This window comes from Streptomyces sp. NPDC019443 (assembly GCF_044389785.1).
Classification (GTDB): Bacteria; Actinomycetota; Actinomycetes; order Streptomycetales; family Streptomycetaceae; genus Streptomyces.
In genome coordinates, this window is the sequence record NZ_JBIRYJ010000010.1 from 1 (window position 1) to 49,312 (window position 49,312).

General features: G+C 71.2%; 18 protein-coding genes and 1 pseudogene. 11 read left to right on the forward strand and 8 right to left on the reverse strand.

What is annotated here, in order from left to right; all coding sequences use genetic code 11:
* The 6 genes from ACH492_RS27230 to rfbB all read left to right on the forward strand — a co-directional run.
* The coding region (locus tag ACH492_RS27230) for a type I polyketide synthase (RefSeq protein WP_398990309.1) at nt 1-11,549 on the forward strand (11,549 nt) is incomplete at its 5' end.
* A 46-nt stretch (nt 11,550-11,595) separates the two neighbouring features.
* Nucleotides 11,596-22,578, forward strand: a complete 10,983-nt coding sequence (locus ACH492_RS27235) for a type I polyketide synthase (RefSeq protein WP_398990310.1) — start codon at nt 11,596-11,598, stop codon at nt 22,576-22,578.
* Nucleotides 22,579-22,625: 47 nt separating this feature from the next.
* The gene (locus ACH492_RS27240) at nt 22,626-23,873 is read left to right on the forward strand and encodes an activator-dependent family glycosyltransferase (RefSeq protein ID WP_398990311.1); all 1,248 of its coding nucleotides are present in this window, start codon (nt 22,626-22,628) and stop codon (nt 23,871-23,873) included.
* Nucleotides 23,874-24,030: 157 nt separating this feature from the next.
* The gene (locus ACH492_RS27245) at nt 24,031-24,234 is read left to right on the forward strand and encodes a ferredoxin (protein WP_356233583.1); all 204 of its coding nucleotides are present in this window, start codon (nt 24,031-24,033) and stop codon (nt 24,232-24,234) included.
* A gap of 25 nt (nt 24,235-24,259) precedes the next feature.
* Nucleotides 24,260-25,327, forward strand: coding sequence for a glucose-1-phosphate thymidylyltransferase (locus ACH492_RS27250; protein ID WP_398990312.1), 1,068 nt, complete (start codon nt 24,260-24,262; stop codon nt 25,325-25,327).
* Nucleotides 25,324-26,343 (forward strand): dTDP-glucose 4,6-dehydratase, encoded by a 1,020-nt coding sequence (gene rfbB, locus ACH492_RS27255; RefSeq protein ID WP_398990313.1) that lies wholly within the window; start codon nt 25,324-25,326, stop codon nt 26,341-26,343. Before ACH492_RS27250 ends, rfbB begins: the two co-directional genes overlap by 4 nt.
* Before the next feature lie 46 nt (nt 26,344-26,389).
* On the opposite strand, the gene ACH492_RS27260 is transcribed toward rfbB, so the two are convergent.
* Entirely contained in the window at nt 26,390-26,716 is a 327-nt protein-coding gene (locus ACH492_RS27260) for a GYD domain-containing protein (protein WP_398990314.1), read from the reverse strand.
* A 188-nt stretch (nt 26,717-26,904) separates the two neighbouring features.
* Nucleotides 26,905-27,252, reverse strand: a pseudogene (locus tag ACH492_RS27265) (transposase family protein); the annotation flags it as partial.
* A gap of 114 nt (nt 27,253-27,366) precedes the next feature.
* On the opposite strand from ACH492_RS27265, the gene ACH492_RS27270 reads away from it, so the two are divergent.
* The 3 genes from ACH492_RS27270 to ACH492_RS27280 are packed head-to-tail and all read left to right on the forward strand — an operon-like array spanning nt 27,367 to nt 32,507.
* Entirely contained in the window at nt 27,367-28,173 is an 807-nt protein-coding gene (locus ACH492_RS27270; protein WP_398990315.1) for a hypothetical protein, read from the forward strand.
* Nucleotides 28,170-30,338 carry a bifunctional serine/threonine-protein kinase/ABC transporter substrate-binding protein gene (locus tag ACH492_RS27275; RefSeq protein ID WP_398990316.1) on the forward strand — a complete coding sequence of 723 codons (2,169 nt, stop codon included), beginning with the start codon at nt 28,170-28,172 and terminating at the stop codon, nt 30,336-30,338. Before ACH492_RS27270 ends, ACH492_RS27275 begins: the two co-directional genes overlap by 4 nt.
* 6 nt (nt 30,339-30,344) lie before the next feature.
* The gene (locus ACH492_RS27280) at nt 30,345-32,507 is read left to right on the forward strand and encodes a bifunctional serine/threonine-protein kinase/ABC transporter substrate-binding protein (protein ID WP_398990317.1); all 2,163 of its coding nucleotides are present in this window, start codon (nt 30,345-30,347) and stop codon (nt 32,505-32,507) included.
* Nucleotides 32,508-32,588: 81 nt separating this feature from the next.
* Here the strand turns inward: ACH492_RS27280 and ACH492_RS27285 are convergent, their stop codons facing one another.
* Nucleotides 32,589-33,197, reverse strand: a complete 609-nt coding sequence (locus tag ACH492_RS27285; RefSeq protein WP_398990318.1) for a GPP34 family phosphoprotein — start codon at nt 33,195-33,197, stop codon at nt 32,589-32,591.
* 486 nt (nt 33,198-33,683) lie between these two features.
* Nucleotides 33,684-34,142, reverse strand: coding sequence for a DUF5709 domain-containing protein (locus tag ACH492_RS27290; protein ID WP_398990319.1), 459 nt, complete (start codon nt 34,140-34,142; stop codon nt 33,684-33,686).
* Between the two features lie 568 nt (nt 34,143-34,710).
* Between ACH492_RS27290 and ACH492_RS27295 the strand changes: the two genes are divergently transcribed.
* Together ACH492_RS27295 and ACH492_RS27300 are read left to right on the forward strand one after the other, a co-directional pair.
* Nucleotides 34,711-37,665: a LuxR C-terminal-related transcriptional regulator gene (locus ACH492_RS27295; protein WP_398990320.1), complete on the forward strand. Its 2,955-nt coding sequence runs from the start codon at nt 34,711-34,713 to the stop codon at nt 37,663-37,665.
* Nucleotides 37,666-38,279: 614 nt separating this feature from the next.
* Nucleotides 38,280-39,863, forward strand: a complete 1,584-nt coding sequence (locus tag ACH492_RS27300; protein WP_398990321.1) for a GDSL-type esterase/lipase family protein — start codon at nt 38,280-38,282, stop codon at nt 39,861-39,863.
* 219 nt (nt 39,864-40,082) lie between these two features.
* Here ACH492_RS27300 and ACH492_RS27305 read toward each other — a convergent pair whose 3' ends face one another.
* The 4 genes from ACH492_RS27305 to ACH492_RS27320 all read right to left on the reverse strand — a co-directional run bounded on the left by ACH492_RS27305 (nt 40,083) and on the right by ACH492_RS27320 (nt 49,103).
* Nucleotides 40,083-41,666, reverse strand: coding sequence for a serine/threonine-protein kinase (locus ACH492_RS27305; RefSeq protein ID WP_398990322.1), 1,584 nt, complete (start codon nt 41,664-41,666; stop codon nt 40,083-40,085).
* Between the two features lie 332 nt (nt 41,667-41,998).
* Nucleotides 41,999-43,957, reverse strand: a complete 1,959-nt coding sequence (locus tag ACH492_RS27310) for a hypothetical protein (protein WP_398990323.1) — start codon at nt 43,955-43,957, stop codon at nt 41,999-42,001.
* Between the two features lie 11 nt (nt 43,958-43,968).
* Nucleotides 43,969-47,904, reverse strand: a complete 3,936-nt coding sequence (locus tag ACH492_RS27315; protein ID WP_398990324.1) for a DUF5682 family protein — start codon at nt 47,902-47,904, stop codon at nt 43,969-43,971.
* 26 nt (nt 47,905-47,930) lie between these two features.
* Nucleotides 47,931-49,103 (reverse strand): AAA family ATPase, encoded by a 1,173-nt coding sequence (locus ACH492_RS27320; protein ID WP_398990325.1) that lies wholly within the window; start codon nt 49,101-49,103, stop codon nt 47,931-47,933.
* Nucleotides 49,104-49,312: the final 209 nt, after the last annotated feature.

Below are 49,312 nucleotides of genomic sequence, written 5' to 3' on the forward strand. Positions count from 1 at the left end.
TGGTGCGGGAGCGTTTGGCGGGGTTGCCGGTTGCGGAGCGGGACCGGGCCCTGCTGGACCTGGTCCGTACCCACGCCGCAGCAGTCCTCGGCTACGGCAACCGGGAATCCATGGAAGCCCGTTCAGCATTCCGGGACCTGGGCTTCGATTCGCTGACCGCGGTGGAATTGCGCGGCCGGTTGAACGGGGAGACCGGACTGCGGCTGCCCACCACGGTCGTCTTCGACTACCCGACGCCGGTCGAGCTGGCGCGCTTCCTGGGCGATGAATTGTTCGGGACCGGGACCGACGCGTCTTCCGATCTGCCGATGGTCGTCTCCACATCCGACGATCCGGTGGTGATTGTCGGGATGAGCTGCCGTCTGCCGGGTGGTGTGGCGGGCCCCGAGGACCTGTGGCGGCTGGTGGTTGGCGGCGAGGACGCGATCTCCGAGCTTCCCACCGACCGGGGTTGGGACCTCGACGCCCTTTATGACCCGACGCCGGGACAGCCAGGAAAGAGCTATTCGCGCCACGGCGGATTTGTCAGCGGAGTCGACCGGTTCGACCCGGCGTTCTTCGGTATCAGCCCACGTGAAGCGGTGGCGATCGACCCGCAGCAACGGCTTCTGCTGGAATCGTCCTGGGAGGCCCTTGAGCGCGCCGGCGTCGACCCTCAGGCACTGCGCGGCAGCCGGTCCGGGGTGTTCGTCGGCTCCAACGGCCAGGATTACCCCGCCCTTCTGCTGAGCACCCCGGAAGGCCAGGACGGCTACCTCGGTACGGGGAATGCCGCCGCGGTCGTATCGGGCAGGGTGGCGTACGCGCTGGGGCTCGAGGGTCCTGCGGTGACGGTGGACACGGCGTGCTCGTCTTCGTTGGTGGCGCTGCATCTCGCGGCGCAGTCGCTGCGGTCGGGTGAGTGTGACCTCGCGTTGGCGGGTGGCGTCACGGTGATGTCGACGCCGGGGGCGTTCATCGAGTTCAGCCGTCAGCGGGGACTTGCTGCTGATGGCCGGTGCAAGGCGTTTTCGGATGCTGCTGATGGCACGGGGTGGGCCGAGGGTGTCGGTGTGCTGGTGGTGGAGCGGTTGTCGGATGCGCGGCGGAACGGTCATCGGGTGCTGGCGGTCGTACGCGGCTCTGCGGTGAACCAGGACGGCGCGTCGAATGGTCTGACCGCGCCGAATGGTCCGTCGCAGCAGCGGGTGATCCGGCAGGCGTTGGCGGGCGCGGGGCTTTCCCCGTCCGATGTGGATGTGGTGGAGGCGCACGGTACGGGTACGTCGTTGGGTGATCCGATCGAGGCGCAGGCGCTGCTGGCGACGTACGGGCAGGGGCGGGATGGGGTCCGGCCGTTGTGGCTGGGTTCGGTGAAGTCGAACATTGGTCATACGCAGGCGGCTGCGGGTGTGGCTGGTGTGATCAAGATGGTGTTGGCGCTTCAGCATGGTGTGCTGCCGCGGACGTTGCATGTGGATGAGCCGTCGTCGCATGTGGACTGGTCGGCGGGGAATGTCCGGCTGCTGTCCGAGGCTGTGGAGTGGCCGGAGAGCGGCCGGTTTCGTCGGGCGGGTGTGTCGGCGTTCGGGGTGAGTGGCACCAATGCGCATGTGGTGATTGAGCAGGCCCCGGTGGAGGAGGTTTCTTCCCCGCCGGTGGCTGTTGTGGATGGTTCGGGTGTGGTGCCGTGGGTGGTTTCGGCGCGGAGTCGGGCCGGTCTGCGAGGGCAGGCGGAGCGGTTGCGGGCGTATGTGGAGGCCCGGCCCGAACTCGGTCTGCCGGATGTGGGGTTCGCCCTGGCCACGACGCGGGCACAGTTTGAGCACCGAGCCGTCGTACTCGGCACCGAACGAGATGAACTCGTTGAAGGACTCAGGTCTCTGGCCAACGGTGACGATGTCGCTTCCGTCGTGACTGCTCTGGCAGAACCCGAAGCGCGGCTGGCTTTGCTCTTCACTGGGCAGGGTGCGCAGCGGGTCGGGATGGGGCGGGAGTTGTATGACGCTTTCCCGGTTTTCGCGGAGGCGTTTGATGCCGTGTGTGCGTATTTCGATGGTGAGTTGGAGTTGCCGCTGCGGGATGTCGTCTTCGGCGATGACGCGGATGCGTTGAACCGCACCGGCCTCACGCAGCCTGCGCTTTTCGCGGTCGAAGTGGCGTTGTTCCGGCTGGTGGAGTCGTTCGGTGTCAGGCCCGATTTCCTGCTGGGGCATTCGATCGGCGAGCTGGCGGCAGCTCATGTGGCCGGGGTACTGACCCTTGACGACGCGTGCCGGCTGGTGGCGGCTCGCGGTCGGTTGATGGAGGCGTTGCCGGCGGGTGGGGTGATGGTCTCGCTCCAGGCGTCGGAGGCCGAGGTGCTGCCGCTTCTGGACCTGGAGCGGGTGAGTATCGCCGCGGTGAACGGGCCGCAGTCGGTTGTCGTCTCCGGTGAGGAATCCGCCGTCGCGGAGGTCGCTGCGTATTTCGAGGCCGAGGGTCGGAAGGTGAAGCGGCTGCGGGTGAGTCATGCGTTCCACTCGCCGTTGATGGAGCCGATGCTGGCCGAGTTCCGTACGGTCGCGGAGAGCGTGAACTACGAGCAGCCGCGTATCCCGGTCATTTCCAATGTCACGGGCATGTTGGCCACCACAGAGGATCTGACGTCCCCGGACTACTGGGTGGGGCATGTCCGGGAAGCCGTCCGGTTCGCCGACGGTATCCGTCGGCTGGAGGAGCACGGCGTCACCCGGTTTCTGGAGATCGGCCCCGACGGCACGCTGACCGCCATGGCCCAGGGCTGCCTTGACGAAGACATGGACCATGTCCTGATACCGGTTCTGCGTGGTGACCGTTCCGAGGTGACCGCGGTGCTCTCCGCCGCCGGACGGGCATTCGTCCACGGCATCGACGTCGACTGGCAGACATTCCTCCCCAACGCCAACGCCAACGCCAACGCCAACGCCAACACCGGCACCGCTTCCGCCCCCGTCGACCTGCCCACCTACGCCTTCCAACACCAGCGCTACTGGCCCCGCTTCAACGGTGTGGCGCCCGGAAACCTGGGCTCTGCCGGGCTGGTGTCCGCTCATCACCCCCTTCTGGGTGCAGCCGTCCTCCTGGCCGACAGCGCGGACGGCGAGGCCGGCGGCGCCATGGTGTTCACGGGGCGTGTTTCCGCGGCGACTCACCCCTGGCTCGCCGAGCATGTCGTATCGGGCTCGATCCTGTTCCCCGGCACGGCGTTCCTGGAGCTGGCGGTCCGCGCCGGGGACCAGGTCGGCTGCGGGCAAGTGGAGGAGTTGACCCTTCAGACGCCGCTGGTGCTGCCGGAGCGAGGCGCCGTACAGCTTCAAGTTTCCCTCGGGGCGCCGGACGAGTCCGGCCGCCGCACGCTGAGTGTCTATTCCCGGTCCGAGGATGCGCCGCCCGAGCAGCCGTGGGCGTGCCACGCAGGCGGCGTACTCGGCACGGGCTCCCCGGCTCCCGGGGCCGACCTGTCCCAGTGGCCGCCCGCCGGGGCGCAGCCCGTCAACGTAGACGGTTTGTACGACGGGTTGGCTTCGGCCGGGTTCGACTACGGGCCGGCCTTCCGCGGCCTGCGTGATGTATGGAGCCGCGGTGACGAGCTGTTCGCCACGGTCGAACTTCCTGAGAGCGCCGTCCCTGATGCGGCAGGATTCGGGCTGCACCCGGCACTGCTGGACGCGGCGCTGCATGCCATCGGACTTGTCCCCGCGGACCAAGAGGCGGACGGCCGAGGCAGGTTGCCCTTCTCCTGGTCAGGGGCGACCCTGCACGCGGCTGGAGCTTCGGTGCTGCGCGCACGGCTGTTGATGAACGGTCATGACGCGGTCGCTCTGGAACTGGCCGACTCCTCGGGCGGGCCTGTCGCGACGATCGACTCCCTGGTCCTGCGCCCGGTGTCGACCGACCGGATCGCGAGTGCAAGGTCAGGACAGCAGGACACCGCGCTGCATGCGATCGAGTGGATACCGCTGCCGGAGCCCGCCCGATCCGCCGTGACCGTCGATGCCGTCATCGACATGGCGGATGGCGCCGACCGACTCGATCTGTCCGCGATCGACGCCGCGAGCTACCCGGACCTCGGTTCGCTCCCGCAGGACGACGTGCCTGCCCACGTCCTGCTGCGGATGGGCGACGCCGCCGACGAGGGCGATCAGTCCGTCGCCGCGCACACCGTGACCCACCGGGCGCTCGCGATCGTGCAGGCATGGCTGGCCGACGAGCGGTTCGCCGCATCCCGCCTGGTCGTGGTCACGCAGGACGCGGTCACCGTGGACGAACGGCGACCAGATCCTGCGTTGGCCGCCATCTGGGGGCTCGTCCGCTCGGCACGTTCTGAGAACCCGGACCGTTTCACGCTCGTCGATGTCGACGGAGCGAGCGAGTCGCTCGCCGCGCTTCCCGCCGCTCTGGCCTCCGGCGAGCCCGAACTGGCCGTACGCGCAGGCCAGGCGTACGCACCGAGGCTCAGCAGGTACGTACGGCGGGCTGCGCTGTCCGTGCCCGAGCAGGCCAAGGCGTGGTGCCTGGACATCGTGGAGAAGGGCACTCTCCAGAATCTGTGTCTCGTGGAGTGTCCCGCGGCGAACGCCGAACTTGCCGCCGGGCAAGTGCGGATCGCGGTACGCGCGTCCGGTCTGAACTTCCGCGATGTGCTGAATGCGCTCGGGATGTACCCGGGAGAAGCGGGGGCCCTGGGCATCGAGGGCGCCGGTGTGGTAACGGAGGTCGGCCCGGGGGTGACTGGATTCTCCCCGAGGGATCGGGTCATGGGTCTGTTCACCCGGTCGTTCGGGCCGGTGGCGGTGGCCGACGAACGCACCGTCATCCGTATTCCGGAGGGGTGGTCGTTCGCGCAGGCGGCGGCCGCGCCGGTGGTGTTCCTGACGGCGTATTACGCGCTGGTGGACTTGGGCGGGTTGCAGGCGGGCGAGTCGGTGCTGATTCATGCTGCCGCGGGTGGTGTGGGTATGGCTGCGGTGCAGTTGGCGCGGCATCTGGGTGCTGAGGTGTTCGGTACGGCGAGTCCGGGCAAGTGGGGAACACTGCGCGGGTCGGGTCTGGACGAGGCGCATATCGCGTCCTCGCGTGATCTGGACTTCGAGCGGTCGTTCCTGGAATCGACCGGTGGCCGGGGCACGGACGTGGTCCTGGATTCCCTGGCGCGGGAGTTTGTGGATGCCTCGTTGCGGCTGTTGCCGCGGGGTGGGCGGTTTGTGGAGATGGGCAAGACCGATGTGCGGGATCCGCAGGAGGTAGCGGCTGAGCACGCGGGTGTCGCGTATCGGGCCTTCGACCTGTTCGACGCCGGTCCTGAGCGGATCGCGGAGATGCTGAGCGTGCTCCTCGATCTGTTCGAGCGGGGTGTGCTGGAGCCGTTGCCGGTCACGGCGTGGGATGTACGGAAGGCTCCGGATGCGTTCCGATTCCTGAGTCAGGCCAGGCATGTGGGCAAGGTCGTCCTCACGATGCCGGTCGCTCTCGACCCGGAGGGCACGGTACTGATCACCGGCGGTACAGGTGGTCTGGGCGCGCTGGTGGCCCGGCATCTGGTGGCCGAGCACGGCATGCGGCACCTGCTCCTCGCCAGCCGCCGGGGCCCGCAGGCGCCCGGCGCCGAGGATTTGCTGGACGAACTGACTGCCCTCGGTGCCGACATCGCTCTCACCGCCTGCGACGCTGCCGACCGTGACAGCCTGGCCACTGTGCTGGCGGGCATTCCCGCAGAGCACCCCCTCACCGCGGTGGTGCATACGGCGGGTGTGCTGGACGACGGCGTGGTGTCCTCGCTGACGCCGCAGAGACTGGACACCGTGCTCGCGCCGAAGGCAGACGCGGTCGTCAATCTGCACGAGCTGACCCGGGGCGAGGATCTGGCCGCCTTCGTTGTCTTCTCCTCCATCGCCGGTATGTTCGGCGGCTCAGGGCAGGGTAACTACTCGGCCGCGAATGCCTTCCTGGACGCCTTCGCCCAGAGCAGGCACATCATCGGCCTTCCCGCCACGTCACTCGCGTGGGGCCCCTGGGCTCCCGGTGCGGGCATGACCGGCGAGCTGGCGCATACGGATCTGCAGCGCATGGCGCGCGGTGGCATGGTCCCGTTCACCGCGGAACAGGGCATGGCCACGTTCAACGCCGCGCTCCGCACGGCCGACCCGGTTCTCGTCCCCGTCCGGCTCGACCATGCGGCACTGCGCGCACACCAGTCCGCGCTGCCGGCTCTCCTGCGCGGTCTCGTCACGGGATCCGGGCGCCGCTCCGCCGCGTCGGCGACAGACGGCGACCCCGTGGAGAGCCTGCGGGCCGGGCTGGGCGCCCTGCCGCCGGCCGAGCGGGAGACCGCGGTCCTGGATCTCGTACGCGCGCAGGCGGCGATCGTGCTCGGGCACGCCGGGCCTGAAGCCGTCGAGCCCGCGCGGGACTTCCGCGGCCTGGGTATCGACTCGCTCACCGCCGTGGAGCTGCGCAACCGGCTTGCGGCCGCGACCGGTCTGCGGCTTCCGGCGACGCTCGTCTTCGACTATCCGTCGCCGCTGGCACTCTCTCGCCATGTGCGTTCTGAGCTGTTCGGTGACGGCGAGGCGGCTGTCGTAGCCGTGCCGGACGCCGCGGGTGGCCGGGCTGCAATCGGCCAGGCGGCTGCCGGCGAGGAGCAGCTCGCCGTCGTCGCCATGAGCTGCCGCTTCCCGGGAGGGGTGCGCAGCCCCGAGGAGTTCTGGCGGCTGCTGTCCGAGGGAGTGGACGCACTCTCGCCGATACCCGCCGACCGCGGCTGGCGGACGGGCGGCGACGGGGCTGTCGGCCATGTCGAGGGCGGGTTCCTCCACGAGTGCGGTGATTTCGATGCGGACTTCTTCGGGATCTCGCCGCGCGAGGCGGTCGCCATGGACCCGCAGCAGCGGCTTCTCCTCGAAATCTCGTGGGAGACGCTGGAGCGGGCCGGAATCGACCCCGCGGCCCTGCGCGGCAGTAGGACAGCCGTCTTCGCGGGGACGAACTACCAGGGCTACGGCTCGGCCGCGCACGTCCTGCCCGAAGGGTCGGAGGGGCAGTTGCTGACCGGCCACGCCACCAGCGTGACGTCCGGCCGTGTCTCGTACGCCCTCGGCCTCGAAGGGCCCGCGGTGACGGTCGACACGGCCTGCTCGTCGTCGCTCGTGGCCTTGCACCTGGCCGCGCAGGCACTCCGTCTCGGGGAGTGCGATCTCGCCCTCGCGGGCGGTGTGACCGTGATGGCCACACCGGGCGCGTTCGTGGAGTTCGGTCGTCAGGGGGGCCTTGCGGGAGACGGGCGGTGCAAGGCGTTCGCCGAGGGCGCGGACGGCACCGGCTGGGGCGAGGGCGCGGGCATCGTCCTGGTCGAGCGTCTTTCCGACGCGCGGCGCAATGGCCACCCGGTGCTCGCCGTGCTCCGTGGCTCCGCGGTGAACCAGGACGGTGCGTCGAACGGCCTGACGGCCCCCAACGGCCCCTCCCAGCAGCGTGTCATCCGGGCCGCGCTAGCCAACGCGGGCCTTGCGGCCCGTGATGTGGACGCGGTCGAGGCGCACGGCACCGGAACGTCGCTGGGCGACCCCATCGAGGCACAGGCGCTCATCGCCACCTATGGACAGAACCGCGAGAACGAGCGGCCCTTGTGGCTCGGCTCGGTGAAGTCCAACATCGGGCATACGCAGGCCGCGGCGGGCATCGCCGGTGTGATCAAGATGGTGCTGGCGCTCCAGAAGGGGGTGCTGCCACAAACGCTGCACGTCACCGAGCCCTCCTCGCACGTGGACTGGTCGGCCGGAGATGTGCGGCTGCTGACCGAGGCCGTGGAGTGGCCGCGGAGCGAATTGCCGCGCCGGGCCGCCGTGTCCTCGTTCGGGATAAGTGGCACCAACGCGCACGTGGTGCTCGAACAGGCCGAGGCGGCCGACAGCGGGCCCGCCGGGAGCAACTCCACCGACAGCACTCCCGTCAGTACTCTCGCCAGCGCTCCCGCAGACACCTCGCGAGACGAACACGACCGGTCCGACGAACACGACCGGTCCGACGAACACGACGGGCCCGTCGTGTGGCCGTTGTCCGCCCGCTCCGCGGCAGCACTCCGCGACCAGGCGAAGCGGCTGCGGACGCATGTCACCGACCATCCCAGTCTGTCCGTACACGATGTCGGGTACTCGCTCGCCACCACCCGCGCCGCCTTCGACCACCGGGCGGCGCTGGTCGCCGAGGACAGGGAGGCGTTCCTGACAGGCGTCGCCGCGCTGGCACGCGGGGAGGACTCGGCGGGGCTGGTGCGCGGGCAGGCGGGCACCGGCGGGAAACTCGCCTTCCTGTTCAGCGGTCAGGGCTCCCAGCGTGCCGGCATGGGCCGCGCGCTGTACAAACGTTTCCCCGTATACGCGCGGGCGTTCGACGAGGTCTGCGCGGATTTCGACCGGCACCTCGAACGGCCCCTGCGTGACCTGGTATTCGCGGACGAGGGTTCGACCGAAGCCGCACTGCTCGACCGCACCGCGTACACACAACCCGCGCTGTTCGCTGTGGGAACGGCACTCCACGCCCTGGTCGGATCGTGGGGTGTCAGGCCCGATTTCCTGATCGGCCACTCCATCGGAGAGCTGACCGCCGCGCATGTGGCCGGGGTGCTGACCCTCGAGGACGCCTGCGCCCTCGTGGCGGCCCGCGGCCGGTTGATGCAGGCTCTGCCGGAGGGCGGTGCCATGATCGCCGTTCAGGCTTCCGAGGAGGAGGTACTGCCCCTGCTGGAGGGTCTCGCGGACCGGGCGGGCATCGCCGCGGTGAACGGGGCTTCGGCAGTCGTCGTGTCCGGCGAGCAGGACGCGGTCACCCGCATCGCGGGGCAACTGGCCGAGCAGGGGCGGAAGACTAGGCGTTTGCGGGTCAGCCATGCGTTTCACTCACCACTGATGGAAGCGATGCTGGCGGAGTTCGGCGAGATGGCGCGGGGTGTGCGGTATGCACCGCCGCGTATCCCTGTCGTCTCCAACCTCACCGGGGAACCGGCCGCCGGAGCCGACCTCGCTTCGCCCGAGTACTGGGTGCGGCACGTGCGGGAGGCCGTCCGTTTCTGCGACGGCGTCCGCCGGCTGGAGGCCGACGGCGTACGGACGTACCTGGAGCTGGGCCCCGATGGTGCCCTTGCCGCCATGGCATGGGAAAGCCTGCGCGAGCCCGGTGAGGACACCGCCGCGCTCCCTGTACTGCGGCGCGAGCGGCCCGAGTCGTCCAGCGCCCTGCTGGCTGCGGCAAGCCTTCACGTACGAGGTCTGGGGTCGGGTCCTGCCGCCCTGTACCGCGAGGGGGCGCGCCGTGTCGAGCTGCCCACATACGCCTACCAGCGCCGCCGGTACTGGCTGGAACCGGCCGGGCCGCAGACCGGAGCCGACCCGACGCAGACGGTGGACGAGCAGTTCTGGGCCGCTGTGGAACGGGCCGACCTGGGCGAGCTGGCCGAGCGTCTCCATCTGGCGGGTGATGCCCCGCTGAGCGAGGTGCTGCCCGCTCTGTCCTCGTGGCGCCTCAAGCAGCGCGGGCGCACCGCCGTCGACGGCTGGGAGTACCGGGTCATCTGGCGGCCGGTCGGCGACGCCTCCGCTCCCGTCCTGTCCGGCACCTGGCTGCTTCCGCTGCCCGCGGGACGTACCGGCCGGGTCTGGGAGACGGCGATCGCGGCAGGGCTGGCCGCCCATGGGGCGGCCCGGGTCGTCCCCCTCGAGGTCGACTGCGGCGTGGTGGACCGAAAGTCGCTCGCCGAGCAGCTGACCACGGTCCTGGACGAGTTGGGCCCCGTGGACGGGGTGCTTTCACTGCTGGGCACCGATGAGGAGCCGAACCGGACGCAGCCCGCCACGCCCGGCGGACTCGCCGCGACCATGGCCCTCGTACAGGCCCTCGACGACCTGGGCTCTGGTGCGCCGCTGTGGTGCGCGACCACCGGGGCCGTCGCGGCGCGGGAGCGCGAGGCCGTGCCGTCCCCCGTACAGGCCGCGGTCTGGGGCTTCGGGCGCGTCGCCGCGCTGGAGCAGCCGCAGAGCTGGGGAGGCCTCGTCGACCTGCCCGCGGAGCTCGACGAGCGGGCTGTGGAGCGGCTGTGCGCGGTGCTGGAAGCCGGGCAGGGCGAGGACCAGGTCGCCGTACGCGGCTCGGGCACATTCGTACGGAGACTGGTGCGGGCACAGTCCCGGGACGACGGCACCGGAACCGAACAGCCGTGGGAGTGCACCGGAACCGTTCTGGTCACCGGAGGCACCGGAGCACTCGGCGCACACGTGGCTCGCAGGCTGGCCGACCGGGGGGCCGGGCACCTGGTCCTGGCGAGCAGGCGTGGCGCGCAAGCCGAAGGCGCTGCCGAGCTGGCGGCCGAACTGACCGCCCACGGCACCCGGGTGACGGTCGTCGCGTGCGACGCCGCCGACCGAGAGGCGCTGGCACGGCTGTTGGCCGAGCATCCCGTCGACGCGGTGTTCCACACCGCGGGTGTGCTCGATGACGGACTGATCGCCGGGCTCGACGGTGAGCGCCTGGACGCCGTGCTGCGGCCCAAGCTGGCCGCCGCGGTGAACCTGCACGAACTGACCGGCGACCTCACGGCGTTCGTGATGTTCTCGTCCTTCGCCGGTACGGCGGGCGCGACGGGGCAGGCCAACTACGCAGCCGCCAACGCCTGTCTGGACGCACTCGCCCAGCAGCGGCAGGCCCTCGGCCTGCCGGCCACCTCGATCGCGTGGGGGCCGTGGGCCGGTAGCGGCATGGCGGCCGGCGCCGCGGGTGACGAGCAGCTGGAACACCGGCTCAGGCGCGGCGGCATGGACCCGATCGACCCGCAGCTCGCGGTCGACGCGCTGGAGCGGGCGCTGACCCGTGGCGACACCACGTTGGCCGTGGCCGACGTGGACTGGGCTCGGTTCGTTCCCGGCTTCACCTCGGTGCGGCCAAGTGCGCTGCTCTCCGATTTGCCCGAGGCACGGCGGGCGGCCCCGGAGCGCGAGTCCGCCGGCAGCGGTCGGGACGGCGGTCTCGCCGCGCTGCGCGAGCAGCTGGCAGGGCGGAGCGAGGCCGACCAGGAACGCGTGCTCGCCACCCTCGTCCGCACCCATGTGGCCGGCGTTCTCGGGCACTCCTCCGTGGACGCGATCGACCCGAAGCGTGCCTTCAGCGAACTGGGCTTCGACTCGCTCATGGCCGTCGAGCTGCGCAACCGGCTGGGTCTCGTCACCGGTACGCAGCTTCCCGCCACGCTGCTGTTCGACCACCCGACCGCCGTGGCCCTGGCCCGCCATCTGCGCACACGGGTCGTCGCCGGGGACACCGCCGCGGGACTGCCCGCGCTCGCCGAACTCGACCGGCTGGAGGGCGTGCTGGGAGAGGTGTCGCCGGACGATCCGCAGCGCGCCAGGATCGCTTCCCGGCTGCAGGCGCTGCTGGCGAGGTGGAACGAGCGACAGGACGGAGGCGGAGAGGCGAAGGACGACGCCGGGGTGAGCGACCGGATCAGCTCCGCCACCGCCGACGAGATCTTCGACTTCATCGACAACGACCTCGGCATGTCATGAGCCGCCGACCGCAAAAGCCCCGGAACCGCCGCGTGGATGAGGGTGCATGAACGAAGAGAAGCTCCTCGAATACCTCAAGAAGGTCACCAGCGACCTTCACCAGACCCGGCAGCGCCTGCACGAAGTCGAGGCCGGGATCCAGGAGCCGGTGGCGATTGTGGCAATGAGCTGCCGCTTTCCAGGCGGGGTGGCATCGCCCGAGGAATTCTGGCAGCTGCTCGCGGGCGAGGTGGACGCCATCAGCGCGTGGCCCTCCGACCGGGGCTGGGACGCCGACGCCCTGTACGACCCGGAGCCCGGTGTGCCGGGGCGCAGTTACACCCGTGCCGGTGGATTCCTCGACCGGGCCGCCGACTTCGACGCCGCCTTCTTCGGGATATCGCCGCGGGAGGCGGTGGCGATGGATCCGCAGCAGCGGCTGCTGCTGGAGACGTCGTGGGAGGCATTCGAGCGGGCAGGGATCGACCCGGTGTCGCTTCGCGGCAGCCGTACCGGGGTCTTCGCGGGCACCAATGGGCAGGACTACACCGCTTTGCTGCTCGGAGCCGTGGAAGGGCTGGAAGGGCACGTCGGCACCGGCAACGCCGCCAGTGTCGTATCCGGCCGGGTCTCCTACGCGCTCGGCCTCGAAGGGCCGGCAGTCACCGTCGACACCGCGTGCTCGTCCTCGCTCGTCGCCCTTCATCTGGCGGCGCAGGCGCTCCGCTCGGGGGAGTGCGACCTCGCGCTGGCGGGCGGTGTGACCGTAATGTCCACACCCGGGTTGTTCCTGGAGTTCAGCCGGCAGCGCGGACTGGCCGACGACGGCAGGTGCAAGGCGTTCGCGGACGCGGCCGACGGCACCGCCTGGGGTGAGGGCGCGGGCATGCTCCTCGTCGAGCGGCTGGCCGACGCCCGCCGCAACGGACACCCCGTACTCGCCGTCGTGCGCGGCTCTGCGGTCAACCAGGACGGAGCGAGCAACGGCTTGACGGCCCCCAATGGCCCCTCCCAGCAGCGCGTCATATGGCAGGCCCTCGCCGGCGCGGGCCTGGCCACGGCGGACATCGACATGGTGGAGGCGCACGGCACCGGTACGACGCTCGGCGACCCCATCGAAGCCCAGGCGCTCCTCGCGACGTACGGGCAGGACCGGGACGCGGAACAACCGCTGTGGCTCGGCTCCGTGAAGTCCAACATCGGACACACGCAGGCCGCCGCCGGTGCGGCGGGTGTCATCAAGGCCGTGCTCGCCCTCCAGGAAGGGCTGATGCCGAGAACCCTGCATGTCGACCGGCCCTCGTCGCACGTCGACTGGTCCGCGGGGAGGGTGTCGCTGCTCGCGGGGGCCGAACCGTGGCCCGACCGCGGGCGGCCACGCCGGGCCGGTGTCTCCTCCTTCGGCGTCAGCGGCACCAACGCGCACGTCATCCTCGAACAGGCCGCGGCGCAGGAACCCGTCCCCGACGTGGACGACGCGGACGACGTCCCCGACGCGGACGACGCACCCAGGACCGACGCCACCGTTGGCGAGCTTGCCTTCCTCGTCTCCGCGCGCACCGCGGAATCGCTGCGCACACTCAGCTCCCGGTTGCGTGAGCGGCTGTCCGCCGAGCCGCCGGTGCCGTTGCGCGACGCCGCCTGGTCGCTGGCCACCACCCGGTCGGCGTTCGAGCACCGGGCCGGCGTCATCGCCGTCGACCGCGACGAACTGCTCCGTGGCCTGGGCGCGCTCGCCGCCGACGCTCCGGCCCCCGGGGTGGTACGCGGCACGAGCGGCGGCGACGGCCGTACCGCCTTCGTCTTCCCCGGCCAGGGCGCCCAGTGGGCCGGTATGGCAACCGAACTGCTCGATACGGACGAGGAGTTCCGCGCCCGGTTCACCGAGTGCGCGCAGGCCGTCGAACAGTTCTCCGGCTGGTCCCTCCACGAGGTGCTCCGCGGCCTGGAGGGGGCGCCGTCGCTCGATCGCGTGGACGTCGTCCAGCCCGCGCTGTTCACCGTGATGGTTTCCCTGGCGGGGCTCTGGCGGGCCCGAGGCGTGGAGCCCGACGCCGTCGTGGGGCACAGCCAGGGCGAGATCGCCGCCGCCTGCGTCGCCGGGGCGCTCACCCTGGAGGATGCCGCCCGCGTCGTCGTCCTGCGCAGCCGGGCACTGACCTCACTCGCGGGACGCGGCGGCATGATGTCCGTACTGCTGCCGCTGCCGGCCGTGGAGGAGCGTCTCGCGCCATGGGGCGACCGTGTGTCGGTCGCCGCCGTCAACGGCCCCCAGTCCGTGGTCGTCTCCGGCGAGGCGGAGGCACTCGACGAGCTGTTCGCCGCGCTCGAAGCCGACGGCGCGCAGGTCAGGCGGATACCGGTCGACTATGCCTCCCACTCCGCACATGTCGAGGAGATTCGCGAGCAGTTGCTCGCCGAACTGGCACCGATCAAGCCGCGCAGCAGCGCGATTCCGTTCTTCTCGACAGTGACCGGCGACTGGATCGACACCGAGCGGCTGGACGCCGGCTACTGGTACGAGAACCTGCGCCGGACCGTACGCTTCGAGCACGCTGTCCGCTCCCTCGCCGAACAGGACTACCGCGCGTACGTCGAGACCTCACCGCACCCCGTGGTGACGGCGGCCGTACGCGACACGCTCGACGCACTCGACATCGCGGGCGCCGCTGTCGTCGGCACCCTCCGTAAAGGAGAAGGAGGCCACCGGCGCTTCCTCACCTCGCTCGCCGAACTGTCCGTCGCCGGGGGGCCCGTGGACTGGCGCACGGTCCTCAACAGCACCCCGGGAGGCAGCGCCCCCCAGCGGATCGACCTGCCCACCTACCCCTTCCAGCGGCGCCGCTACTGGCCCAGGCCCGCCCCCGAACTGCGCCCCGGCGGCCCCGGCGACGCCAGCGACATCCGCTTCTGGGAGGCCGTCGAGAGCGGCGACGCGGACACGCTCAGCGCAGCCCTGGGCTTGGACTCCGCAGCCGTCACCGGGATGCTGCCCGCGCTCTGCGACTACCGCAGGCGCAACCGCGAAGGGGCCGTCGCCGACTCGTGGCGCTACCGCGTCACCTGGAAGCCCGTCCCCGCCGGAGCGGCGCCGCCCGCCCTCCGCGGCACCTGGCTGCTGGTCGCACCCGGCGAAGGTCCAATGGTCAGCGCCATGGCGGAGGCACTCTCCGCCGCGGGAGCGCGCCCGGTCACCGTGATGGCGGAACCCGAGCAGGACAGGGCCTCACTCGCCGGGACGATCGGGGATGCCCTGCGCTGCGCGGACGCCCTGCGCTGCGGGGACGCCCTGCGCGACACGGCATCCCCAGAGGAACGGCTGCCCCCGCTCGCGGGCGTCGTCTCCCTGCTCGCCCTGGACGAGGACGACCACTCCGCACTTCCCGGCCTGCCCAGAGGCTTCGCCGCCACCGTCGGTCTCGTCCAGGCACTGGACGACATGGGTGTCCAGGCCCCGCTGTGGTTCGCCACCAGCGGCGCCGTGGCCACCGACCCCCTGCGGGGCGTTGCCGCGCCGCGTCAGGCACTGGTGTGGGGCTTCGGCCGAGTCGTCGCCCTTGAGGAGCCGAAGCGCTGGGGCGGACTGCTCGACCTGCCCGAAACCCTGGACCGGGCCGCAGCCACGGCCGTGGTCGGCGCGCTCGCCGGCATCGGCGACGAGGACCAGCTCGCGGTACGGCCAAGCGGTGTCCTCGCCCGACGACTGGTCCGCGCCGCGACCGGCGCGCTCGACACCGCACGCCCGTGGGCACCCAAGGGCACCGTCCTGGTCACCGGCGGGACCGGCGCGCTGGGGCGGCACGTGGCCCGCTGGCTCGCCCGAAACGGCGCACCGCACCTGCTCCTCGTCAGCCGACGCGGCGCCGACACCCCCGGCATCACCGAGCTGGCCGCCGAGCTGGCCGAGTTCGGCACCCAAGCCGAATTCGCCGCCTGCGACATCGCCGACCGGGACGCGGTCGCAGCGCTGCTCGAGGCGATCCCCGCCGACCGGCCGCTCACCGCCGTCATGCACACCGCCGCCGTACTCGACGACGGGATGATCAACTCCCTGACGCCCGCTCAACTGGCCGGGGTGCTCCGGGTCAAGGTGGGCGGCGCCTGCAATCTCGACGAACTGACCAGGCAGCACGACCTGTCGGCGTTCGTGCTGTTCTCCTCCACCGCCGGCACCATCGGCGCGCCGGGACACGCCAACTACGCCCCCGGAAACGCCTACCTCGACGCCTTGGCCCAGCAGCGCAGGGCAGCCGGGCTCCAGGCCACCTCCATCGCCTGGGGGCCCTGGGCGGAAGGCGGTATGGCCGAGGGCGCCGTGGGCAGGCGACTGCAACGGCACGGCGTACGTGTCATGGACCCGCAGTCGGCCGTCTCCGCGCTGCAAGGGGCCCTCGACCACGACGACACCACGGTCGCCGTCACCGACATCGACTGGGACACCTTCGCGCACGTCTTCACCAGGGCACGCGCCCGGCCCCTGATCGCCGACCTGCCCGACGCACAGCGGGCGATCGGCGCCGCCGTACCGGCGACGGAGGAACCGGCAGATGGGCCCACGCTCGCCCGTCGGCTCGCCGCCCTCGACGCAGCGGAGCTCCGCCAGGCCCTGGCGCAGCTCGTCCGCGCCCACGTCGCCGCTGTCCTCAATCACACCGATCCCGACGAGGTCGACCCCAACCGGGCCTTCCGCGAGCTGGGCTTCGACTCACTCATGGCGGTCGAGCTCCGCAACGCGCTCAGCGAAGCCATCGGCAAACGGCTCCCGGCCACGCTCATCTTCGACCACCCAACCCCGAGCGCCTTGGCCGCCAGACTGCGCACGGAGCTGAGCCTCGAAGAGGCGGCAGCGGAGCCCGCGCCGGTGCCGCCCACACCGTCGATCCACGAGGACGACCCCATCGCCATCGTGTCGATGAGCTGCCGCTTCCCCGGCGGAGTGACCTCGCCGGAGGAGTTCTGGCGGCTGCTGGCCGACGGGGTGGACGCCATCAGCGCGTGGCCCTCCGACCGGGGCTGGGACGCCGACGCCCTGTACGACCCCGAGCCCGGTGTGCCGGGGCGCAGTTACACCCGTGCCGGTGGATTCCTCGATGATGTCGCCGACTTCGACGCCGCCTTCTTCGGGATCTCGCCGCGGGAGGCGGTGGCGATGGATCCGCAGCAGCGGCTGCTTCTGGAGACGTCGTGGGAGGCATTCGAGCGGGCCGGGATCGACCCGCTGTCGCTGCGAGGCAGCCGTACCGGCGTCTTCGCGGGCACCAACTACCAGGACTACTCCTCCCGTCCGCTGGCCGCGGCACCGGACGCGGAGGCGCACCTCGGCACCGGGAACTCGGCGAGCGTCATGTCCGGCCGCCTCTCGTACACGTTCGGGCTGGAGGGGCCCGCCGTCACCGTCGACACCGCCTGCTCGTCGTCGCTCGTCGCCCTCCACCTGGCGGCGCAGGCGCTCCGGACGGGGGAGTGCGATCTCGCACTTGCGGGCGGCGTCACCGTCATGTCAACCCCGGGGCTCTTTCTGGACTTCAGCCGTCAGCAGGGTCTGGCCGCAGACGGTCGGTGCAAGGCGTTCGCCGACCGGACCGACGGCACCGGCTTCTCCGAGGGCGTCGGTGTCGTGCTGGTCGAGCGGCTCTTGGACGCACAGCGGAAGGGGCACACGGTGCTGGCGCTGCTCCGCGGCTCCGCCGTGAATCAGGACGGTGCGTCGAACGGTCTCACGGCGCCCAACGGCCCCTCGCAGCAGCGGGTTATCCGCGCAGCCCTGGCAGGCGCCGGCCTGTCCGGCACGGACATCGACGCCGTCGAAGCACACGGTACGGGCACGACACTCGGCGACCCGATCGAGGCACAGGCGCTCCTGGCGACATACGGGCAGGGACGGGAGACAGACCGGCCTTTGTGGCTGGGCGCGGTCAAGTCCAACATCGGGCACACGCAGGCAGCCGCCGGTGTCGCGGGCCTGATCAAGATGGTCCTGGCGCTCCAACACGGCGTCCTGCCACCCACCTTGCACATCGACCGGCCCACGACGCACGTGGACTGGTCGGATGGGAACGTACGGCTGCTCACCGACGCCGTGGAGTGGCCGGAGACAGACCGGCCACGACGGGCAGGTGTGTCCTCGTTCGGCATCAGCGGTACCAATGTGCACGCCATCCTCGAACAGGCCCCCGCCTCCGAATCCCCGGAGGACAAGGCACCGACCGTACCCGTATCCGTACCCGTACGCCCACCCGTTCCGGTTCCCGTGCCCTGGGTGATCGGCGGCAGCACACGCGATGCGCTCCGGGCGCAGTCCGGACGGCTGCTCGCGTATGTACAGGATCGGCCCGAACTCGGCCTGCGGGACGTGGGACTGGCGCTGGCCACGACCCGGTCCGCGTTCGAGCACCGCGCCGCGGTCATCGGCGAGGACCGTGACGAACTGCTGCGCGGCCTGAGTGCTCTGGCGGCTGGGGAGACCGCGGCGAACGTAGTCACCGGGGAGGTTCGGGGCGAAGGCAGGACCGCGTTCCTGCTCACCGGGCAGGGCGCGCAGCGGGTCGGTATGGGGCGCGAGTTGTACGACGCCTTTCCGGCTTTCGCGGAGGCGTTTGATTCGGCGTGTGCGTACTTCGACGGTGAGTTGGAGTTGCCGCTGCGGGATGTCGTGTTCGGTGATGACGTTGATGCGTTGAACCGCACCGTCCTCACCCAGCCTGCGTTGTTCGCGGTCGAAGTCGCGCTTTACCGGCTGATGGAGTCGTTCGGTGTCAGGCCCGACTTCCTGCTCGGGCATTCGATCGGCGAGCTCGTGGCCGCACATGTGGCCGGCGTGATCGCTCTTGAGGATGCGTGTCGTCTGGTGGCGGCGCGTGGCCGGTTGATGCAGGCGCTGCCGACGGGCGGGGCAATGCTGTCGCTCCAGGCCTCGGAGGCCGAGGTGCTGCCGCTGCTGGATGTGGAGCGGGTGAGCATTGCCGCGGTGAACGGGCCGCAGTCGGTTGTCGTCTCCGGCGAGGAGTCCGCCGTCTCGAAGGTCGCCGCGCATTTCGAGGCCGAGGGCCGCAAGACGAAGCGCCTGCGGGTCAGCCACGCTTTCCACTCACCGTTGATGGAGCCGATGCTGGCCGAGTTCCGTACGGTCGCGGAGAGCGTGTCCTACGAGCAGCCGCGTATCCCGGTGATCTCGAATGTGACCGGTGAACTCGCCACGGATCTGACGTCGCCTGACTACTGGGTACGGCATGTGCGCGGGGCCGTCCGGTTCGCCGACGGTATCCGCCGGCTGGAGGAGCACGGCGTCACCCGGTTCCTGGAGGTCGGCCCCGACGGAACCCTGACCGCCATGGCGCAGGGATGCCTCTCCGCCGACAACCGCACTCTGGTCCCGGCGCTGCGCAAGGACAGGTCCGAGACACGCGGTGTCATGGACGCGATCGGCAGGCTCCACACATCGGGCACCGGTCCCGACTGGTCTGCGCTGTTCCCCGATGCTCGCCGCGTCGACCTGCCCACATACGCATTCCAGAGGCGGCGTTACTGGTGGGACGCCGCGGCCGGGGCGGGCGACCTCGACTCTGTAGGGCTGCGCGCGGCCGACCACCCGCTGCTCGGCGCGGCCGTCACCGTGGCCGGCTCGGAATCCGTCGTCTTCACCGGGCGGCTCTCCCTGGCCACCCACGCCTGGCTCGCCGACCACGCGGTGCTGGGCAGCGTGATCCTTCCGGCGACGGCCTATCTCGACCTGGCCATCAGCGCCGGTGACCGGACCGGCTGCGACCATCTCGCCGAACTCACCCTGGAGGCGCCGCTCGTCCTTCCGGAGCGTGGCGCCGTCCACCTCCAGGTCGCCGTGGCCGCTCCCGACGAGGCCGGGCGGCGGCCGTTGACCGTGCACGCCCGGCCCGTGGAGGCGGACGACACCGCCCCCTGGACACGGCACGCACAAGGCACCCTGGCCACCGCTCCCCGGATCGAGCCGGACGTTCTGAGCAGTTGGCCGCCCGAGGGCGCCGAGCCTGTGGGACCGGGCGACTGGTACGACACATTCGCCGAAGGCGGGTTCACCTACGGGCCTGCGTTCCAGGGGCTCGGCTCCGTATGGCGGCGCGGTGACGAGGTGTTCGCCGAAGCCGCGCTGCCCGAGCCGTACCGGGCCGACGCCGCACGGTTCACGCTGCACCCCGCGCTGCTCGACGCGGCCGTCCAGACGCTTCTCGTCAGCGGCCGGGACGCGAGCGGCTCAGGTGACCGCGAGGCCATGCTGCCGTTCGCCTGGAGCGGGGTGACGCTCCACGCCGAGGGGGCAACGGCGCTGCGCGTACGTCTGGCGCCCGCCGAGGACCGCGCCAACGCCTTCTCGGTGCTGGTCGCGGACACCTCCGGCCGGCCCGTCGCCAGTGCCGACGCGCTCGTCCTGCGCACGGTGACACCCGAGCAGATGCCCGCGCCGTCGGCCGGGCCGGATGCCCCGCTGCGCCTCGACTGGCGTGCCGCCGCCTCCCCGCCCCCGCGACCCGAGGCAGCGCGGTGGGTTGTTCTCGGCAGCCCGGTCGGTCACAGCACTGCCGGCGGCGGCCCGGCGGACGGCGGGATAGCGGAGGTGCTGGACGCCGCGGGCGTACATGTGGAGTCGTACGCCGACCTCGACGCGCTGGCAGCAGCCGCGGCAATGGGGATGACGATGCCCGACACGGTGCTGCTGGAGTGCGGTTCGGACCCCCGCAAGGACGAACTGGACGTCCGGGAACTGCTCGTCGGCACCCTCGCCGCCTGCCGCCGGTGGCTCGCCGAGGAACGGTTCGCCGACTCCCGCCTGGTGTTTGTCACCCGGGACGCCGTCGCCGCCGAGCCCGGCGAGGACGTAGACGATCTCGCGGGCGCGGCGCTGTGGGGGCTGATCCGCTCCGCCCAACTGGAACACCCCGAGCGGTTGCGGCTTCTCGACCTCGACGACAGCGAGGCTTCCAGCAGCGCTCTTCCGGGAGCCGTGGCCGCCGCCCACCCGCAGGCGGTTCTCCGGGCGGGCGAGCTGCGCCTGCCCCACCTCGGCCTCGTCGCGCCCGCGGAGGTCCCCGCCTTCGTATTCGACCCGGACGGCACGGTGCTGGTCACCGGCGCCACGGGCGCGTTGGGGCGGCTTACCGCACGCCATCTCGTCACCCGGCACGGCGTACGGCACCTCCTGCTGGCGAGCCGCGGCGGGCCCGCGGCCGACGGGGCACAGGCGCTGCTGGCGGAGCTTGCCGAGGAGGGGGCCGAAGCGTCCCTCGTGGCCTGCGACATCTCCGAACGGGAGGCCGTGGAGGGGCTGCTCGGCTCGATTCGGCAGGATCATCCCCTCACGGCCGTCGTGCATATCGCCGGCGTCGTCGACGACGGTGTCCTGACCGCGCTCAGCGACAACCAGATCGAGCGGGTGCTGCGTCCGAAGGCCGACTCCGCCCAGCTGTTGCACGAGCTGACGAAGGACCAGAAGCTGTCGGCGTTCGTGCTCTTCTCTTCGGCAGCCGGCACCTTCGGTTCGGCAGGACAGGCCAACTATGCGGCCGCCAACGCGTTCCTGGACGGTCTGGCCCGGCACAGGGCGGCCCATGGGCTGCCCGCCACCTCACTGGCGTGGGGGTTGTGGGCAGAAAGCAGCGGCATGACGGCGGGGCTCGCGGACACCGACCGGCGGCGCATGGCCCGCAGCGGTATGCGGCCGCTCTCCGCGGACGACGGCCTCGCGCTGTTCGACGCCGCGCTTGCGACCGGCGAGCCCGCCCTGGTCACCGTAGGCCTCGGCAGGAGCGGACTCCCAGCGCTGCTGGGCACCTCGGCTCCGGGCCGTACCCGGCGTACCGTCTCCGCCTCCGGAAAGGACAAGGACGCCCTGCTCGCGCGGCTTTCGGCAGCCGGGCCCGCCGAGCGGGACGCACTCCTGCTGGACCTGGTACGGCGCCAGGTGGCGGGGGTTCTCGGCCACGGGTCACCCGAGGAGATCGAACCGGACCGTGATTTCACCGAGTTGGGCTTCGACTCGCTGACTGCAGTGGAGCTGCGCAACCAGCTCGGCGTGGCCACCGGCCTGCTGCTCCCGCCCACGCTCGTGTTCGACTTCGCCACCCCCCGGGACCTCGCGTCCCGGCTGGGCGAGGAACTGTCGGCGCCCGCTCTCCCGAAGTCCGGCTCCCGGCGATCCGACGACCCGCCCTCCGGGGCGGGGCGGACGGAGGACACGATCGGCGCCCTGTTCCGGACGGCCTGCGCGTCGGGGCGGGTGGAGGAGGGCTTCGCGCTGCTGCAGGCGGCTGCGGAACTGAGGCCGACGTTCGATGCGCCGGGGGAGTTCGGGGCCGATTTCGCGCCCGTGCGGCTCGCCCGCCGCGGCGACGGCACCTCGGACACGGGTGCTGCGAGCCTGATCTGCTTCAGCTCGTACGTGGCGCTCGCGGGCGTGCACCAGTACGCCAGGTTCGCCTCCGCCTACCGGGGCCAGCGCGACGTATGGGCTTTGCCGACCCCCGGCTTCGGCCGGGGAGAGCTTCTGCCCGCCTCCTTCGAGGCGGTCGTGCGGCTGCAGGCCGAGGCGGTGGTGCGGTGCGCGGGCGACAGGCCGTTCGTGCTTGTCGGTTCGTCGTCCGGGGGCATACTGGCGCTCGCCGTCGCGCACTACCTGGACAAGTCGGGGACGCCGCCTGCCGGTGTCGCGCTGCTGGACACCTACCTGCCGCGCGAGGACTCGCCCTTCACCCGCTTTGCCGGGGAGATGATCGGCGGCATGTTCGACCGCGAGTCCATGTTCGCGCACATGGACGCGGACCGGCTCACCGCGATGAGCTGGTACATCAGTGTCGTCGGCGCATGGTCGCCGGACCGCCTCTCCTGCCCCGTGCTGCTCGTGCGCTCCAGCGAGCCGCCGGTGACCGTCGAGCAGGCGGGACCGCTCGAACCGGACCAGTGGCAGGCGTCCTGGGACGGCGCGGACACCGTGGCCGAGGTGCCGGGCAATCACTTCACGATGATGGAGGCCCATGCGGGCTCCACCGCGAAAACCGTCACCGGCTGGATGGACACCATCTGAACCGTCGTAGCCGCAGGCAATCAACCGTCCGCAGATCCGAGGGGCCCATGCGCATACTGTTCGTCAGTCTGTCCGAGAAATCGCACCTGTTCTGCATGGCGCCGCTCGCATGGGCGCTCGGCGCGGCGGGGCACGAGGTGCGGGTCGCCAGCACCCCGCTGCTCACCGAGACGGTCACCCGGGCCGGGCTCACCGCCGTCCCGGTGGGACACGACCACGGCATCTACCAGGACATGACCAGCTACCGCGACTCACAGGACTACGAGACCGCGAACTGGAGCCGCACCGGGCCCGACGAGATCACCTGGGACGAGTTGCGGCTGCGGTACGAGCTGAGCGTTCCCTACGGCTTCGCCACCTACAACGACTCCATGATCGACGACCTGGCGGCCTTCGCGCAGAGCTGGAAGCCCGACCTGGTCATCCGGGACCCGCTCGCCTACGCCGGTGCCATTGCCGCCCGCACCTGCGGCGCGGCCCATGCCCGCCTGCTGTGGTGCGCGGATGTGTGGGGCCGTTCGCGCCGCACGTACCTGGAGCTGATGGCGCAGGTGCCCGAGGAAGAGCGGAGCGACCCGCTCACCGAGTGGCTGACGGCGCGCGCCGAACCGTTCGGTGTCACCTGCGACGAGGAGCTGCTGAACGGGCAGTTCACCCTCGACTCCCTGCCGCCGAGCCTGCGCCTGCCGAGCGAACTGCACGAGGTGTCGATGCGCTATGTGCCCTACAACGGCCCTGCCGTGGTGTGGGACTGGCTCCGCGAGGCGCCCAAGCGCCCCAGGGTGTGCCTGACCCTCGGCTCGTCCAACACGGAGGGCTACGGCGGCGACTACGTGTCCGTACCCGACATCCTCGACGCGCTGTCCGACCTGGACGTCGAGGTCGTCGCGGCGCTCGTACCGGCGCAGCACGAGAGGATCGGCGCGGTGCCGGACAACGCCAGGGCGGTCGACTCGGTCGCGCTGAACACCCTGCTGCCCAGCTGTTCCGCGGTGATCCACCACGGTGGGTACGGCTCCTACTCGACCGCGCTCGCCTATGGCGTCCCTCAGCTGATCCTGTCGACGTCCATCTCCGATCACGAGCTGCGCGGCAGGTCGCTCGAGCACGCGGGGGCGGGCATCTTCGCGCACCACCGGGAAGCGGACGCGGAACAGGTGCGCGGTCACGTCCAGCGGCTTGTCGGCGAATCCGGCTACGGCGAGGCAGCGGAGGGTCTGCGTGCCGAGGCGGCGGCCATGCCCAGCCCGCAGGCGCTCGTACCCGTCCTCGAACGGCTCGCCACCGAACGCTGAGAGCACACGCCGGATGTGGTCGCCGGCCTGCCGGCGCTCTCAGAACTCCCGGACCGGGCTCATTGTCTGGGCGATTCACCAGACCATGACCAGGGCGGTCGGCGACAGACCTCACAGCCGACACGATGGTCGCGAGCCAAGAGCTGAAGGGACCAGGATGAAGATCACGGTTGACAGGGACAGGTGCGTCGGCGCCGGGCTGTGTGCGATGACCGTAGGCGATGTCTTCGAACAGCACGAGGACGACGGCTGCGTCGTGTTGCGCGTGAGCGAGCCACCGGAGCACCTGACGGAAGCGGTGGAAGAGGCGGAGCAGCTGTGTCCCTCCCTGGCCATCACGGTGGACTCCACCGCACCTTGACCACACTCGCCATCGGGATGGAAACGTGAAGGCTCTCGTGTTGTCCGGGGGCGCGGGTACGCGCCTGCGGCCGATCACCCATACGTCCGCGAAACAACTGGTGCCCGTCGCCAACAAGCCGATCCTCTTCTACGGTCTGGAAGCGATCGCGGCAGCGGACATCGTCGAAGTCGGCATGATCGTCGGGGAGACGGCCAAGGAGATCGAGCAAGCTGTCGGCGACGGCTCCGACTTCGGACTCAAGGTCACCTACATCCCGCAGAGCGCACCGCTCGGGCTCGCGCACGCCGTCCTCATCGCCCGGGAGTTCCTCGGCGACGACGATTTCGTCATGTACCTGGGGGACAACTTCGTCTTCGGTGGCATCACCGACCTGGTCGATGAGTTCCGCAAGGACAAACCGGACGCGCAGATCTTGCTCACCCGGGTGCCCGACCCCACCGCGTTCGGTGTGGCGGTCCTCGACGAGCAGGGCCACGTCGTCGGTCTGGAAGAGAAGCCGGAGCGCCCCCGCAGCGATCTCGCGGTCGTGGGCGTCTACCTGTTCACCCCCGGTGTGCACGAGGCCGTACGGTCCATTGAGGTCTCCCGCCGCGGCGAGCTGGAGATCACCGACGCCATCCAGTGGATGATCGACCGGCAGCACGACGTACGGTCCACGGTCATCTCCGGCTACTGGAAGGACACCGGGAACGTCACCGACATGCTGGAGGTCAACAGGACACTCCTGGAAGGCCTCGAGCCGCGGATCGAGGGCTTCGTGGACGCAGCGAGCGAAATCATCGGCCGCGTCAGGATCGACGCGGGCGCCGAAGTGCGCGGGTCGCGCATCGTGGGCCCGGTCGTCATCGGCCCCGGGAGCGTGGTCATCGACTCCTACGTCGGCCCCTCCACCTCGATAGCCGAGAACTGCCTCATCCGGAACAGCGAGATCGAGTTCTCGATCGTCCTGCGCGACTCGTCGTTCGACAGCATCCGCCGCATCGAGGCATCGCTCATCGGACGCAATGTGACGGTGACGCTCTCGCCGCGCGTCCCCGCGACGCACCGCCTCGTCATCGGCGACCACGGCAGGGTGCAGATCTCCTCATGAACCGCACACGGATCCTGGTCACCGGTGGCGCCGGATTCATCGGCTCCCACTATGTGCGAACGCTGCTCGGCCCCAAGTCGCCCGGCGACGTCGAGATCACGGTGCTGGACGCGCTCACTTACGCGGGCTGCCCCGCCAACCTCGACGCCGTACGCGACCATGAGCACTTCGCCTTCCTGCACGGCGACATCTGCGACGCCCGGCTCGTCGACAAGGCCGTGGCCGAGCACGACGAGATCGTCCACTTCGCCGCCGAGTCGCACGTCGACCGGTCCATCCTCGACTCCGCCGCGTTCGTCCGCACCAACGTCCTCGGCACGCAGACCCTGCTCGACGCGGCATTGCGCCATGGCACGCGCACCTTTGTGCACATCTCTACCGACGAGGTGTACGGATCGGTCGAGACCGGAGCCTGGACCGAGACCGAGCCTCTGCGGCCCAACTCCCCGTACTCCGCCTCCAAAGCGGCCGGCGACCTGCTGGCGCTGTCCTACCACCGCACCCACGGCCTGGACGTGCGGGTGACGCGCTGCTCCAACAACTACGGGCACCACCACTTCCCCGAGAAGCTCATCCCGCTGTTCATCACCAACCTGCTGGACGGCCGGACAGTGCCGTTGTACGGGGACGGGCTCAACGTCCGCGACTGGCTGCACGTCGACGACCACGTGCGCGGTGTCGATCTCGTCCGCACCAAGGGCGTTCCCGGCGAGGTCTACAACATTGGCGGGGGCACCGAGTTGAGCAACAAGGAGCTGACGGCCCTCCTGCTGGAGGCATGCGGCGCCGGCTGGGAGATGGTGGAGTACGTCGAGGACCGCAAGGGCCACGACCGGCGCTACTCCGTGGACTGGAGCAGGATCCACGACGAACTCGGCTATGTGCCGGGCAGGGAGTTCACGACCGGACTCGCCGAGACCGTCGCCTGGTACCGGGACAACCGGCCCTGGTGGGAACCGCTCAAAAAGCACGTCCTGGTGCCTGCGCCCGCAGGACGGGCCGGGGGCCGCGGGTGATTCCCCTGCCCGAGGTCGCGGTTGTCAGCGGGTTGAGCGCGAGCCGCTACGCGCCGGGCGCGCGGTACTGGATTTCCTCGGCCTTGCGCAGGGCGTCCATTGTTTCGTCAACGGTCAGAAGGACTGTCGTTTCCAACGAGCTGAGCGCACGGCCGCCAGTAATCGCCAGCGCAACCGCGGCCATGGAAACGTTGTCGGGGGCTTCCCACAGGGTGTAGCCATCGTGTCTGCCAAATGCATACCAGAACCCATGGAGCTTCCCACCGACCGACTCGACATACGATTGAGCGGCCTTTCCGCGGTCCTCTGGGTTGCCAATCAGCCTGCCCCAGGTCTCCGGCGTGTAGCTGAACCTCGTCAGATAGAGCGGCATTATCTCTCCCTCTCATTCGCTGGTTCCGCGCGAGTTTCCGTCAGACGTCGAACTCTAACCGGCGGAAAGCGGCCTGAGGCGGCTGCAGCGCTTGTGCGTGTCATGCACCACCCCACAAATCGACGCAGCAGCCTCCGCATACTTGACTGCAGACAATGCTGGGCAGGGGCAGTGAGCCTTTTCCAATCTCAGCTTGAGGCGTTGAGGTGGAGGGTGAGGACCGCTTGGACGAGGCCGGTGATGCGGGTAGTGCGGCACCGCAGCTTGCGCAGCAGCCGCCAGTTCTTGAGCGTGGCCATGGCTCGTTCGCCGAGTGCACGGATCTTGGCGTGGGAGATGTTGACGGCCTGCTGGCCTGCGGACAGCTTGTCCCAGTGGCCGCGGTAGGGAACCCGCACGGTGCCGCCGGCGTGCTGGTAGCCCTTGTCGGCCCAGCAGCGGATACCGTCCCCAGCCGGGGCGTCGATCACGCCGTGATTGCGAGCGGCGCGGATGTCGTGCACCACGCCGGGCAGCGGGGGCGATGCCCACAGGATGTTGTTTGCGTGGAGTGACGTGTCGGGTACGAAGAGATCAACAGCCGTATGGAGAAGGCCTGTTGGGTCACCAGCCCAGGTCGTAGGATCGGCGCACGACCTGGGGGAGATTTCGTGCCTTACACGAGAACGTTACGGACCTGCTGTGCGGTGCTGGCGGGCGGACTGATCTGGAGCGGCTGCTCCTCCGCACCGGAACCGGCGGCCAAAAGGGCAAGTCCGACGACGACCGCGCAGCAGAAACCGAGCCCCAGCGTGACACCGAGTCCCACCGGGATGGACTTCACCCCCGACCCTGGGCGTGCCCCCAAGACCGCCGCGGACGGTGTGCGTCTCGCCCGCACTGTGGCCGCCGGACCCGAGCACTTCGGCCCCGGCTTCGTCAGACGCGCGCCGTACGAAAGCCATCCGACCGAATGGGCCGTCCTTGACGGGGACTGCCTCTGGCAGCAGGCCCCGCTGCCTTCCGGCGTGCTCGCCAGCCTCACCCGCCGCAGCGAACTCCCTGCCCAAGGCGGCAAAGGCCCCCTACGCGTCTCTGCCGTCGTGACGGTTCACCGCGATGTCAGCGGCGCCGACTGGGAGTTGGCCCGCACCCTCGAGGAGGCGCTGCGCTGTCCCCAGCAGCAGCTGAGCCGGAGTGAGAAGATCACCGATCTGCTTTCCCAGGGCACGGTGTTCGGCGCCGGCGGCAACCGCTACGCCGACGACGCGCTCGGCGAGTTGGGCGAGTACTACAGCGACGATCTCGGCGGCCCCCACCCCTACTACTGGGACCAGGCGCGCATCGGCCAGGTGACGGTCGCGGTCGTGAGCAAGGGATCGAAGGGCCGTACAAAGGAGGAGCTGGACGAGGCCACGAGCGCCGCGGTCAGCTCCATGCTGATCCGCCTTCAGAAGGAACTGGAGGCCGCTCAATGACAAGTGAGCTACTGCCTTCCGATCCTTCCCGCATCGCGGGCCATCGTCTCCTTGCCCGGCTCGGCGAGGGCGGCATGGGCGTCGTCTACCTTGGCCGTACGGACCAGGGCGCGCTCGCGGCTGTCAAGGTCATCCAGGCCGAGTACGCCGCCGAGCCCGACTTCCGCGCCCGCTTTCGCCGCGAGGTCGAGGCCGCCCGGAGGGTCACCAGCCCCTGGGCGGTGCCCGTCACCGGTGCCGACCCGGACGCGGATTCTCCCTGGCTCGCCACCGCTTTCGTGCCCGGGCCCTCGCTCGCCGAGGCGGTCGCGGCCTGCGGCCCGTTGCCGCCGCGGTGCGTACGGGTGCTGGGCAAGATGCTCGCCGGGGCACTCGGCGCGGTGCACGCCGCGGGCCTGGTGCACCGCGATGTGAAGCCCGGCAATGTGCTGCTCGCCCTGGACGGCCCGAGGCTCATCGACTTCGGCATCGCGCGTTCCGCCGACGACACGGCGATCACGTCGGCGGACATGATCGTCGGCACGCCCGGCTTTCTCTCGCCCGAGCAGGCGGAGGCACGCGGCGCGGAGACGGGAGGGCCGAGCGACATTTTCTCGCTTGGCTGTCTGTTGGCGTACGCGGCGACCGGGCGGCCGCCGTTCGGCGCGGGCGCGGTCGACGCGCTGCTGTATCGCACGGTCCATGACGAGCCCGATCTCGGCGGCGTGGACGAGGAGACAGCCGGGCTGCTGGCCCAGTGCCTTGCCAAGGACCCGGCCGAGCGCCCGACTGCCGCGGAACTCGACGAGCGCCTGGTCGAAGACGCACCCGAGGACAGTGTCGACTGGCTGCCCGACGACGTCGTACGGATGATCGCCGAGCGCTCCACCGAGATGCTCGCGCTGCCCGACATCGAGCCGACCCGGGCCGATGCCGCGAGCGACGAGGCACCGGCCGCGGAAGGTTCGGAACGTCAGGCGTCCGCTTCCCGGCGGAAGTTCCTGCTCACCGCCGGAGGGGCCGTCATCCTTGCGGGCGGCGGTGTGGGCGCCTGGGCAGCGCTGCGCGACGACTCCTCACCCGCCGCGGACAACACCGCGCAGGCCCGCGGCTGGACCATCGGTGTACAGGCCGATCTCAGCGGCGAGAGCAAGGCCGCCGGCCGCGCCCAGGAACAGGGCGCCCGCCTCGCCGTCGAGCAGTTCAACTCCCGCCCGGACAAGCCCTTCAACCTGGGGCTCAAGGCGCTCGACGACGGTGGCAGCCCCGCGCGCGCCCCGGCCGTCGCCAAGCAGTTCACCGCAGACCGCAGGGTGCTCGCCGTGATCGGCCCGACCGGTGATGAGACGGCCCGGGCGGTACTGCCCGCCTATGACGAGGCGCTGCTGCCGCTGATCGCCGTCTCGCCGGGCGCGATGGATCTGCCGAAGGCGGACAACCGTTCTTTTCTGGCGGCCCGGCCCGGAGACGCGATGGTCTCGGTGCCCCTCGGTCTCTATCCGGCGGCCGAACACAAGTCGGCCCGCCCCGGCCTGCTCCAGGACCGGACAGCGGGCCAGTACGCCTGGGAATCAGTCACCATCGCCAACTACGGCATGCGCGCCTTCGGGCGCGTCCCCTATCCCCGGGTCGTGCCCGCGAACATCGAGGACTTCAAGCCCGTGATCGCCGACATGCTCAAGGCCGGTGTGGACTCCTTCAGTTACTGCGGCTACGCGGAGGGGGCGGGCCGGTTCGCCCGGGATCTGGCGGCGGCCGGCTTCACCGGACCGCGCATCGCCCCGCAAGCAGTGCTGGACTCGCGGTTCGTGGAATCGGCGGGGGAGGCCGCAGAAGGCTGGATGCTCGCCGCGTCCTTCGTCGACCCCACCGCCGTGCCCGCGGCGAAGGCGTTCACCGCCGCCTTCCGCAAGCGGTACAAAGCCGCCCCCGGCTACTTCGCGGCGGAGGCGTACGACGTCGTCAACCTCGTTATTGAGCAACTGGTCGCACACCACAAGCAGCAGCGGAGCGTGCCTGACCGCAAGACTCTCATCGGGCTGCTGCGCAGGAGCAGCTACCGGGGCATCACCAAGCCGTACGCCTTCCGGCCCGAGGACGGGCGCTTCAAGGCGGGGGGCGTCTTCTACCACCGGGTGGAGGACGGCGCCTTCCGCCATGTCGGCCCCGCGCCCTCGACCTGGTGACTGTCAATGCAGCCGCTCACTGCGGGTGATCCGCCCGGTATCGCGGGCCATCGGCTGCTCGGCCGGCTCGGCGCGGGCGGCATGGGAGTGGTGTATCTCGCGCGCTCGTCGGGCGGCGCGCTGGTCGCGTTGAAGGTGATCCGCGCCGAGCACGCGGCCGACCCCGTCTTCCGGGCGCGTTTCGAACGGGAGGCGCGGGCGGCGAGCCGTATCTCGGGCCGCTGGACGACCACGGTCGCCGCCGCCGACCCGCAGGCCGATGAGCCCTGGCTGGCCACAGCGTTCGTCCCCGGACCCTCGCTTTCGGAGGCGGTGTCCCGGTACGGGCCCCTGCCGGAGCCGAGTGTGCGCGTCCTGGGCGAACGGCTGGCCGAGGCGCTCGTCGAGGTGCATGCCGCGGGCCTGGTGCACCGGGATGTGAAGCCGGGCAATGTGCTGCTCGCGCTGGACGGACCCCGGCTGATCGACTTCGGCATCGCCCGGGCGGTCGGCGCGACCGCGCTGACCGCCACCGACATGGTGATCGGCTCGCCCGGCTACCTCTCGCCGGAGCAGGCCCAGGCCGGCCGGGCGGGTGAGATCGGCCCGCCCAGTGACACCTTCTCGCTGGGTTGTGTCCTTGCGTACGCGGCGAGCGGCCGCCGCCCCTTCGGCACCGGCACTCCGGCGGCCGTGTTGTTCCGCACGGTGCATGAGGAGCCCGAACTCGACGACGTACCCGGCCCGTTGCTGTCGCTCGTGACCGCCTGTCTGGCCAAGGACCCCGATACACGGCCGACCGCTGACGGCATACGGGCCGAGCTGGCCGGTTCCGGCAGCCGGCCCGGCGAGTGGCTGCCGTCCGAGCTGCCCCGGCTGATCGCGGAGCGCTCGGCGAGGGTTCTCGAACTGCCCGACCCCGAGCCGCAGGAGCCGACGCGGACGCACAACCGCGTCGCGGCGGCTCCCAGTCGCCGCCGATTCCTTGCGCTTGGCGGCTCGGTGGCGACAACGGCCGCGATCGGCGGAGGCATCGCGGTTTATCTGGCGAGCCGCCCCGACCGGGGCGGAGACGGAGGACAGGTCTCCTCCGGCCCGCTGCCGCGTCACACCGTCGGCCTGCAGGCGGATCTGAGCGGCGGTGGCAAGGCGGTGGGCCGGGCCCAGGAACGCGGCGCGCGTCTTGCGGTCGAGAAGTTCAACGCCCGTAAGGACCGGCCTTTCGAGCTGACCCTCAAGGTCCTCGACGACGGCGGAGAGCCGACCCGGGCCCGGGCCGCCGCCGCCCAACTCGTCGCGGACCGCGCGGTGCAGGCGGTCATCGGCCCCTCCTCGGTCGGCGCCGCGGAGGCCGTTGCGGCTCAGTACCAGAAGGCGCTGCTGCCTGTGCTGACAGTCTCCGTCAGCACAGACCGTGTCTCGAGCGCCACCAATCGCGCTTTCTTCCAGCTGAGTCCGGACAGCAGCGTTCTCACCCTGGCCATGGTCCACTACCTCACCGTGGTGACGAAGGCGGACCGCACGGCGATAGTCGAGGATCTGGCGGCCGGGAAGGCGGGCTGGGAGCTGGCCAACAGGATCCAGGCAACGCCCCCGTCCGAGGGCGTCACCACGGTGCATCAAGTGGCGGCGGCGAGTGACGACTTCGGGCCGGCCGTGGCTGCTTTGACGGCCGCCCGCGCCCAGGGCGTCGTCTTCGCCGGCACCTCACCACACCGGGCCGCGCTCTGCGCGCGAGCGCTCAAGGAGGTGGGATTCAAAGGCGCCCCGATGGCAACCGGAGCCGTGCTGGAGCCGGCGTTTTTGACCGAGGCCGGCACGGCGGCCGAGGGCTGGCTCTTCTCCACGGCCTTTGTCGACGCGGCTAAGCAGCCGGGAGCCGAACACTTTGCCGCGGAGTTCAAGCAGCGCTTCGGGGTGATGCAGGTGGATCGGTACGCAGTTGAGGCGTACGACGCGCTGTTTCTCGTCGCCCAGGGTATGGGCGCGCTGGGCAAGGGCGGTGTGGAGCGCGGTGCGATGGTGCGCAGACTGCGGGAGCTCTCGTACAAGGGACTGGCGAAGACGATCGCCTTCGAACCGCTCACCCGGGTGATGCCGCCGGAGAGCGGCCAGTTCCTGTACCGCGTGGAGGGTGGCCGGGTGCGTTTTCTGGGGCACTACGCAAAGGTCAGGAGCGCGGGCTCCTGACCTTGAGCGCCGAGAGTCTGCCTGGCCCACAGCCGCTCGAAGCCTCTGCGGGGCCCACTCGGCCCCCCGCGCGTGCGCCCGTTATTCGCCTCGCCAAATGTTGTCGAAGGCCGCCCCGTCGATGGATCGCCGTTGCCGTTCGACCGCCAGTTCCGTCAATGCATCATTGACGGCGGCGAGCACTGTCGCCACCGCGTCGTCGGCCACGCTGGGGGAGTCTTCGGCCCGCTCGTCGCCGACCCCGACGGCCGCCGCAAGGGCGGCGAGGATGGGCTCATCCGATGTCCAGCGGTCCGCCGCCAGGCGACGGGCCGGCGAATCGGCCAGCACCATCCGGCTGGTCCCGAACAGCATCCAGCGGTGGCGTCGTTGTCGAGTGAGCTGCCCTTCCGCCTCAAGCGCGGCCAGATAGGCCGCGGACAGACCGCGGCCCCTGCGCCACAGCCAGTCGCCGACCGACTCGTACGGAGCTTGCCGGGCAAGCGACGACGCGGCCTCATCCAACAGGCGATCAGCTATTGCTTGCCCGTTGCCCGGCACGATGTGATCGCCGTCCAGTCTGATGGCTTCCGCGCCCAGGAGGTCGATCGCCTCGGCTCCCGCGAGCGCAAGCGACAGATCGCCTCGCTCCGGAGGGCTACCGGACGCCATGTCCATGGTGACGATCAACAGGTCTCGCGGTGTGGTCATGAATGGCTCCACGTCAGGGGCATCAGCAACCAGCCTGCCTCGGCGATTGTCGCTCGCGGTGACCACGCCTGTCAGTGAGGGACACGGCATTCCCAGGGTTGAACCTGTCCTTGCCGCGAGGTACAGGCGCAAGCCTGGCAAGTGCCGAGGCTCGGGCCGGGCAGCAGGCGAGCGCCGGCGACGCGTCGCTGAGCAGTTGGTCCTGCACCCGGTGTGACGCCGAGCGGCAAGGTCAGCTGCCGCTGTCGGTGGCCGCCGCGATCGCTGCACGGATTTGCTGCGCGTAGCAGGCGACCGTGAAGTCCGGCCCGACACCGTCAGCCAGGATGAGGTCACTGGCAGTTGTGGATGTGCCGCTGGGTCGGCACCACGATCCCGTCGAACGTCTCCTCATCACGGATACGCGTCCCCGGGCCTCCAGGGACTGACCGCCGGATGTCCTGAGGGGGCCGCCGAGCGGCCCTGCCCCCCGCAGCCATGGGCGGATCAGGACTGCTCGGATTCCGGGATCAGATGCATCGCCGCCTCCTCCGCCGAGGCGGCGCCGTCAATGCCGACATCGCTGGCGATCAGGTCCTTCTCCTGGTCGGAGTGGGCCCCCTCGTCAGGGGCCACAAGACGGCCGGCGCGGTCCGCCCCGACCTCGTCGTCGATCAGCTCGCCGTCGGTGTCCCAGGCGTCCCCCAGCCCATCGCCCGTGGGAACAGTGACGTCCGGTGCCTCCTCGGCCAGCCGCTCATCAAGGCTCTCGCCCCGGCGCTGCTCCGCTGCAGTGGTGCCTACCCGCTCCACGGCCCACGGCCTCTCCGGCGGGGAGTACCCGTCAGAGAGGATCTGCAGCGCGGGATTATCGAGCGTGTCCTCGGCGTCCAGCAGCCCGGCGTCGTCCTGTACCTCGGACCCGTCCGGCTGGTAGACCTCGTCGCCCATGGAGCTCTCGCTCATGTCTCCTCCTTACGGCTCCGTGCTTTCAGTTTCCGCCAGGCTGCGGCGCAGGGCGCCCCGTGGCGCCCAGGCAGCGATCTCGTGGTCCGTGGCCAGACGCAGGAACCCTGTTCGAAGCTCCTCATGGCCTGTCCTTGAAGAGGTGGAGGGTGCCTGGGCCGCGTTGGTGGTCTCCGGGGATTTCCGCGTTGCGTATGCGGTAGGCGTCGCGGATCAGCTGCTCCAAGGAAGCGTTGGCGATGCCGTCGGTGGCGGTGATCGTGACGGTGGCTCGGCGCGGCAGTTGCGGCTGCGACGCGGCGACAGTCGCCTCTCTCGCCCTTGCCTCAGGGGCTCATTTTGGCGTGCGGTCACTCAGTGGAATCTGAAATTCCAGATATTCCTCCTTTGCTAAAGCTTGATGCCTGCGCCCTTGCGGCCCGAGTGAACTGCCATCAAGGATATGTATGCGCTTACAGGAGGCCTTGCGTGTTCAGGGCTGCGGCGTTCCCAGGGTGCCGCCGTAAGGCAGCCCGTTGCGCGTGATTCGTTCCGCAGTGGAGAACTCAGAAGGAGAACAATGTTCGCCGTGCCGTCACTGGGGACCGATGGCCCCCTGGTCGGGCGGGAAACGGAGACGGCCCGGCTCGCGGGGATGGTGGAGGCCCTCGGGTCCACGCGGGGCGCTGTGCTGGAGATCGCGGGAGATCCTGGCATCGGCAAGACCCGGCTGTTGGGTGTTCTGGCGGAGCTGGCCGAGAGGCGCGGAGTTCGGGTGGCGCGAGCCCATGCCACGCGCCGGGGCACTGCCCCGTTCCAGGTGTTCCGGGACGCTTGGGGGGACAGGTCAGGCCTCTGCCGGTTTCCGGCTACCGCCGATGGTCTCGGCGCGACTCCACCCCCTCAGCGGCCGTTGGCCGTCAACGGATCGCTGTTCCACGCCACTCGAACCCTTCTTGCGGACTGGGCAGCAGAGGGGGAAGGAGGCCTGCTGCTGCTGGACGACTTCCACCTGTGCGACGAGGAGTCGGCGGCTCTCGCCGCCCAGCTCATCCGCACCCCCGTGCCCGGTCCCTTCCTCCTCGCCATGGCACACCGCCCCCGGCAGACCCCCGCCGCGCTGCTTGAGGCACTGGACTGCGGTGCGCAGACCGGATCCGTGGTGCGCATCGAACTGGCTCCGCTGGACCCCGGCGCGGTGGCCACGCTGCTCGAAAGCTGGCGGGTGGGCGTGGGCTCTTCCGCCTTGCCGGGCATGGTGTCCAGCGGTGAGGCCTTGGCGGGTGGCGGCGGCTCGAATGGGCGGCTCGACTCCAGCGCGTACGCCGGGCCGTTGTATGACGCTTCCGAGGGCACCCCTCGCAGTGTCCGGATTCTCGTGGCCGCGGGGTGGCAGCCCGACGGGTACCCGGAACGCCCTGGTGCCGACAGGGACGGGCTGCTGCGCGAGGTGGCGGGGCTGACCGCAGAACTGGATGCGCTCACTCCGGACGCAGCCACGGCCGCAGACGCGGCGGCCGTTCTTGGCGACCTGTTCTGCCCTGCGGACGTCGCGGAGGTTTCCGGACTCGGTCTGGACCGCACATTGGTTGCCCTGGCCGAGCTCAGCCGCGGCGACGTGGTGCGACCGCTGGCGTGCGGCGGGCAGTTCGTCTTCCGTGACCGCGTGCTGCGCCATGTCGCCCATGAGCGTGCGGAGCCTTGCGTCCGGCTTTCGGCCCACCGCCGGGCGCTGGAGTTGTTCACCCGACGCGGTGCCTCCGCCGCAGCGCGGGCCCGGCACGCCGAACATGTCCTGGGCGCGGACAGCACCGCGGCCCTGAACGTACTGGCCGAGGGCGCGGCAGAGGTCATTGCCGAAAACCCCGGTACCGCGGCCCGGTGGCTGCGCCTGGCGCTGCACGCCCTGCCGGGCCAGGCCCGCAACGGCCCGCCACGCACCACACTGATGCTCGCCTGCTGTCGCGCCCTGTCCGCCGCCGGACGTCTCGAGGAAGCCCGCGCCCTCGCCCATGAGTTGCTGCGCGACCCCTCGAACCTCCCCGCGGACCTGCGGTTGAGTACGTACGCTGTCTGCGCCGGGATTGAGCGGCTGCTCGGCCGGTACGAAGAATCAGAGGCCTTGGCACGTACCGCCCTCGATCGGCTGCCGCGGCCCCTGCCCGCCCAGGCTGCAGAACTGGCCTTTCAGTACGGACTGGTGCACCTTCTGCGCGGAACCTACCAGCGGGCACGCCCGACGGTCCGCGAGGCTGTGCGGGCAGCAGCGAAGACCGACGATGCCGCACACATGGAGCTTCGGGTCCTCGCGGCATGCGGCGACGCCTACCGCGGAGACCTGACCGCAGCCGCACCCGAAGCCACACAGTTGGCCGGGCTGGTCGACGCCCTGCCGGACGCCAGGGTGGCACGTCCCCCGGAACTGCTCGCCATGCTCGGTTGCTCCGAGCTCTACATGGAGCGCTTCTCGGACGCGTCCCGGCATCTGCGCCGGGGACTGACGATCGCCAGTGGCGGCGCGCAGCAGCGCATCATGATGCATCATCAACTGTGGCTCTCCACTCTCGACCAGTGGACCGGGCGACTGGACCGGGCCGAGCACCGGGCACGGGAGGCGGAAGGCCTCGCCCGCGCGATCGGGGCGGATGACGCGGTGGGGCTGGCCATGACCATGCGTGCCTCCGCGATGATGTGGGCCCGAGGACGACGGGAAGCAGCCGAGATCGTCGCACTCGCCGAGCAGGGCGCCCGCAATACCTTGCCCGGCCGGAACTGGTGTGTGAGCTCCGCGGCCGGACTGCTGGCCCAGATACAGCTGATGAACAGCGACCCCTCCGGCTGCCTGCGGACCTTGCTGGAGCAAGGGGGTGGTGAGAACCTTCCGCTGCTCCAGCGGCCGTTCCGCCCCTCGCTGCTGGCCATGCTGTCGACGGCGGCGCTCCAATGCTGCGACGTCGGCGCCGCCCGCCGCTGGGCCCGGCACGCGGACGCGGCGGCGGAGCAGCTGGGACTGCCCGTCCAGCAGGCGTACGTCCACCAGGCGCGGGCCCTCCTCCATGTATCGGACGGCGAGCACGACGCTGCGGCCAAGCTGTTCGAGCAGTCGTCGGAGGCTTTCCGGCTCGCCGGGATGCCGGTGCAGCACGCCTGGACTCTGGTGACCGGAGCCCGCTCGGCCGAGGCAGTGCACGGCCCGGCGACCGCATTGCAATGGCTGGACACAGCGATGTTCGTGTCCCGGACGTGCGGGGCACTGCGCGTCAGGGAGCAGGGGGTACGCGTACGGGGCAAGCTCGGGACGCGCGGGTCGTCCCGCTCCTCAGCGGCCGCCATGGGGCCGGCGGAGCTGGGCCTACTCACCGAACGGGAGCGTGAGATCGCCCAACTAGCGGCTGCGGGCAGACGCTCGCGGGAGATCGGGGAACAGCTCTTCCTCAGCCCCAGGACGGTGGAGACCCACCTGTCCCGGATCTACCGCAAACTCGACGTCTCCTCCCGCGCCGCCCTGGCTCGCATCCTCCACCATGCCTCCGTCGACCACTGATTCCGCGACGGCTCCGGCTCCGTCTCCTCGCGGAGCAGCCGCACACATGTGCCACCCATGGAGCCGCCCGGGCGTGCCCGCCTCACCGTAGGTATGGCCCAGCTTGCGGGCTTCCGGTTCGAGTTCTCCTGCAGGCGCTGCCCAGACCAGACGCTCGGCCTTCGAGCCGTTCTGGATGAGCCGGGCGGGCCAAGCTGGGTCAACAAGGGTGTGAACGGGGCCTGGAGCCTGTGCGGGGGGCTTTGCCACTGGCAATCCCCAATGTCGCCGAGGCGCGGTCGGCACGAGCTCGGGCGGCTCCCGGAGCACCGCCTTCAAACCGGCCGAGGTCCCACGGATCAGCAGGGCATCGGCAGGCTTCCAGGCCACGAGCGGCCTGTGACGGCGAGTGGATGACGACGAGTGGATGACGACGAGCCGGACGGCGTCGGCGGCAGTCGAAGTTGTGGGGTCTTCCCCAATGCTAAGGGCCTGGTTGGCAGAAGAGACTCTGCGTGAGCCCGGGCCGACCGCTTTCCCCGAGGCTCCCAATTCATGCCAACCCCCCAGGAGAGGTCTGTTCTGTGACCAAACGTCATGGGCGTCATGCCCGACCGAAACGCCACAACCCGGTCGTGCGTCGCGCAGCGATCGTCAGCGGCCAGGCGATCGGAGTCTCCGCCCTGCTCGGGTCGCTCGCCGGCACAGCCAATGCAGCGCCCGGCGACCCGGGGCACGTCCGCATCACCGTGGTCGGTGACTCATACACCAGTGGCGAGGGTGCTTCGGCGGGCACATACAAGACCGTACAGGTGACAGGAGCCGAAGGCTCGGTCCTGAATCAGATCGACCCTGCTCATCAGTCCGCGTCCGCCCCAACTCTCCGGGCCATCGACAAGATCGCGCAGGAGAATCCCAATGTGACGTTTGACGTGACGTTCGTCCCGGTCTCGGGAGCGACCCGCGCCTCGTTGTACGAGACGGTACGGCCGGGTACGGATTTCGAGCATTCGCCTCAGATCGACGCGGTCAACGGCGCCAACATCGTGATCGTCGGCGTCGGCGGCAACGACGCGGGGTTCGGCAACCTGGCGCAGACCGTGGTCACTTCCAGGGAGTCGACCACGGAGCAGAAATTTCCCGGCCTGATGGGACCGCTGCAGGACGGGACGTACCTCGAGGCGCAGGCGGCGGTGTACCAGGACATCGCCTCCCGGGCCGCTCCGGGCGCCACGATCGTCACCCTCGGCTACCCGAAGGTCATGCCCGACACCATCCCCGGCGGCTCTCCCTCGCCCGTGAGCGAGCTGCTGATCAGCAACCGCGAGGCCCAGCTGGTCAATGAGTTCGGGTCGACCATCAACTCGCTGAATCAGCAAGCGACCCAACTGGCGGCGCAGCAGACCGGTGCCAACGTCACGTACGCGGATGTGTCTCAGGCGCTGTCCGGGCACGAGCTGTTCTCACCGCAGGAGGGCCTGAACGGCCTCGACTTCCTCAACGTGCAGGGTTCGTACCACCCCAACGACCTCGGCCAGGCACTCATCGCCAACACTCTGACTCCGGCGGTGAACGGGGCGGTCATTCACGAGCTGGGCAACCAGGGCCTCGTCGGCCCGCCGGCCCCGGAGCCGGACCCGCTGCCACCCGTCGACCCGGCGCCGGAGAACCCTCCGGCGCCGCCTGACCCGGTGGTGCCGGACCCGATCACGGACCCGATCACGGACCCGGTGGTGCCGGACCCGATCACGGATCCTGTGGTGCCGGATCCTGTGGTGCCGGATCCTGTGGTGCCCGACCCGGTGGTGCCGGATCCTGTGGTGCCGGATCCTGTGGTGCCCGACCCGGTGGTGCCGGATCCTGTGGTGCCCGACCCGATCACGGACCCGGTTGTGCCGGACCCGATCACGGACCCGGGTTTCTCCGACCCGGGCTTCATGGACCCGATCACGGATCCGGGCGTCACGGATCCGGGCTTCACGGACCCGGGCTTTTCCGACCCCGGCTTCACGGACCCGATCACGGATCCGGGCTTCACGGATCCGGGTTTCTCCGACCCCGGCTTCACGGACCCGGGCTTCACGGATCCGGGCTTCACGGATCCGGGCTTCACGGATCCGGGTTTCTCCGACCCCGGCTTCACGGACCCGGGTTTCTCCGACCCGGGTTTCTCCGACCCCGGTTTCACGGATCCCGGTTTCTCCGACCCCGGCTTCTGACCCGGGAGCAGACGTCCCAGCGTTCTGACCTGATCCCGGCCCGCGTGCCATCCGGCTGCAGGGACGTGAGCTGAATACCCTGCGCTGCAGCCGTGCGCGGATCGCGTGTGAAAGTACGCGCGATCCGCGCCGACACGCAGGCGATCGTCAACCTGGCCATCCCCCTACGGGAGTTGCAGGACACCGCCGGTGCCGAGGAGGCGGCCGTCGACTGGTCTGTTAAGGCATTGTGCTGGATCGGGGCCGGAAGTAGGTGCCGGACGACTGTTCTCCGGTGACCGTGGCGACACAGCGGAATACGCGTAGACCGTCGGTGTATTCCGCCTGCGAGGGCGGGAGCACATCGACAGTCCACCCGGTGGGGGCGATCTTCAGTGCTTTGCCCAGCCGGGACTTCGTCATGACGTCGCGTGAGCAGAGCTTGCGCACGTCCGGGTGGTTCGCCAGTTCCTGCTGGTTGATGGTCGTTCCGTCCGAGGGCAGCGGGGCGATGGCAAACGTCTCCCACGGGTGCTCAACCGTGCAGTCCGAGCGGTTGACGCTGACGATTCCGGTTATGACGACCATGCCGCCCCAGCACTCGGCGGTTGTGGTGCAGCGGCCGTTCACACCCTCCACCGATGCCGCCGGGCAGTCCTTGGTGGTCGTCGACACCTTGAAAACGGTCTTGGCGGACGATTTCTGGCCTTCGGAAGTCGGGCCTGCTGTGGATGTGCGAGACGACGAAGTGGGCCCATTGGTCGACTGTTGGTTCTGGTAGGCCAGCACTCCGGCCGTGCCGAAAGCGGCCGCGACCAGTGCCAGGACCGGGACGACCAACCGCAGGCGGAGACGCTTCCTCCCTCGGCCCGCAGTCACGGCGGGCTGCGTCTCCGCGCCACGTCCTGAACGCAGAGACGGAAAACCCTGTGCCGCCTGCGGCAGCGGGAGATTCCCGCTCGCCGGGGTGGACTGAATGTACGGGGCGGCGGGCGCCGTGGTGTTGTGGAGGTCGAGGCCGGAAAGGGCGTCCCGCAATGCCTCGGCGCTCGGCAGGCGGTGAGCGGGGTCCGGGGCCATGGCCTGCCTGAGGACTTCGCTCAGCGCAGGGGGTGCGCCCGGCAGGTCGGGTATGGGCAGGCCGTGCCGCGTGATGAGTTCCGCGATGCTGAGGCTGCCCTCTTCGGGGAAGTGGGGCGGTCGGCCGAGCACAAGTGCGTAGATGGTCGCGCTGAGCGAGTACACGTCCCCAGCCGGCGTCGGATCGGTCAGGAGGAATGCCTCCGGCGGGGCGTACGCGGGGGTCAGCGCTTCCCTCGTCACCGACAGTTCGTGCCCCGGGCGCGGCATGGCCGCGAGCCCGAAGTCAGCGAGAGCGACCCCGCCGTACTGGTTGATCATGATGTTGCCCGGCTTGATGTCCCGGTGCAGCACTCCGGCGGTGTGCGCCGCGGCCAACGCGTCGGCGATGCGCACGCCGGCATCTCGCGCCTCCTGCACAGGAAACGGACCTTGTCGGTGGAGCCGGTCGCCCAGAGAACCGCCCGGGCACAGTTCCAGCACCATGTACGGGCGGCCGTCGGTGAGTACACCGGCGTCGTACACCGCGACCACATGCGGGTGGCCCGACAGCTGTCCGGCCGCGGTGACCTCGCGCATGAACCGTTGCCGGTCTCGGGCGGAGGACAGCACACGGCTGTCTATCTTGAGCGCGACCTCCCGGCCCACGGCGAGCTGGCGCGCGCGGTACACGGTGGCGAACCCGCCCTGACCGAGGACCTCGACGACCTCGTATCCGGGCAGGTCCACGTGTTCGGTCCGCATCTTCGTATCCCCCAAGAAGGCTCCCCCGGCTGTGTGGACGTGCGGTGCATCAGGGGGTAGAGCGAGACTCTAACCCACGCCGCCGACCGGGCATCCATTCCGGGCCGAGCCTCTCGATCGGTCCTTGTCGGAAGCATCGGTGGAACTACGTAGCCGGGTACGGAGGTTCGCCGACCGGCCACGGGTCAACTGTCATTTCCACCCGACCTTTGCGAGGCATCGCCGGCGCCCGGCCACCCGCTTGGGGGCGGCCGGGCACGGCGCAGGGTGTTCCGGGGTGTTACCGACGTTCGCCCATCGCGGGTGACGCGGGCCGGTGCGGCTGGGCCCGGTCAGCCAACGGTGTGCCAGGAGGCCCGCACCAGTGCGCGTTCGGTCGCCGCGAGGTGTACGGCCGTGCCGAGCCACGCCCAGGCGTAGCGGTCGGTGTCGGGGTCGGTGAGTCGGCCGAAGACGTCCCGGCCACGGCGGTCCGCCTCGGCAGCGAGCTGGGCGGCCAACTCGGCGGCGGCCTGGAAGCCCGCGCGGCGCAGCGGCGCGAAGCCGTCACCCCCGACGGTGCCACCGCTGCGTGCGAACTCGCCGACCGGCCGGCGGCCTCCGGCGACGGCCAGTTCCACCAGGTGGCGAAACCGCCACAGAGGGGCGTCGGCCATCGGCTCGGGCAGGGTATGCGCGAGTGCGGGCATGGCAGGACACGCCTCGCGCGGCGGGAGATGCGAGCCCTGGAGGCGGTCGTATCCGAGATCGGCACGGTCCAGCCAGCCAGCGGGCAGGCGCAGGGTCGCCTCGGCGTACGGCACCGGGCCGACGGCGAGCGGGCGCAGGGTCGTGGCCCGGTCCGGGTCGAGCCGTCCGAGCACGCGTATCCGGAGTCCGGGGCGGCAGGCGAGCTGCTGGAGGTTGGCCGTGTGGGCGAGATCGGGGTGCCCGCTGGCGGGCACCAGCCGGATCAGGGGACCGGTCGGCGCGGCCGGTGAGCCGTCCATGGAAGGAGCCTGCTCCTGACCAGGTTGCAACTCGTGCGCGAGGAGGTGATCGCCTGCGGCTCCGGCCACCACCATGTCGCAGCCGACGAGTTGCCCGACCGCCTCCGCCCGCTCCGGGCCGTCGCCGGGCGATGCGGACAGCAGCGCGGCGACTGCTTCGGCCAACGGGCGGGCGAACAGGGCGGTCATCGGCCCGGAGGACCAGGGCAGGCCCGCAAGCGGGGTGGCCCGTACGCCGCGGCCGGAACCCAGGCGGCCGTCCGGTGAGACGGTTGCCCCGGTGACCAGCAGGCCGCCGCGGGCGAGTTGGGCGTGGTCGAGGGTGGCCGCGCCGAGGGCGACGGTGGCGGTGGCTGCTCCGCGGGCGCGGGCGGGGCCGCCCGGCTTGACGTCGGCGACCGAAAACCACCGGCCGTCCTCGGCGAGGAGGTGGGTAACGACGCCGCCGTACCCGGTGGCGCTGATCACCGGTTCGCGGCAGACCCCGTGGACCCGGAGACTGCCGCCCGGCTGGTAGCCGCGGCGGGCCGTGCCGATCAGGGCCGGGTCGGGCTCGGACGCTGCCAGCAGCCCCGTGGTGAGCAGCAGTTCGCGCAGCGCGGAGACCAGGTCGGCCAGGCGGTGGCTGTCGTGCCGGGCGCGGGCGCTGCGCAGCCCGCGGACGACGCGCAGCGCGGCGGCCTCGGCCCGGTGCAGTCCGGCCAGCCGGGCGGTGTGGGCGGCGCGCAGCAGATCGGCCTGCGGCACCGCACCCGCGGCGGGGACCCCGGCAGCGAGCGCGGCCGCGGCGGCCGACCACAGCCCGGCTGCGGCGGCCACTTGGGCCATGGTGGGCCCTGCGTTCCCAGGATCGGCAGGCACGGTGCCGGCGCCCGCCCGGGACGCGGACGGGTTGCCCGCCGGTGCGTACGGAGCCGGGGTGTGGCCCGATGCCACGCCTCGGTCTGCTGCCACGCCCCGGTCTGATGAACCGTCATCCGGAGGAGCGGTCGGCGCCGGTGTGGTGTCGGGGTCGGCGACCGGGCAGGCGCCGAGGACGGCCGCGCGGTGCAGGCAGCGGGGGGCGAGCAGGCAGGTGCAGCGTGCCTGGTCCGCGTCGGTGACTGTGCCGGACGGTCCCGGTGCCAGAGTGACCACGGCGTCCTCGCCGCAGCTGATGCTGACCGTGTCGCCGTCGGCGGTGGCGGGGGCAGCGGCGTACAGCTCGATCGCCGCGTCCAGCCTCTTGCGCAGCCGGGCACTGAGGTTCTCCACGGCGGCGGCGGTCACGTCCGGGGCCACCGGAGGGAGTGGAGTGGTCATGGTGGGAGGTGTCATCGGGGTTCTCCGCGCAGGCGGTCGCCCACCCAGCGGGCGAGGGCGAGGGGGCTGAGGGCGGCCACGGGCATGCCGGCCGCGACGAGTTGCTGGGCGACGGGCACCGAGTACCGGGGGGTCCCGGTGTCGTCCAGGGCGGCGCAGCCCATGAGGTGGACGCCGGACGTGGCCAGGGCGCGGACCTCGCCGAGCAGACCGCCGAGCGGGTAGCCCTCCTCGAAGTCGCTGACGACCACTACGAGGGTGCGGCTCGGTACGGTCACCAGCGAGCGGGCATGCGCCAGTCCGGCGGCGATGTGGGTTCCCCCGCCCACGCGCACCTCCAGCAGCAGCGACAGCGGGTCGGCGACCCGGTCCGTCAGGTCGATCACCTGGGTTGAGAAGGCGAGGAAGTGCGTGGAGAGGGTGGGTACCCCGCCCAGCACGGCGGCGGTCAGCGCGGACCAGACGACGGACGCCTCCATGGAGCCGGACACGTCGACCACGAGGATCAGCCGCCAGTCGGCCTCGCGGCGGGAACGGGTGCTGAACACCGGCCGCTCCGGCACGACGACGGTCCGGCCGTCGTCGAGGCGGCGCGTGTGGGCGAGGTTGGCCCGCAAGGTGCGGGGCAGGTCGAGCCGGCCGCCGGGGCGGCGGGTCGGGCGTGGTGTGGCCAGCCCGGTCAGGGCGGGACGCAGGCGGGTTGCCAACTCCCTTGCCAGCTCGTCGACCAGGCGGCGGACCAGCGGCCGGAGCCGGGCCAGCTGCTGTTCCGGCATGCCTCCGGCCAGGGAGAGGACGGACGTCAGCAGTTCGACGGAGGGGCGCACCGAGGCAGGGTCGAGTTCGGCGAGGACGTCGGTACGGCCGGTGTCGACTGCCCGGCCGAGGACCTCCTCGCGGACCTCCGCGCCGAACAGGGCGTCGAGTTCCTCGGCCCACTCCCGGGCGGTGGGGAAGGAGCCTTCCTGTCCGCCGGCGTTGCCATCGGGTCCGCGCCCGATGTCGGCGGCGCCCTCGCCTCGGCCTGCGCCGTACAGCTCGTCGAGGGCGTGTGCATAGCGGCGTGCGCCGTCGGGCAGCCGCTCGGTCTGCCGTCCGAGGAGCAGCCGCCATCGGTCGGCCGGGTCGAGGCGGCGCGGCGCCGCCGGGGAGGTTGTCGCCTTCTTGGTGGCCGGACCCGCTGGAATAGGGGGCGCTGCCGTGTCGCCTGTTGCCGGTTCCGCTGCCGTCCCGGCGGCCGAACCATGGTGCGGCGGGGGTGCGGCGCAGGCGTCCCCCACGCCGCCGGACACCGGCTGACCGGATGCCGTGGCCGCGAGGGACTCCGCCAGGGAATCCGTGAGGGAGTCCGGAAGGGGGATCCGCAGGGCGCGCAGGGCGGCGAGCCCTGCGGTGTCCGCAGCAGTCCACAGGGCGAGCAGCTCCGGGGCCGCGGTCAGTGTCAAATCGAGCCGGTCGCCGAGGCGTTCGGTGACGGTGTGCAGCAGCCGGTCGCGGGCGGCCGGGGCAAGGGTGTCGAATCCGCCGCGCAACGCCGGCAGCCGATCGAGGAAGCCCTGGTCGGTGAGATCGTCGATCCGGTCCAGCAGCGGGCCGAGGGCGGCCGGGGCCGATTGGAGCAGCGGGCCCGCCGCGGTGAGGAGGCCGGTGAGCAGACGGGACATACGGTGGCGCCCGTCGGGGCCGGTTGCGGCGTCGACCCACCCGGCTGCGCGGGCGCCAAGAGTGTCGGGACCGTCCAGGTCCAGCAGGACCCTGGCCGCCAAGGCGGTTCCCTGGACGAGCGGGGAGCCGGTACGCGCGAGCGTGCCCAGAGCGCCGTCCAGCCTCAGGCCCAGAAGGTGCTCGCCTGCCCGGGTGACGAGGGCGACGAGGGCGGCGGCATCGTCCGGCTCGTCACTGCCGGCCAGACCGGGCAGCGCACGGACGGCGGCCTCCAGCAGAGTGCCGGCCAGTGCGACGGCCCGCTCCCGCCCCGTCGGGGTGGTGCCGGGCAGGTGCTGACGGCGCAGCGCCTCCAGCAGGTCCATTGCCTGCAGCAGTTCAGGGAGGGTGGCGCCGGCGGGCAGGACGTCGGCGGCATCGCCGAGGCGGTCGGCGACAAGGTCAGGAAGGTCGCACTGGGCCGCCGCGTGCAGGCCGTGGATGATCTGCGCGCAGGTGGCTCCGCCGTCGGCGCAGTCGCGGCGGAAGGCGTCGCGCAGCGTTCCGGCGGCGGCCTGGGCGGCGGTCACACCGCGGACGCCCGCCAGGTCCAGCCGTGCGGGCACGGCCGGGGTCCAGGAGAGCCGCCACCGGGTGGTGAGCGCGGTCGAGTCCCCGGTACCGGTCACCTCGACCTGCTCGCCGTATCCGGCGCCGCAGGCCAGCAGTCGCTGGAGCAGGATCTCGCGGCGGCGGTCGAGGTCGGAGCGGAGCGGGTCGAGGCGGACCTCCCGGGGCTCGGGTTTGTCCGGACAGGGCAGGCGCAGCGCGGAGAGTTCGGTCTCCACGGACGGGCCGAGCCCGGAACGCGGCGTGCCGGGAGCGGTCCTGCCGCGGTCGGCGCCGACCAGGACCACCTCCAGGGCACGAGCCAGTGCCCGGCCCCGGCCGAGCGGTTCGCCCTGGCTGAGCACGGTCGTCACGGCTTCCAGCAACTCGCCGCGGCCCGGCGCGGGCAGGGAGCGCAGCCGGGCCAGGTCACAGGCCAGCCGCAGGGCCTCGGCGGCCTCGCCGGTGCCCGCGGTGTGCCCGGCCGCGCGCAGTTCCCGGCACAGGCCGGTGATCGCGCGGGCGGCGGCAGTCCGCACCCGGTCGGGGTCGCCCCCGGCGGTGAACACGGCCTGCTGCCAGCGCGGGTCCCGGATGCCGGCGGGGTAGCCCGAGCGGGAGTCGAGCAGGTCGAAGGAGTACGGGACCAGCGAGGTGACGGGCGCAGGGGTGGCGTCCGCCACCGCCACGGCCGAACCCACCGCCTGCGCCCGCCCGTTGTCCGGTCCGGTCTCTGCGGTCCCGCCGGTTCCGGGCGCGGCGGGAGCACGGCCCTCGGCAACGGCGTGCCCGGGCGCGGTGCCGCCGGGCACCGCATCGCACCCGGCAGGATCCGGCCCGGTCCCGCGCGGCACCGCGAGGCCCGCGGTGGAGCCCCCGACATCTCCCGGATCTCCGCGCCGACCGCCTTCGTCGGACGCCGGACAGCCGACACCGTCCGTGTCGAGCCGGACCGCGGCAGGTCCAGCCAGTGCCGGGGCGTGGAAGGCACCGACCACCGCGGCGAGCCGCCGACCCCCGGCGCCGGCTCGCGCGATCACATGGCGCATATACGCCTCGCGGGCCAGGTCTGTTGCCGGTACGCCGCCGCGGGCCCGCGCGTCCTGGCGCAGCGCCCAGCCCACGCCGAGCGCTGCCCGCCGTAGCGACTCGGGCCCGCAGCCGGGGGCCAGCACCTCCACCGCGCGGTCCCACAGGTCGTCCCCGTCGCGGCCGGTTCCGGCTGTGGCGAGCCCGTCGGCGAAGGCGGTCCCGGAGCGGGCCGCCCGGTCCGGCACCGCCGTGTCCTGCTGGGCCGCATCGGTCGCGGACCAGCCGGGGTCCGACAGCGGGAGGTCGCAGCAGAGAACCTCTGCCCCGTGCTCGCGGGCCCAGCGGATGGCGGCCAGCTCCGGCGAGAAGTCGGCGAACGGGTAGAAGCCCAGCCGCCCGCCCTCACCGATCCCGGCAAGCGCCACCGGCGCGACCGTGTCCGGATCGGCGAGATACGGCAGCCACGGCTGGAAGTCCGCCGGCAGCTCGACGCAGACCACCTCGACGCCTGCGGCGTCCAGCAGGGCCGGGACCGCGGCGGCCAGTGCGGGGCTGTGGTGGCGCACGCCGAGGAGGTACGGACCTACGGAGCCCGCGAGGGCGGCCACGGCGTCCCGGGGGTCGGTGTCACCGGTGGTCGCGTCACCGGGCTCATGGGCCACGGCGGTGATTGTGGACTGATGGATCGTCAACGCAGGTTCTCCCGGAGGTCCCAGAGACGGCGCCACAGGGCGGAGCCGTCCTCGGCGCGGCGCCGCACCGGGCCGTCCCAGTAGCCGAGCAGTCGGCCGTGGTCGGCCGGGTCGTCCTTGCGGACGACCCCGAGGAGGTGTCCCGGCACCAGGTCGAGGACATCGCCACCGGGCAGGTAAGCAGTGGCCACGGCGAGCGAGGCGGCGACCTGCACCGCCTCGGCGGTGGACATCACCGTGCCCGGCCGCTCCACGTCCCAGCCCTCGGCGGACCGGCCTGAGCGCAGGTCGCGGAAGACGGTGACCAGTGCCTCCAGCACGGCGTCGTCCACGACGAAGGCGGCACCGGCCCGCTTCACGGCGGCTGTTGCCTGACCGCGTACCAGGGAGGTCTCGGCGTCGGCGTCGGCGATGGGGTGGACGGTCTCGAAGTTGAAGCGTCGCTTGAGGGCTGCCGACATCTCCGAGACGCCCCGGTCGCGCAGGTTGGCGGTGGCGATGACGGTGAAACCGGGGGTGGCCGCGACCAACGCGTCGGCGGTACCCGCGAGTTCGGGCACGCTGAGCCGCCGGTCGGACAGGATCGACACCAGGGCGTCCTGCACCTCGGGCAGGCACCGGGTGATCTCCTCGACCCGGGCGACCCGCCCCGTCCGCATCGCGGTGAGCACGGGCGAGGCGACCAGCGCCTGCGGCGTCGGCCCCTGGGCGAGCAGCAGGGCGTAGTTCCAGCCGTAGCGGAAGGCGTCCTCGGTGGTGCCGGCGGTGCCCTGGACGGTGAGGGCGCTGGTGCCGCAGACCGCGGCGGCCAGCAGCTCGGAGAGCATCGACTTGGCGGTGCCGGGCTCGCCGACGAGCAGTAGGCCGCGCTCACCGGCGAGGGTGACCACGCACCGTTCCACCAGGGCGCGTTCGCCGACGAACTTGGGGGCGATCGCCAGCCGGGCGGGCAGCTCGCCTTCGGCACGGCGAGATTTCGGCAACTCCAGGGTCTCACCGCCGCTGCCGCATATGAAGGTGACCACGGCGCGCGGGGTCAACGCCCAACAGGGCGGGCGGGGTCCGTCGTCATGGGCGGCGAGGAACGCGAGCTCGGCGGCGTACCGCTCTTCGGCAGGCAGCACCTGCCGGGCGGGTGGGGCCGTGGCCTGGTCGGCGGTCAGGGTCATGTGAAGTCCTCTGTGGTACGGGGTGTCTTACGTCGTGGTGGTGCGGCGAGGTGGTGCGTCGTGGTGGTGCGGCGAGGTGGTGCGTCGTGGTGGTGCGGCGATGTGGTGCAGCGAGGTGGTGGGGGGCCCGCCCGCGGGGCCCCCCCCCCAAAGCACGCACACCGGGCCCGGGGCCCGCCCCCCCCCCCCCCGAGTGACCGGCCACCGGG

Coding starts and splice junctions, on each gene's coding strand:
- ACH492_RS27280 (WP_398990317.1), top strand. CDS start 30,345: ATGCAGCCGCTCACTGCGGGTGATCCGCCCGGTATCGCGGGCCATCGG.
- ACH492_RS27275 (WP_398990316.1), top strand. CDS start 28,170: ATGACAAGTGAGCTACTGCCTTCCGATCCTTCCCGCATCGCGGGCCAT.
- ACH492_RS27245 (WP_356233583.1), top strand. CDS start 24,031: ATGAAGATCACGGTTGACAGGGACAGGTGCGTCGGCGCCGGGCTGTGT.
- ACH492_RS27320 (WP_398990325.1), bottom strand. CDS start 49,103: ATGACCCTGACCGCCGACCAGGCCACGGCCCCACCCGCCCGGCAGGTG.
- ACH492_RS27305 (WP_398990322.1), bottom strand. CDS start 41,666: ATGCGGACCGAACACGTGGACCTGCCCGGATACGAGGTCGTCGAGGTC.
- ACH492_RS27285 (WP_398990318.1), bottom strand. CDS start 33,197: ATGACCACACCGCGAGACCTGTTGATCGTCACCATGGACATGGCGTCC.
- ACH492_RS27240 (WP_398990311.1), top strand. CDS start 22,626: ATGCGCATACTGTTCGTCAGTCTGTCCGAGAAATCGCACCTGTTCTGC.
- ACH492_RS27260 (WP_398990314.1), bottom strand. CDS start 26,716: ATGCCGCTCTATCTGACGAGGTTCAGCTACACGCCGGAGACCTGGGGC.
- rfbB (WP_398990313.1), top strand. CDS start 25,324: ATGAACCGCACACGGATCCTGGTCACCGGTGGCGCCGGATTCATCGGC.
- ACH492_RS27235 (WP_398990310.1), top strand. CDS start 11,596: ATGAACGAAGAGAAGCTCCTCGAATACCTCAAGAAGGTCACCAGCGAC.
- ACH492_RS27310 (WP_398990323.1), bottom strand. CDS start 43,957: ATGACCACTCCACTCCCTCCGGTGGCCCCGGACGTGACCGCCGCCGCC.
- ACH492_RS27290 (WP_398990319.1), bottom strand. CDS start 34,142: ATGAGCGAGAGCTCCATGGGCGACGAGGTCTACCAGCCGGACGGGTCC.